This window comes from Daeguia caeni (assembly GCF_042653845.1).
Classification (GTDB): Bacteria; Pseudomonadota; Alphaproteobacteria; order Rhizobiales; family Rhizobiaceae; genus Brucella; species Brucella caeni.
In genome coordinates, this window is the sequence record NZ_JBHSEL010000119.1 from 1 (window position 1) to 53,869 (window position 53,869).

Consider the following 53,869-nt stretch of genomic DNA (forward strand, 5'->3'; position numbering starts at 1 on the left):
ATCGCTGCGGTCAGCGAGGTCTTGCCATGGTCAACGTGGCCAATCGTGCCAATGTTGACGTGGGGTTTGGTACGTTCAAACTTGCTCTTTGCCATCGCCGTTCTTCTCTCGTCTACTAGAACCGCCTGCGCGCCAGTCCGAACCTTCCGAACTGGCTGTAATGTCCAGAAACGGAACGGCGAACCGTCCGTCAAATTGTCCTTACACGCCTATCCGCTCGCGGTAATTGGAGCGGGTAGCGGGAATCGAACCCGCGTATTCAGCTTGGAAGGCTGCTGCTCTACCATTGAGCTATACCCGCACACTCAAGACCCTGATCCGACAGTGGTGGAGGGAGTTGGATTTGAACCAACGTAGGCATAGCCAACGGATTTACAGTCCGTCCCCTTTAACCACTCGGGCATCCCTCCGGATATCACTATCAGCAGAGTCGAGCGACTAGGCATTTTCGCGGTGTTCCGAGTGAACCGTCCGGCTCAGTCGTCGTTCCGCGATGGCCTTATGACGATATGCGCTTTCGCTGTCAACAGGGTAAAATAGAAAAGAATGGTTATCTGTCCACAGCTTGCGAAAAGTTTCAGGGAAAACCGGATCCGACCAGGGCGCCTTGCCTGTATTTTTCTGCGTGTTCTGCCCTGTAGCTTCATGGATGACGCACAAACAAATTCGCTGAAGCGAATCTATCTTCCAGCGCGCTATGGCGCTATAAGCTGCCTATGACTGATCAGAATTCACCACGTTCCGCCAAAGATACCCATTATGCGCGCCTGCGCCGCCAGCATCGCGACCAGAAGGCCGCGGCCGAAGGCAAGGCACCGCGCCGGCCACAGCGTCCGGCTATCGCCGGCAGCACTGTCCCTGAAGGCACTGTGCGCCTTTACGGGCTGCATACGGTTCGCGCGGCGGTTGAAAACCCGGAGCGCAGGATCCTGCGCATGCTTGCCACGCGCAATGCCTTTGGACGGCTTGAAATAGGCGAAATCGATCAGTTGCCTTTCCCGGTTGAAATCGTTGAGCCACGCGCAATCGACAGGGAAACCGGCTCGGATGCCGTACATCAGGGCGTCATGATCGAAGCCCTGCCCTTGCGCGCGAAACGTCTTTCCGAACTGAAGGATAGTCCGCTTCTTCTTGTGCTCGATCAGGTCACTGATCCGCATAATGTCGGCGCGATCATGCGCTCGGCGGTTGCATTTGGCGCAGGTGCGCTGATTACCACCAGCCGACACAGCCCGCAGGAAACCGGCGTTCTGGCCAAATCCGCCTCAGGCGCGCTGGAAATGATTTCGCATATTGAAGTGCGCAATCTGGCCGAGGCAATCCAGGAATTGCACGCGCTCGGCTTCCAGACCATCGGACTTGATTCGGAAGGCCCGCTCGAAATGGAAGCAACCCTTGCCAGCGACCGCATTGCGCTTGTTCTTGGCGCTGAAGGTAAGGGATTGCGGCAAAAAACCCGCGAAACCGTGACAGCTCTTGCCCGGCTCGACATGCCGGGCGCCATCAAGTCGCTCAATGTCTCGAATGCAGCCGCGATTTCGCTTTATGCGGCAGAGCGCTATTTGCGCAATCGTGGCTGATTCGGCCCGCGAATCACGCAGTGGCAATATAGGTCCTGATTTCCTCGGCTTCGCGCTCGACATCTTCGATGCGCCGTTTGACCACGTCACCGATCGAAATGATTCCGACCAATTTGCCATTTTCCTCAACTGGCATGTGGCGGAATCGGTTTCGGGTCATGATTTCCATGACCTGATTGATCGTATGGCGCTCGTGACAGACCTGCACCTTTCTGGTCATGACTTCCGAAACAGGGAGATTGAGAGCCTCGGCCTTTTTCATACCCAGCGCGCCGACAACATCACGTTCGGAAAGAATACCGAGGATGCGTCGCGAATCATCACATACGACCAATGCGCCGATTCGATGCTGGTTCAAGACCGCTACGGCCTGACTGAGCGTATCGGTCGGGGCGATCACAACGACATCCCTGCCCTTGGCTTCGAGAATCGATCTTACCGTCATTCCCTACTCCTCCGAAAAGCGCCGGTTCGTTTACGAACCGCGTCCATGCAGCTCCCCGCTGCATTCCGGATGGTGCGCCTTGATTGCCCACAATGCAAGGGCGCAATCACCCCGCACTTCTGGCACCTGCCGGAGGCATGTCCTGCTCAGCGTCGCAGCAGTACGGCATCATAACTGCGCGGGCGATCAAGCAAGGATATGCCGAAGAAGCCGGCAACGAAGCCGCCAATATGCGCCTGCCAGGCAATGGAGGAATAATCCTGACCTTCTGAATAGAGACCGGTGGCGATATTGATGATGAACCAAAGGCCGACAAAGACGAGAACGGTGCGCAGGCGCAGCGTCAGACTGACCGGCAGGACGGGGCCGGCAAATTCCGAACGCCGGCCAAATTCCACGCGGCGAAAACCGAAACGCGCCGCAGCGCCCATCATGCCGGAAATTGCGCCCGACGCCCCGACAAGTGGCGTCGTGCTATCGGGATAGATGATGATATGCGTCAGACCAGCAACAACCGCTGTCAGAATCCAGAAAATGACAATGCGTCCCGCACCGATTCGGCCAGCCAGAGGCGAACCGAAGGCGGCAAGCCAGATCATGTTGACGACAATATGCGCAATACCGCCATGCATGAAGGAATAGCTGATGAGCGTGAACAGTGTTGCCGGATCGGTAAAACCACCAGCTAGGGTAAAGCGCGCCGGGATGATTGCAAAATTGGCGATGAAACGGAAATCGGCATCCGGCGTCGCGATACGGGTCTGATAGACATAGACGGCGACGCAAAGCCCGATCAGGACCAGAATCACACTGGGTATGTTAAAGACCGGCTCTCTGCCCCCCTGATTGCCTGTCCTGTAGGGTGAACCCGGTTGTGTTCCATTCATGGGGAGTCCTCAATTAACCCGATCACATGTCAGCCATTCGGTTCGGCCAGTTTCCAAGACTAGGGCGCGAATGGTTACAAATAAAGTCTGCTGACAATTTGTCCGCCTTGTCCCGCATGTGCGCCGTGTTCATGACAGAAACCGAAGCAATCACAAAAATGATTTATTTTCATAATCTTACGCAAAATTTCTGTTACCTTGAATCATTCTGCGCCTGTCAACGGTTAACGGATATTAACCTTAATTTCAAAGCGTGGTGGAACTGGTACGGCTGACACTGGAATCAGCGCCCTTAATGATATCTTAATAGGCCGGAAAGACGGACTGCCCGATCTGGCAGGCGAAACGGCTGATCATGAAACATCCGAGCACGATTGCGATTTTCAACGAATGGCAACGTCTGGCGTTCAACGCCGGACAGGGTGGTTTTGCGGTTCCAGCCCGTGCATCCATTGAGCCAAGAAAACTTGGCCGTCATCTGGCTGATCTCTTCATCGTCGAATCCGTCACAGACAGCGCCGGAACCACCTTCCGCATTGCCGGCACCAGGATCTGCACGCTTTATGGGCGCGAATTACGCGCAAGCCCCCTGTCATCCCTCTGGCCAGATCGTGACCGCCCTGCCCTCAATGAGATGATCGACACGGTCAATCGTCTTGGCATTCCTGCCCTGAGCATGCATCAGGGCATCACCGTGTCATCGCGCTGTGTCAGTCTGGAACTCCTGCTTGCGCCGCTTACCAAGAATGATGGACAGATCTGCCTTCTCGGCTGTCTCGTCGCGCTCGACCAGCAGGCAGGGGCTGCCTTTGATCCGGTCGTGGTCAATCACCTGCAGGCCATTGAGCCGCTTGCACCGGATCTGCTTCTCAATCCGGCAAAACCTGTAAAAGCGGTGCCAAGCGTCAAGTTTACCCGCCGCGCGCCCCGCCAGAACACGGCCACAGCCCTTGCGCGCGAGCCGGTTGAACGACCGAGGCTGCGCATCATCACTGGCGGCAAGGCCTGATCCTGCGGGAATTCAGCCAGAAAGAACAGTTGAAAAAAAAGCCTCATCCCGAATCGAATCAAATGGATAAGGCCTTTTGTTGAAAATGTGATTCAGCTTGCCGTCAGACCGGCTCCACGCCGCGCATGAAGATCTTGCCCTTTTCGACATAATGATCTGCCGAGGCGCGTAATTTTTTGAATGTCGCCTCATCCAGCTCACGTACAAGGCGTGCCGGTGTGCCCACAATCAGCGAATTGTCCGGAAATTCCTTGCCTTCTGTCACCAGCGCGCCGGCGCCGACGATCGAATTCCTGCCGATCCTGGCACCATTGAGAATGATCGCGCCCATGCCGATCAGCGTATTATCGCCGATAATGCAGCCATGCAGCATGGCCTTGTGTCCAATGGTGCAACCCTCGCCGATGGTGAGGGGAAAGCCCATATCGGTATGCATGACGCAATGTTCCTGCACATTGCTGTTGCGACCGATGGTGATGGGTTCATTGTCGCCACGCAGGACCGAGCCATACCAGAAGCTGACATTCTCTCCGATCACAAGTTTGCCGATCAGCACGGCATCCGGGGCAATCCAGTTGCTTGCCTGATCCGCAAATTGCGGCTTGTGACCATTATAGCTGTAGATTGGCATGTCTTCCTCCGCGCCCACCGATTCAGTCAGGTGCAGTTTATGCGACTGGATCCGCTTTGTGCAAAGCCAAAAGAAAATGCCCTCTTCGCCATCGCGAAAAGGGCATCTGTCTGTCTCGCTTGGTCGGCTTACAGATCCACGTCGAGGATCGCCATCGAGAAATTGTAGGACAGTTCCCCTTCATCCTCGTCCTTGTAGATCAGCCCCAGAAACTCATCATTCAGATAAAGTTCTGCCGAATCATTCTTGCGCGGACGCGCCTTGACCTGCAGGTTCGGATTATTGAAAGTCCGTTTGAAATAAGCATCCAGCTTCTTGATTTCTTCGGGTTTCAACCGGATTCTCCTAATAGATAACCTGAAAGCAATCCTCTTTCTCGCTCATCGAGATAGCCGCTTTCATTACTGATTTGCCGCGCTTCGGCTGGAAAGCCTGATGCTTTCGCTGCTGCGTTCGGTTCCGGTGTATTGCACCCGGCAATGTGCGAAGTAAACCCCGCCGGCCAGGCTTTTTCTGCACAACACGGTGTACACAGATATAGGAAACCGTCTGGCAAAATCCAGATCAGCGCAGAAAGTGCTGCTGCTTTCTGCGCGGACCAGTTTCAGATACCTTCGCCGAGAAGCTGGTCCATGACGCGAGCCGGTTCAGCACAGCCCGTCTCGCCAATGATCTTGGCCGGAACGCCTGCAACCGTGACATTATTGGGCACCGGCTTCAGGACGACAGAACCAGCCGCGATCTTTGAGCAATGGCCGACCTCGATATTGCCGAGAATCTTGGCACCTGCGCCAATCAGCACGCCATAGCGGATCTTCGGATGACGGTCGCCACTGGATTTGCCCGTGCCGCCCAGTGTGACACCGTGCAGAATGGAGACATTGTCCTCAATCACCGCCGTCTCGCCAATGACCACGCCGGTTGCATGATCAAAGAACAGGCCGCTGCCGAATTTGGCCGCCGGGTGAATATCCGTCTGGAAGACAGAGGATGAACGGCTCTGCAGATAATAGGCAAAGTCGCGCCGGCCATTATGATAGAGCCAATGTGCAAGGCGATGCGTCTGAATGGCGTGGAAGCCTTTCAGATAAAGCACCGGATCCATGAAACGGCTATAGGCCGGATCACGATCATAGACCGCCTGAATGTCCACGCGCAGTTCCTGCGACCATTCCGGACGTGCGCCAGCCATTTCGGCAAAGGCCTGACGCAGAATTTCAGCGCTCACATCCGCATGGCCGAGGCGTTCGGAAATGCGGTGAATCACTGCTTCTTCAAGCGATGGCTGATTGAGAATCGTCGTATAGATGAATGAGGCGAGAACGGGATCCCGTTCGGCCGCTTCATTTGCTTCCGCGCGTATTGCATGCCAGATTGGGTCAACCTGCCCCAATGCTGTATTTGCTGGCGCCGTCTTGCGAACGGACATTGTCAAACTCCATAGCTTTCACCGCTGCATGCTGTTGCCATAAGGCAGGCCGGAACGGAACGGCGATATTTGGTTCACAACATAACCGAAAATGGCAAGCCTTGACACTCGGAATTCATGCTTGCCGGTTTGTTGTCATCAAAGCGGATTTTCCGCCAGAAATTCAAGAACACCCTTTTTATAGACCTTGTCGCCAACTGCAAGCATGTGGTCACGCCCGGGAATTTCCAGCGCGCGGCCATTGGGCAACAGATCCGCCAGTTCCTGCGCATCCCCGGCAATGTCATCGGTCGTCCCCACGGCAACCAGAACCGGCTGCATGATGCGTGCAATGGCGGCGGCTGGCACCAGTTCCTTTGATGTCATCACACATGCAGCCAGGGCAAGCCGGTCACTCTTGGTCTGATCGGCAAATTTGCGGAACATCTGGCCACGCGGATGGGTAATGGTCGCCGGATCATCGGCAAGCAAGGCCGCCTCGATCGGTTCCCAGTCGCCTGCTCCTGTCACCATGCCAATGCCAAGCCCGCCAAAAACAAGGCTGTGCACGCGCTCAGAATGTTCCAGCGCAAGGAAGGCAGAAATGCGTGCGCCCATGGAATAGCCCATGACATAGGCCTTTTCGATGCCAAGATGATCAAGCAGGGCTGCGGCGTCGCCGGCCATCTGGCTTGGCGTATAATCGTCACGGTCATGACTCTTGGTCGACAGGCCATGGCCACGATTGTCGATGGCAATGACGCGATAGCCAGCCTCGGTCAGGACGCGGAACCAGCCCGGCGAAACCCAGTTTACAAGGCTTGACGATGCAAAACCATGAATGAGCAGGACCGGATCACCCGCGCCATCCTGGCGATAAGCCAGACGAAAGCCATCGTGGTCAAAATACTCGATATCGAACGCACCCAACGCACTTACCCTTTGCAGTCTTTTCATTTCGCAGCACAGGCACCGCAGATAACACGATGCAGCGCCTTGCCACCAACGCTTAAGCCAATTTTTCTGGCGGTTCCAGCATTGAGTTCCACGACAAAAGCCGCCGGCCCACCGGAAGATATGATCGCTTCGGAAAATGGCACCGCGTTTTCATGAATGGCCGTGATATTGCCCTTGGCATCCAGAAACACCATGTCGAGCGGCAATGGCGTATTTTGCATCCACATCATGATCGGACGGCTTATGCCCATCACGAACAGCATGGCACGATTTTGCGGAAAATCGGTACGAAACATCAGGCCGCGCATGCGTGTTTCATTCGTATCCGCAATTTCCACGTCAAATGGCGTCCTGCTGCCGTCACGGCTGACAAGAACAAGCGGCTCACGGTCAACCGGCAGGAGCATCGGTTCCGGCATCCGCGCAGAGGCTGCACAAGCAAACAAGACGCCAAGAAATGCAATTATGATCCTGCCCATGGGTGCCATCCATACTGCGCCTGAAACAGGACGCCATCCGAATTGCCGGTCTGCCTGCCCTGTCCTGCCTGCAGCTTTCGGCGTATCTCAAGGCTTATTGCAGTATGCAAGCGTCAGGCAGAATGCAAATCAACAAAATGCGGCGAACATGTTCGCAGCCATGCAGATTCTTGAAATGACCGGTTAGAAGCTGCCAGTCAATGCGAGACCGGCATGACCGTGCCGATATCCGGGTGAATTTCGGCGGCCATCAGCCCCTTTTCACCCGCGCCATAGCGGATCAGTACAACCTGTCCGGGGCGCAGTTCCATCATGCCAAAACGGCGCAGTGTTTCCATGTGGATGAAGATGTCTTCCGTGCCTTCGCCACGGGTCAGGAAACCAAAGCCCTTTGTGCGGTTGAACCACTTGACGATCACCCGCTCCAGACCGCTCGATGGCGTGACGACCACATGGGTGCGCTGTGGCGGCAGTTCGGACGGATGCACGGCTGTCGACGTGTCCATCGACAGGACACGGATACATTGCAGACCGCGATCCCCCTGCCTTGCCTCGCAGACAATGCGTGCGCCTTCAAGCGCAGTCTGGAAGCCATCGCGCCGCAAGGTCGTGACATGAAGCAGAATATCGGTCAGACCCGGCTGATCCGGAACCACGAAACCATATCCCTTTGCGACATCAAACCATTTGATATAGCCGGATGCTTCCAGAATATCGCCCAGTCCCTCCGAGGTGTACTGGCTGCGACACTGGTCGTTTGACGCAGATTTGATCGCCATGCGTTCACCTCTCCTCTGTTTAGGCCAGCCTTGCCATGGGCTCCGCCGGCGTTGCCTTCAACCTGATTCTGGCCTAATCCATGGCCCGATTCTGGCGTAAAGAATAACACTTCCTTAACAGGATGCGGCAAGCCTAAACTTTTATCTGCGCCCGTCAGGCCACAGCATTTGCATGTATATGGCTATTATTGCGCGTATTTAATATGCTTTTTTCCAGCATCCGGTGACACACTGGCAATATGATTTGAAAATACAAGAGGAATAAGCATGCGCTATCTACACACCATGGTTCGCGTCCGTGATCTGGAAGAATCACTGGATTTCTATGTAAACAAGCTGGGTCTCGAAGAGATTCGCCGCAAGGATTATGAAAAAGGCCGCTTTACTCTTGTCTTTCTCGCGGCCCCTGAAGATAGCGCGCGTGCCAAAGCTGCACGTGCCCCGGAACTGGAACTGACCTATAACTGGGACCCGGAGGATTATACGGGCGGACGCAATTTCGGCCATCTGGCCTATCTCGTCGATGACATCTATGCGCTGTGCGAAAAGCTGCAGAAAAGCGGTGTCACCATCAACCGTCCGCCGCGCGATGGCCACATGGCCTTCATCAGATCGCCCGACGGCATTTCCATCGAACTCATCCAGAAGGGCGATCCCCTGCCGCCAAGGGAGCCATGGGCTTCGGCTGAAAATATCGGCAGCTGGTAAGAAAAGGCCCGGCCAATCGGCCGGGCTTGTTCGTGAAATTATTCGGTTCCCTGAATTGCGGCAAGCAACCAGTTGCCACCGCGCTTGCGGGTGAATGTCCAAAGCTCCGTGCTTTCGGAAGGATGATCGGGGTCTCCCTCAAGGACGGCCCCCGTATTGCGATCGCGCATGACATCGATGGCCGAATAACGCATGGCAACGGTCGCATATTCGGTATCACCTTCGCGCCAGGCTTCCGAGACATCGCCCTGAAGCAGCTTTACATCCTTCACCTCATTGCGCTTGCCGCTGGAGGCCAGCTCGCCAAGCTCTTCGGCAAGATAGGACATGGCTTCCGGCGTGCAGAGCCTGCGCAGCGCAGCATAGTCTTCCCGGCCATAGGCACTCTGGATCTCGCCCAGCATTTCCTCAAAACGGTCGAGGTCGGCCTGTTCGACATCAATATCAACCTCTTCAACCACGGATGCTGCACCCCTGGCGTCAAAGGGATTGACCGAAGGGGTACGTCCGCCAAAGCCGGGCTGCGGGCTTGTGCCCTTCTGTGCCATCTGTGCGCCACCGAAAACCGACGATGCGGCTGTATTGCCGCCCATTGCGGCAGCCGCTCCTGCAGGCTGACGACGATTGGCAAACATGCGCATGATGAACATGGCTGCCAATGCAATCAGCGCAATCTGCAGCACCATGCCGAACATGCCAGCCAGACCACCAAAGCCATGGCCAAGCAACATGCCGATCAGGCCGCCGACCAGCAGACCACCCAGCATGGAGCGGCCAAAACCATTGAGGAAACCGAGCTTTGCCGTATTGGCAGCAGCACCGGCGGCAGGACGGCTTGCCTGCGTTGCATCAGGTTTCGGCGTCATGGAGCGTTCAATGGGGGCGGCATTGTTTGGCGCGGTGCGTGTTGGCGCTGGCGCCTGCCATGTCCGTGCACCACGGCTACCAAAACCCATACCCCCTGCACGGCGCGCATCAGCATAATCAACCGAGGCCAATGACGCGACCACGACCAGAGCGATTGCCATTGTGATTTTGGTCAGTCGTCCTGCGAAACGCAGCATACAATTCTCCTGTCAGCATTTCTTGATCGTCAATGGTGTCTATATAGGAATGCACTGCCTGTGCGCTCAAGGCGCAAAGGCAAAAAAATCCATCGCCTTACACCGGTTTTGCCGCATCAATGATCTGGATTTGCGGCATCACCGAACCATTCCAGTGATTGAGGCTGAGTGTCCCGGCAACATGCACGCTCTGGCCGATATTGTTGAACAGAAAGCGGCCGAGATCCCCTTCCGCCACGCGGAAAGCAATGGCATTGACACGCTTGCCATCGGCGCCACGCAGCGCCACACGCACGTGATCGCGCCCCACGCCGCGCACATCGGCCAGCACATGATGCGGCAAGGCAAGCACCGGCTGCGGATGGCCGGGGCCATAGGGCCCGGCCTTTTGCAGCGTTTCATAAAGCGAGACCGTGGCACCTGAAGCCGCCAATGCACCATCAATGGCAAGGCTCTGGTTTTCGCGCAATCTGGCAACGGCTGCCCTGGTTTCTTCCTCGAAATAGGCGCGCAAATCGCCAAGCTTCGAGCGTTCAATGGTAATGCCTGCGGCCATGGCATGGCCACCGCCCTTGACCAGCAGCCCCTTTTCCATCGCACCACGTACCAGACGTCCCAGATCGATTCCGGCAATGGAACGCCCGGAACCGGAGCCAACACCATTGGCATTGAATGCGATGGCAAAGGCCGGACGACGCGCCTTTTCCTTCAGCCGCGAAGCAAGAAGGCCAACAATGCCCGGATGCCAGCGCTCGCTAGCCGTGACAATGACTGAAGCCCCCTCTCCGCCAGAAATTTCAAGGGCGGCTTCGGCTTCCGCCTCCATCAGCATTTCCGCTTCCATGGCCTGACGTTCCTGGTTGAGCCGATCAAGCTCTGCCGCGATCCGGTCAGCCATGGCCGGGTCATCCAGCGTCAGAAGCCGCGCGCCAAGGCCGGCATCGCCGATGCGTCCACCGGCATTGATACGCGGGCCAAGCATATAGCCAAAATGAAAGGTGTTGAGCGGCTCGCCAATGCGCGCAACCCGCGCAAGTGCAGCAAGGCCGACATTGCTCTGCGAACGGGCAACCAATGTGCCCTTGACGACAAAGGCCCGATTGACCCCCTTGAGCGGCACCACATCGCAGATTGTTGCCAGCGCCACCAGATCAAGCATGGACAGAAGATCTGGTCCAGCAGTCCTGCCGCGCGCACGCAAGACCTTTGTCACCTGCACCAGTGTCAAAAAGACAACGCCTGCGGCACAGAGGTGGCCCTGCATGGAAAGATCGTCTTCGCGGTTGGGATTGACGATTGCAACCGCATCTTCCGGCAAGGCCCCGCCGACCTGATGATGGTCGAGCACGACGACATCAGCCCCTGCCGCACGCGCCGCCATGATCGATGGCGCACTGTTGGTGCCGCAGTCAACTGTGACAATCAGCGTAGCGCCCTTGCCGGCAAGCTCGCGCATGGCCTCCGGATTGGGACCATAACCTTCAAAGATACGGTCTGGAATATAGATCGAATGGGCAATGCCATGGGCTTTCAGAAAACGTGCCATCAGGGCGGAGGAACAGGCGCCATCCACGTCATAATCGCCAAAAATGGCGACCGTCTCGCGCCGCTCGATCGCATCGGCGATACGTTCTGCCGCCTTGTCCATATCGGTCAGGCTGGCCGGATCAGGCATCAGATTGCGCAGCGATGGATCAATGAATTCAGGCGCTTGCGCAACGCCCACGCCGCGCCCGGCCAAAACACGTGCCACCAGATCAGAAATGCCGTGATGCTGGGCAATGGCAAGCGCCGTATTGGCCTCGCGCATGTCAAGCCTGTCCACCCATTTCTGGCCGGTTGCTGAATGACGGATTCCGAGGAAAAGACGTTCTGAGTTCATACCCTTTTAAAGACAAAAGGCGGCATCTTTGCAATGCCGCCTTCGACCAGAAATTCTGGATGATGATCAGAACTTCGAAAGATCCTGATGCTTGGCCTTGATCTCGCGGATGGTCTGCGAGCTTGAACGCATCACGATCGTATGGGTCTGGATATAGTCACGGGCAAATTTCACGCCGGACAGCAGATTGCCATCGGTCACGCCGGTTGCGGCAAAGAGCACATCGCCCTTGGCCATTTCTTCCAGCTGGTAGACCTTGTTCGGATCGGCGATGCCCATCTTGGCAGCGCGTGCGATCTTTTCTTCCGTGTTGAGCTGAAGACGGCCCTGCATCTGGCCGCCAATACAGCGCAGCGCGGCAGCAGCCAGCACACCTTCCGGCGCGCCACCAATACCGAGATAGATGTCAATGCCGGTTTCATCCGGATTGGTGGTGTGCATGACGCCAGCAACGTCGCCGTCGCCAATCAGGCGGATGGCTGCGCCCGTTGCACGAACTTCTTCAATCAGGCGCGCATGGCGCGGACGATCCATGATGCAGGCCGTGATTTCGCTTGGCTTGACGCCCTTTGCCTTGGCAAGCGCATTGATATTGTCGGTTGGCGTCGCGTCCAGATCGACAATGCCCTTCGGATAGCCCGGGCCGATTGCGATCTTTTCCATGTAGACGTCCGGCGCATAAAGCAGGTTGCCCTTCTCGGCAATGGCAATCACTGCCAGCGAATTCGGCTGGTTCTTGGCGCAGATGGTGGTGCCTTCGAGCGGATCGAGCGCGATATCGACCTGCGGGCCCTGTCCGGTGCCAACTTCCTCGCCAATATAGAGCATTGGCGCTTCGTCGCGTTCACCTTCGCCGATCACAACCGTTCCGGCAATGGGAAGGCGATTGAGTTCCTGACGCATTGCGTCGACAGCCGCCTGATCGGCAGCCATTTCATCACCACGTCCACGCAGACGCGCCGCAGCAACTGCCGCGCGCTCGGCCACACGGACGAGCTCCAGCGTCAGAATGCGGTCCAGTCCATGAAGTTGTTGTTCTGCCGTCTTGGCCATTTGAACAAGTCCTAAATTCGATTGTGTTGAACATGGCGCGCAACGCGCCCGAAACATGCCTATAGTGCCAACAAGTTGTATCACTTGCCAACATTGTGCGACCCTTTTGGCAAAGTCCCCGCAAGGCTGCAAGGGCCTCGACGGAAAAAACATCGTGAGGTCAAACACTTAATCGATTTAAGAAAAACACGCTTCGTTTCACGCGATGCTCTTCGTGTGACCGGAGGGAAAAACGACAGCACAGGCGGAAGAAAAAGGCGCCGGCAATCAAGCCGGCGCCGTCAATTGCTGAACTGAACAGGCAGAAGGGTCAGCCTGCCCGCTCGATGCGGATCATCTGCGGCTTGTCGACCAGATGATCATCCTTCAGCATCGCATCCAGGGCCTTCTTGACGGCAGCTTCCGTCGTCTCATGGGTGACGAGAATGACCGTCTTCATGCCCTCGCCCGAGGTCTGATCCATTGGCGGACGCTGGACGATTGATTCCAGCGAAATGTCATTCTCGGCCATGCGCCTGGCAATAGCAGCAAAGGCGCCAATGCGGTCATGCACGGTCAGGCGGATGAAATAGCCGCCGGCATGTTTGCGCATCTTGGCGCGCTGATAGGGCTGCAAGGCCTTGGCAGGCGTACCAAAGACCGGTCCATGCTGGAAGCCCGGACGGCTTTTCGCAATATCGGCAAGGTCACCGATCACAGCCGATGCCGTGGCATTGCCGCCGGCACCGGGGCCGGACAACAGCAATTCGCCCAACAGATCGGTTTCAATCGCAACCGCATTGGTGACGCCATGGACCTGCGCAATCACCGATGAAGTTGGCACCATGGTCGGATGCACGCGTTGTTCGATGCCGGTTTCCGTTTTCTGCGCCACACCCAGAAGCTTGATGCGGTAGCCCAGCTCATCGGCGGCACGAATATCGGCCAGCGAAATATTGCTGATGCCTTCCATATAGACATCATCCACAGAGATCTGCGTGCCGAAGGCAAGGCTCGTCAGCAGCGCAAGCTTGTGGGCCGTATCATTGCCTTCAATATCGAAGGTCGGATCTGCCTCGGCATAGCCCAGACGCTGCGCATCCTTGAGGCAGTCCTCAAACGAAATGCCCTCTTCCCACATGCGGGTGAGAATATAATTGCAGGTGCCGTTCATGATGCCATAAACGCGCGACACCGAATTGCCCGACAGCGATTCACGCATTGCCTTGATGACCGGAATACCCCCGGCAACGGCGGCTTCAAAATTGAGCAGCACACCCTTTTCTTCGGCAATCTTTGCCAGTGCCACGCCATGACGCGCAAGCAGCGCCTTGTTGGCGGTGACAACATGGCGACCAGCGCGCAAGGCAGCTTCCACGGAAGCCTTGGCCGGGCCGTCCTCCCCGCCAATCAGTTCGACAAAGACATCAATCAGGTCTGATTTTGCCAGATCAACCGGATTGTCGAACCATTCGACGCCAGACAGATCCACGCCGCGGTCGCGATTGCGATCACGCGCGCTGACGGCGGTGACGGTGAGCGGCCGCCCACACTGACGAGTGAGCATTTCGGCCTTATCCCGCAGGATACGCAGCGCAGACGCGCCCACGGTGCCAAGTCCGGCAACACCGATCCGCAATGCTTCACTCATAGTATCGACCTTTTGATTGAAATGAGTTGGAGGGGATGAACCGGAAGGCTTTTTCTCCCGGTTCAAGGCTTGAAATCAACGGCGGCTTTCCAGCGCAATCACATTGTGCAGCTTCTCGTCCCTGGTAGCGAGGAACCGCTTGATGTTGCGGGCAGCCTGACGAATGCGATGTTCATTCTCGACCAGCGCGATACGAACATAGTCATCACCATGCTCACCAAAACCAATGCCCGGCGCAACGGCGACATCGGCCATTTCTATGAGCAGCTTGGAGAATTTCAGCGAACCGAGATGACGGAAGCGTTCCGGGATCGGCACCCAGGCAAACATGGTTGCCGCCGGCGGCGGAACATCCCAGCCAGCGCGGCCAAAGCTCTCGACCAGCACGTCACGACGCTGCTTGTAGACATTGCGGACATAGGCAATGTCCGAGCCATCACCATTCAGCGCTGCAGTTGCGGCAACCTGGATTGGCGTGAAGGCACCATAATCAAGATAGGATTTCACGCGCGTCAGGGCCGCAATCAACCGCTCATTGCCGACGGCAAAGCCCATGCGCCAGCCCGGCATGGAGAAGGTCTTCGACATGGAGGTGAATTCAACCGTCACATCGATTGCACCCGGAACCTCCAGCACCGATGGCGGCGGATTGTCGTCGAAATAGATTTCCGAATAGGCCAGATCCGACAGGATGATCAGATCGTGCTTGCGCGCAAAATCGACCACGTCCTTGTAAAAATCCAGCGTCGCCACATAGGCGGTCGGATTGGACGGGAAATTGAGAATGACCGCTATCGGCTTCGGGATCGAATGTTTCACCCCGCGTTCCAGCGCCGTGATGAAATGTTCATCCGGCCTGGCCGGGATCGAACGAATCACACCACCCGACATGATGAAGCCGAAAGAGTGAATCGGATAGGTCGGGTCCGGACAGAGCACGACATCGCCCGGCGCGGTAATGGCCTGCGCCATATTGGCGAAACCCTCCTTAGAGCCCAGCGTGGCAATGACCTGCGTATCGGGATTGAGCTTCACGCCAAAACGGCGCGCATAATATTGTGCCTGCGCGCGACGCAGTCCCGGAATGCCCTTGGAAGCGGAATAGCGGTGGGTGCGCGGATCCTGGACGGCCTCGCACAACTTGTCGACAATATTCTGCGGGGTCGGCAGGTCAGGATTGCCCATGCCCAGATCGATAATGTCGGCGCCTGCCGCTCGCGCCGATGCCTTCAGGCGGTTGACCTGTTCAAAGACATAAGGGGGCAAACGACGGACTTTATGGAATTCTTCCGACATATTCGTATCCAGTTAAGGGTTGGTGGTAACGGCATCCATGTGCCGCCGGGGGAGCTATACACGTCTTCTCGAATCGGGTCGAGATTTAAGACGCAACTGAAGCCTGACTTCATGCTGTTTCGTGCTTATTCAGCGTCAGAACCAGCTTCGATTTCCTTCAGCGTCGCATCGGTTTCCGCCAGGGTCTTCTTGCGGATGGCTGCCGCTTCGGCGGCACTCAGGCCTGCACCGGCATTCTTTGTCACCTTGAGACGCGTGCGATCGCCATCAAGACCACGGGTCAGTGCCGTTTGTTCGGCTGGGGTAAACTGTTGCGTGGCAGCCTTCGGCATGCGGCCAAAGGTCGGATAGGTGTCCGTGCGCTTTGCCCCTTCCTGAGGCGGCGCGCGAAATTCCTTGCTGGGAGCACAGGCGGCAAGCGCCATCGCCGCCATGACCGCCAGTACAGAGGTGGTTTTTCCGAGCGCGCGCTTTGCCATGTCCATATTTCCCGGTGTTCGTGCCTTCTTCAGGTCTTGCAACAGCCTGATAGATCTCAAGCAGGGATAGCATCAAGTCGACATGGGATGTCAACAAGGGAGTTCGTTTCAGCCGACAAGCTTATGCAAAAACCTGCCTGACACATCAATTATTACGAATGATTGCAGCCCTTAACAAACAGTTAAGCGCCAAATCAAGCCAGTCAGATATAAATTACAGTCGGCTTGTCACCTTCAAAGGTTGCGTTACAAGCTACAGAATAATAAAAATCTCGCCGGTTTTATTGTTTTTGAGGTGTAAACATCCTTCAACAAGGATGCATTGATGGTGGAAATTGTGATCGTCACTTAACATTTCGATCACACTCAACCATCTGGGGCTGGATTCGTTTTTGCGAAACCTTCCTCTGGACGTCGCAGGATTGCCTGATGCTGACAACAAGACATGCAGACAGGCAGGAAAGCGCAAGCTGGAGTGAACCGTTGAAAGCAAACCATTCAACGCGCAGGATAAATCGCCATCTGCTCATGGGGAGTGCAGCACTCCTCACACTGGCTATTGCCGCCTGCACGGCAACAGGCAACGGTCCGGATGGAAAGCCCCTTGCCATCAATACACCGTCGAGCGGTTCTGTCCTGACCGACACATTGCAAAGCGCAGCCGATCAGGTCACTGCCCAGCATGCAACCGCCGCGCAGGAAACCACACAGCCTGCAGAACAGCAATCAGCACCGGCCGTTCAGGCGGCCGAAACCGGCAAGCCTCAGACCAATCAGGCGGAAATGCCCGCAACAGCAGCACAGGATGGTGCGAAAGGCGAAGTCGCAACCGAACAGGTGGCCGTCGCGGAAGCAAAACCAAAACAGGCAAAATCGCTGTTCAGCCTGTTTTCCAGCAAGCCCGATGAGGAAAAGCCGGCCGAAAAGGTCACCAGTGCCGACGGCACTGAGACTGCCGACAACAGCAAGAAGCCCGAATCAACCGATAGGGCGCGCAGGGAAGTGCCGGTCGAGACGGTCGAAAACAAAACCGACAACAAACAGGAAAAACCGGTTCAGCTTGCAAGCCTTGCCGATTCTGCCGGCATCGCCAACGCCTTTGCCCCGCAGCGGCCAGACGGCAGGAAAGGCAGTATCAGCCGCCTGTTCTCCGATCCCGAACTGGCCAAGGGCAAGACGGCCGTTGCGCGCGCCGCCCCCCGGCGCGACGCCAGTGAATATAATTACAGCCTGCCCGGCGTGCGCCCCAATGGCGGCATTGAAATCAAGCATCGCAGCAGCATGTATGATGACAGCGACATCGATGCGAATGAATATGACGGTATGCCGGGCATAACGTTGGCATCCGCACCGGGACTGGGACGGCTGCTACCCAATGGTTTGCGCGTCAGACGCGAAACCGTCGATGTCGCCTGCCTGAAGCCCAAGCTTGTTGCCATGCTCAAACAGATGGAACGCCATTTCAGGCGTCCCGTCTTTATCACCTCCGGCTATCGCAGCCCCGCCTATAACCGCAAGGTCAATGGTGCGCGCCGTTCGCTGCACATGATCTGCGCTGCCGCCGATATCCAGATCGATGGCGTCTCGAAATGGGAAATTGCGCGCTATGCCCGCTCCATGCCCGGACGCGGCGGCGTTGGCACATATTGCAACACCACGGCAGTCCATATCGATATCGGTCCGGAACGCGACTGGAACTGGCGCTGCAAGGGGAGCTGATGGCTGCGATCTTTCAGCCCTTGAGGGGCCGTTCGCATGTCTCGACGATCAATTCATTGAATTGGCAGCACAATTTCCGGCCTGACTGCAACTTGTCCCCATGCAAAATATTTTTCAGAAAAGTGATTTTTAGGGCTTGCCTGTCACAATCTTCATGAATATAAGCCACACACATCAACGCAGGCGCCCATCGTCTAGCGGTTAGGACAGCGCCCTTTCACGGCGCAGACAGGGGTTCGATTCCCCTTGGGCGTACCATTTCTCTCCCTGAAATTTATGATATAAACTTCCAGAGAGAGATGATGCGTATCTGTCTGGCACAGCTCAAGCCCCAGAACCTCTGAATACCAACAGTTTACCTGCTCTCTCCGGCGACTAGAATCTTCCGAAATACTGAAGAAATTACTTCATTTATATTTCGGGGATTGCACCATGCAGGCCAATTTCGATGCGGCACTCAGCCTTGTCTTCATGGAAGAAGGCGGCTTTGTTGACAATCCGGAAGATCCGGCTGGCGCCACCAAATATGGTATCACCATCCATACTTTGTCGGCATGGCGCGGATACCCGGTCAGCGTCAGAGACGTAAAGGCCCTCACCAGAAAGCTTGCGGCCGAAATTTACCGCAAAAACTACTGGGAGCTCATCAATGGCGACATCCTTCCCGTCGGGGTTGATTATGCAATGCTTGACTATGCGGTCAATTCAAGCCCCGAACATGCCATTCGCGCCCTGCACAAGGTGTTGGGACAGGATGCGGTCTCACAGCCAACCCCGCTGACCATGATGGCCCTGACCACGCATTCTTCGACCTGCACCATCAATGCCCTGTGCGATGAACGGGAAGCATGGCTGAAGACATTGCCCAATGCGCATATATTCGGCAAAAGCAGGCTTGCCCGTGTCAGACGGGTGCGCAAACGCGCCCTGGCCATGGCACAAGGTGCAGCAGAAAAAACTGCCGAAAACAATATCATCCCGTTCAACACGGGCCAGCAGATTGCCGCGCCTGAAACCGGCATCAAGAAGGAAACAGGTAGCGAAAAGAAAGACTGCAGGCTGCTGCAGTTTTCCTACCTGCATGCCTTAGGGGCAGCCGGTGCGACAGCAGTGACAGGCCTGATCGCCATGGTTCTGAAAAACGGCTTTCTGGAAACCCTCATCATTTGCGGGCTGATCGTGATTGCCGCCTTTATTTATTATTGTCGGCGTAAAATGCATTCAAATACAGATACAATCTCTCATTAGGCAATATTCCAAAATTTGAACTTTCCTGTATGTTGCGCTTTCATGGGTCAACGCATTATATGGCACTCATGAAAGTGCCTATGGCCATTTGGTTGACATGGCTTTCCCCTCGCCGGGAAAACAGGTAGGTACGCGCCGATAGTCAGATCCGTGCTGAATGGCATGGCCAGAAATAAAGGAATCGAAACTTGTCCTCTACTTTTGACAAAGTCGCCGACATCATCGCCGAAACCAGTGAAATCGATCGTGACACCATTACCCCGGAAAGCCACACTATCGACGACCTTGGCATCGACAGCCTCGACTTCCTCGACATTGTTTTTGCAATCGATAAAGCTTTCGGCATCAAGATTCCGCTGGAACAGTGGACGCAGGAAGTCAATGAAGGCAAGGTTCCGACCGAAGAATATTTCGTTCTGAAGAACCTTTGCGCCAAGATTGACGAACTGGTTGCGGCAAAGAAGGCCTGAGCCTGCGCATATTCTCAAGCGGTCTTGAAGGGTGAACATTCGTGTTCACCCTGATTCCGTTTATCAAGAGACAGATCCTTGGCCCAAAACGGCAGAACCTGACCCATGCAGAACAACAAAGTCGTCATTACGGGTATTGGCATCATCACTTCGCTTGGCGAAGGGGTTGAGGCCCATTGGCAGGCCTTCAGCGAAAAGGGGCGCGAGCCGCGCCTGGAAAAGGAAGCGTTTGCCCCGTATACCGTGCATCCGCTTGGTGAAGTAGACTGGAGTCTGCAGATTCCAAAGCGCGGCGACCAGCGCCAGATGGAAACATGGCAGCGGCTTGGCACCTATGCTGCCGGTCTTGCCCTGCAGGATGCCGGCATCAAGGACGACGAATCGCTGACCACCACCATGGATATGGTCGTGGGGGCTGCAGGCGGCGAACGTGACATTGCCGTCGACATGCAGATCCTTGAGGAAGGCCGCACCAGCAATGAGCGCGAGGTCATGCTGAATGCTCGGCTTTCGACCGAACTGCGCCCCACCCTGTTTCTGGCACAGCTTTCCAACCTGCTAGCCGGCAATATTTCCATCGTCCACAAGGTGACGGGTTCCTCGCGCACATTCATGGGCGAGGAAGGCTCCGGCATTTCGGCAATTGAAACCGCTGTGGCGCGCATCCGCACCGGCCAGAGCACGCATGCGCTGGTTGGCGGCTCCTATAATGCCGAGCATTTTGACATGATTCTTGGCCATGAGCTGGGCGGCTATCTGAAACATGACGGCTGGGCACCGCTTTGGCAACGTGAAGGCACGGCGGGCGGCGGCATCATTTCCGGTTCGGGCGGCGTATTCCTCGTTCTGGAAAGCGCCGATCATGCTGCAAAACGTGGCGCCAGGGCCTATGCCGAGATCGCAGCGATTGAAAGCGCGCTGGTTGACCGCGAAAAGGCCGATCTTGCCCAGAGCGTGCAGGAACTGGTGCTGGAGACCAATGGCGGCACAGCGCCTGGCTATGTCATTTCCGGCGCTTCTGGCGCCCATGCGCCGACCCGCGCCGAAAAGGAAGCCCTTGACACGATGGCTGCGGTTTACCGTGGCGTCTCGCATCTGACCGGACATATGCGCGAGGCGCAATTCCCGCTTGCCCTGGCACTTGCGGCCATTTCAGTCGCAAAGGGCGAGGCTTTTGCCCCGATGGGCAATGAAAAGGACGCAGGCAATCCGGTCAGCGAAGCCGTTGTGACCACGATTGGCGCAACGCGCGCGGAAGGTGTGGCAAAGCTGGTGAGAGCATAAGATGAGCAAATATCTGGACCATCTCGGACGCCCAATTGTTGCCATTACCGGTGCCGGCGTCATTTCATCGCTTGGTCAGGGCAAGGAAGACAACTGGGAAGCGCTCACTTCTGGCCGTTCCGGCATTCACGGCATCACCCGTTTTCCCACCGAAAACCTCAATACGCGCTTTGCCGGCACGGTCGATTTTCTGCCGGAGAGCCAGGTCGGCGCTTCGGCCCTGTCCGAAGCCCTGGCGCGCATTGCCGGCGAGGAAGCCATTGCCCAATCCGGGCTTTCGCTGACCAATTTCGGTGGCCCGCTGTTTCTTGCTGCCCCGCCGGTTGAACTTGACTGGAAAAGCCGTTTTGCACTCGATGCCCTGGTCAAGGATGAAGGCCCGGCCAGCTATCAGCTGCTGCTGGAAGCCTGCCGTCGCACGCGTCAGGATGCGTTCTTCAACACCACGCAATTTGGCTATATTGCCGAGCGTCTGGCACGTTCGTTTGGCACGCGCGGCCTGCCGATCACGCTGTCAACCGCCTGTGCATCCGGCGCAACCGCCATCCAGCTTGGCGTTGAAGCCATTCGCCGTGGCGAAAGCGACCGTGTACTGACCATCGGCACGGATGGATCGGTTTCGGCAGAAGCACTGATCCGCTTTTCGCTCCTGTCTGCCCTGTCGACACAGAATGAAAAACCGGAAAAGGCCTCCAAGCCATTTTCCAGGGATCGCGATGGCTTCACCATGGCCGAAGGCTCTGGCGCGCTGGTGATGGAATCGCTTGAAAGCGCGGTTGCCCGTGGTGCAAAAGTGCTCGGCATTCTTGCCGGTTGCGGTGAAAAGGCTGATGATTTCCACCGCACCCGTTCCAAGCCGGATGCCTCGCCTGCCATTGGCACTGTGCGGGCAGCCCTTGCCGATGCCGGCCTGACGGAGTCGGAAATCGACTATATCAATGCGCATGGCACATCAACGCCGGAAAATGACAAGATGGAATATCTGGCGCTTTCGACCGTCTTTGGCGAAGGTGTAGCTTCCATTCCCGTCTCGTCGAACAAGTCGATGATCGGCCATACGCTGACGGCCGCAGGCGCGATTGAAGCGGTCTTTTCGCTGCTGACGATCCAGACCGGCACGTTGCCGCCGACCATCAATTATGACAATCCGGATCCGGCGATCCCGCTTGATGTGGTGCCGAATGTCAAGCGTCAGGCCGCGGTTTCGGCCGTGCTTTCCAACTCATTTGGCTTTGGCGGACAAAATACCAGCCTTGTCTTGACGGCCGAACCTCGTTAGAGCAATCCAAGTTTTCACGGGAAATCTGAATTGCTCGAACATATTGGTTTTCCGCAGTTCCGGACGGCGAACCGGTTTCCACTTTCCTGGAACCACTATAATCCTCCGGCAAACGAATTTTCCGATGATCCCGCACGGCCAGCCCCTGCGGGATCATGACTTGAAAGGAAATGGTTCATGCGCGCTCTGCAGCTTCTCGATGACCGCCGCCTCGAAATCACCGACATTCCCGCACCGGGGCTTCCCGGCCTTGGCGAAGTCACGGTCAAGATCAAGGCCGTCGCGCTCAACCATATCGATGTCTGGGGCTGGCGCGGCATGGCCTTTGCCAAGCGCAAGATGCCGCTGGTGATCGGCGCGGAAGCGGCTGGCGTGGTCGACAAGGTTGGCCCCGGTGTTTCCAATCTGCTGCCGGGCCAGATCGTCTCCATCTATGGCGCACGCACCTGCGGTCTTTGTCGCCCCTGCCGCGAAGGCCGCGACAATCTCTGCGAACATGTTGGCGGCGTGCATGGCTTCCATCTCGATGGCTTTGCCTGCGAGGAAGTAAACCTGCCTGCCCGCTTGCTGGTTCCGGCTCCTCCCGGTGTTGATGCCATTGGTGCGGCACTTGCACCCGTCACCTTCGGCACGGTTGAACATATGCTGTTCGACAATGCCAAGCTTGAGCCGGGCGAAACCATTCTCATCCAGGCCGGCGGCTCCGGCATTGGCACGGCGGCGATCCAGCTTGCCAAGAAAATGGGCTGCACCGTCATCACCACGGTCGGGTCCAATGACAAGGTGGAAAAGGCCAAGGCGCTGGGTGCCGATCATGTCATCAATTACCGTGAAGAACGTTTCGAAGGCGTCGTGCGCAAGCTCACCAGGAAGAAGGGTGTCGATGTCGTATTTGAACATGTCGGCGCCGATACATGGGCGGGCTCGATGCTGAGCCTCAAGCGCGGCGGCCGTCTGGTTACCTGCGGCTCGACCTCCGGTGTTTCGACCAATATGAACCTGATGATGCTGTTCCAGCAGCAGTTGAAGCTGCTTGGCTCTTTCGGCTGCCGCATGGAAAACATGGCTGATGCCATGCAGAAAATGGCGCGCGGCCTTGTCCATCCGGTCATCGATACCGTCGTCGGCTTCAACGATATCGACACCGCGCTGAAGCGTATGGAGGGGCGCGACGTCTTCGGCAAGATCATCCTGAAGATCGACTAGGCTGTTGCGGGCGCATGATCTTCAAGCTCAAGCTCCTCCTGTTCCGCTGGTCGCGCAAGCTCAAGCAGTTCAATTACTGGCTTTGGGCGCAGGCTGTCTTTCTTGCGCTCGGCCTGCTGCGCCTTCTGCCAGCGCGGGCGGCAATCGAATTTTCTGCCAGGGTTGCCCGTATCATCGGTCCATGGACATCGCGCCACAAGGTTGCCACCGACAATCTGGCAAAAGCCTATCCGGAAAAGAGCACGGCGGAAGTGGAGGCCATTGCCCGCGATATGTGGGATTCGATGGCTCGCCTGTTTGCCGAATATATTTTTCTCGATGCGATTTTCGATTTTGATCCTTATGCCAAGGAACCTGGCCTGATAGAGGTCGATGGCATTCCGATTTTCGAGCGCCTGCGCGACGAGAAGAAGCCGCATATTTTCTTCACCGCTCATACTGGCAATTTTGAACTTCTGCCGATCTGTGCCGCAACCTTCGGGCTCAATGTCACGGCGCTGTTTCGTCCGCCCAACAATCCCTATATTGCCGACCGGGTACTGAAGGCCCGTCGCACCAATATGGGCCATCTCGTGCCTTCCAAGGCGGGAGCGGCCTGGTCGCTTGCCAGTATCCTTGATGAAGGTGGCAATGTCGGCATGCTGGTCGACCAGAAATTCGGCCGCGGAGTGCCATCAACCTTCTTTGGTCGCCCGGTCAAGACCAATCCGCTGCTGGCCAAGCTTGCGCGCCAGTTTGACTGCGATGTCTATCCGGCGCGCTGCATTCGCCTGCCGGGTGGCCGCTATCGTCTAGAGCTTTATGAACGGCTGGAACTGCCACGCAACGCAGCAGGCGAAGTTGATGTTGCCGCCACGGCACAGCTTCTCAATGACATTGTCGAGAAATGGGTGCGCGAATATCCCGGCCAGTGGATGTGGTTCCACAAACGCTGGGGCTAGTCCTGGCAATCGCCGCTTGGAGCAATTCAGATTTCACGGTAAGGCTGATTGCTCCAGCATGCTGTTTTCCCGCACCAGGCGGGAAACCGGTGTCCACTTTTCCTGGAACTGCAGCTTTTCCTTTCGCAGTTCCGGACGGAAAACCGGTGCCCACTTTTCCTGGAACTGCTCATGAGGGTTGAGACTCCCGAGCCGCCATGATACGGGCAAAACAGCTTGCCAAGGAGACTATCATGCGCCCAATCGCCATTGCCCCGTCTATCCTTTCCGCAGATTTCGCTCGTCTTGGCGAGGAAGTCGATGCCGTGCTGGAAGCCGGTGCAGACTGGATCCATATCGACGTCATGGATGGTCATTTCGTGCCGAACATTACCTTCGGCCCGCAAGTGGTCAAGGCTATCCGCCCGCGTACAGGGGCTGTCTTTGATACGCATCTGATGATCGCGCCAGCAGACCCCTATCTTGGCGCCTTTGCCGATGCAGGCTGCGACATCATCACGGTCCACGCCGAAGCAGGCGCGCATACGCATCGTTCGCTGCAATCCATTCGCGCCCTTGGCAAAAAGGCCGGTATCGCGCTCAATCCGTCAACGCCGGTTGAAGCGATCACCAATATCATCGAGGATGTTGACCTCATCCTCGTCATGACGGTCAATCCGGGCTTCGGCGGCCAGAAATTCATTCCAACCATGCTAGACAAGATCAGGCGTGTGCGCGATCTCGTCGGCGACCGCCCGATCGATATTGAAGTCGATGGCGGCATTACCGCCGAAACGGCTGGCCAGGTTGTGGCTGCGGGCGCCAATATTCTGGTTGCCGGTTCTGCCGTCTACAAAGGCAATTCGGTTGAATCCTATCGCGCCAATATTCAGGCCATTCGCGCGGCGGCCGAAGCTGCGCGCTAACCCTATTTTACCAGGCGCAAGACGTTGAGCAGACGCCTTAGCTCTGCTAAACCCCGCCTCATCCTTCTAGTCTCAAGAGCTGCGGCCCGCAAGACGCGCCGCCAAAACAGGACAAGCCCATGATCCCGCGTTATTCCCGTCCAGAAATGGTTGCCATCTGGTCACCAGAAACCAAATTCCGTATCTGGTTCGAAATCGAAGCCTATGCCTGTGAGGCACTGGCCGAACTTGGTGTCATTCCCAAGGAATCCGCCAAGACGATCTGGGAAAAGGGCAACGCGGCACAATTCAACGTCGCGCGTATTGACGAGATCGAAGCCGTCACCAAGCATGACGTCATCGCCTTCCTGACGCATCTGGCCGAATTCATCGGCCCGGACAGCCGCTTTGTGCATCAGGGCATGACCTCCTCGGACGTGCTCGACACGACACTGAATGTTCAGCTGGTGCGCGCCGCCGACCTGCTGATTGCCGATATTGACCGTGTGCTGGCAGCACTGAAAAAACGCGCCTTCGAGCACAAGGACACGATCCGCATTGGTCGCAGCCACGGCATCCATGCCGAGCCGACCACGATGGGCCTTACCTTCGCCCGCTTCTATGCCGAAATGTCGCGCGGCCGTGAGCGTCTTCTGGCAGCGCGCAAGGAAATCGCCACGGGTGCGATTTCGGGTGCTGTCGGTACCTTCGCCAATATCGATCCACGCGTGGAAGAACATGTCTGCGCCAAGCTTGGCCTGACGCCGGAACCGGTTTCAACGCAGGTCATCCCGCGTGACCGTCATGCCATGTTCTTTGCAACGCTTGGCGTGATTGCCTCATCGATGGAAAACATTGCCATCGAAATCCGTCACATGCAGCGCACCGAAGTTCTGGAAGCAGAAGAATTCTTCTCGCCCGGCCAGAAGGGCTCGTCGGCCATGCCGCACAAGCGCAATCCGGTTCTGACCGAAAATCTCACCGGCCTTGCCCGTCTGGTGCGCATGTCGGTCATCCCGGCGCTGGAAAATGTTGCGCTGTGGCATGAACGCGATATTTCCCATTCCAGCGTGGAACGCGGCATTGCACCGGATACCACCATCACGCTCGACTTTGCGCTCAACCGTCTGGCCGGCGTGATCGAAAAGCTGGTGATCTATCCGGAAAACATGATGAAGAACCTGAACAAGTTCCGTGGTCTGGTTCATTCGCAGCGTGTGCTTCTGGCCCTGACGCAGGCCGGCATCTCGCGCGAAGATGCCTATCGCCTTGTCCAGCGCAATGCGATGAAGGTCTGGGAAAAAGGTGCCGACTTCCTTGAGGAACTGCTGGCTGATCAGGAAGTTCGTGCGGCCCTTTCCGAAGAAGAGATCCGCGAAAAATTCGATCTTGCCTACCACACCAAGCATGTGGACACGATCTTCAAGCGCGTCTTCGGCTGAGCCTGCAAGGCGTTCCTGAACTGATTCAACAAAAAGCCCCATGTTTTTAAAAACATGGGGCTTTTTCATTATCGCCTGACGGGATCAGGCAACCCGCCTGACCGTATTGATCACATTGCCCCAAGGGTCTTCAAAGGTACGATCATCGCCGCCGCGCGTATCTTCCAGTTCCACCCAGTTCAGGCCGGTGCGATCCTTGTCACGCTTGCCGGCGCCAAGGCTTGCCCATGTATTGGCCGCGATATGATGATGGTACTTGCCGGAAGACAGGAACACGGCGCGGTCACCATAATAGGAAACCGTGTCGAGGCCCACCTGCTCATTCCAGAACTTTTCCGCCTGTTTTGCATCACCAGCGCGCAGATGCACATGGCCGACAACCGTATTCTGCGGGGCGCCAGTCCATTCCCCACCTTCCAGTTTCAGTACATCGAGAAGGCCGCGTACATCCAGGGCATCGGTGCGCATTTCCACCAGCCCATCATTCCATGTCCACTGATCATTCGGACGGTCCGAATAGATTTCAATCCCATTGCCTTCCGGATCCGTGAGATAGATCGCCTCACTGACGATATGATCCGATGCGCCGCTAACCGGAATCTGCTGTTCGATGGCCCGGCGTGTCCAGCGCGCAAGATCACCACGTGTCGGCAGCAAAAATGCCGTATGAAACAGGCCGGCGCTGCGTGGATCATCCGGCCTTGCCGATGGGAACGACTCGATTTCCATCAATTCGCGATCGCCGGCACCAAGCACGATCGCACCATCCCGGCGGCCCATTTCATGCAGGCCCACGACCGCGCGATAATAGGCGGCAAGGTTTTCAGCGTCCCTTGCCTTCAGGCCGATGCGTGCAACGCGCACCGGCGTGGTCATGGCAAAAGGCAGCGGGGCTGCACCGGGCGCAGTTCTGTTTTCCGTCGTCATCTCGTTTTCCCTTGGCGCGGTTGCGCCAGAAGCCAGACTCATGGCGCCAAACACAGAACCGGCCGTGAGGACTGTTCGTCTGCTTAACACCACATCTGCTCCACATTCTGATTTCGCTGCCGATAAAATCGTTGTTCAATACGCATTTAACAAGTGCGCATTCTGAGAACAGCCTGTTCATCAATTCAATGCCAGATAGCCCGTCATGGTCACAAGACATGCGGTTGATCCGGCCATGACAGGCAGAAAAGCTTCAGGAAAACATGAATGAACATTAAATCAGATCAATATCTGCCTGTTCTTTATTGATTGAAATTCGTTTTTTTGCTTTTTCATATAAATTGGATTGGGGGAAATCATCATGAAATCGCAGATCTGCCGCCGGGCAATGCATTTGACTGCTTCTGTTCTTCTGGTCGGCAGCCTTGCCGTCAATCCGGGCCATGCCGACGCCACGATCCCGGACAAGGATATTGATGGCGCAGCCGACAGCCCGTTGATCAAGCGCTATGAAGGCTCGCATATCGTCTCCTATGACAAGAAGGTCTATGGCGAGCTGGCACTGCCACTGGCCGCACTCAAGGCGAGCGACAATCCGGATGAACGGGACGCGCACAATAACCGGGTTTACCGGCCGGACGTTGCCGAAGATGTTGCCGGAACAATCACGCGCCTGGCCTATGTCCTGCCTGAAGACCGCTCCCCCCTGGAAGTCCTGCGCAACTATCAGGATGAGATTGAAGCCAGCGGTGGTGAAGTCAAGTTTGAATGCAAGCGCGATACGTGCGGCGGCGACCAGTATCGGACATCTGATGGCGGCGGCGGCAAGATGAGCCTCACACAGAATTTCTTCTATGCCTCCGACATCAAGGAACATCCCCTTTCCACTGGCGGCTGTGCCCTGACCTCGCGCATCAGCGACCAGCATTATCTGACCGGCACGCTTCCAGCCGCCAATGGCACTGCATGGGTTACGGTGCAGACCTATCAGCCTGATCCGAACCCTGCCTGCAAGGCCCTTAAGGGCCGCACGATCGCGCTTGTCCACGTGATCGAGCCCAAGGCACGCGAAAAGAAAATGGTGGTGGTGAAGGCCGATGAAATGGCAAAGACCATCGATGCAAATGGCAGTATTTCGCTCTATGGCATCTATTTCGATACGGACAAGGCGGATCTGAAGGCTGAATCCGAACCAACCCTGCAGGAAATCGCCAATCTGCTTGCCGCCGAACCAAAACTTGTCGTACTGGTCGTTGGCCATACCGACAATCAGGGCAAATATGATTACAACCTCGATCTGTCATCGCGCCGTGCGGCGGCGGTCAAGAACGCGCTGGTGTCGAAACATGGCGTTGACGCCAAGCGCCTGATGACGGCAGGCGCCGGCATGATGGCGCCGATTGCCAACAATGATACGGAAGAAGGCCGGGCGAAAAACCGGCGCGTTGTTCTGGTCAAGGCCAATTAAAGCGCCTGTGGAAAGCAAGGCCTGACCAGTGGCGGCATGAGGTCAGCTTCTCGCCACCTTATTTCGACCTGTGCAAATCGCCATGGATGCTTGGGCGCAAAACTGCTTGGATAGAGGTTGCAATCATCCTAAAAGCACCCCAACTGAAGGCCGAAACACAGAACACACAGGCGCATGAAACCCGTGTCTTGCGCCAGACAAGCGAACAGATTGCAACATGAAAGTCAAAGACGCCGATATTCTCATCATCCCCGGCTATACCAATTCCGGCCCTGATCACTGGCAGACACGCTGGGAACAAAAGCTTTCCTCCGCACGGCGCGTCCAGCAGGCGGAATGGTCAAAGCCTGTGCGTGAAGACTGGGTTGCACAAGTTGTAAAGGCAGTCAATGAAGCAACCAAGCCCGTCGTGCTGGTTGCCCATTCCCTTGGGGTCGCCACGGCCATTCATGCCGTGCCGCATATCCAGCACAAGGTGGCAGGCGCATTCTTTGTTGCACCGCCGGATGTCGCCAATGAAAAAATCCGCCCAAAGCATCTGATGACCTTCGGGCCCTATCCGCGTGAGCGCCTGCCCTTCCCGTCGATCACGGTGGTCAGCCGCAATGATCCGTTCTCAAGCTTTGAAGCCGCAGAAGCGGTGGTCAAGGACTGGGGTTCGCTGCTGATTGATGCCGGCGAGGCCGGACATATCAATGCAGAATCAGGCCATGGCCCCTGGCCGGAAGGCTCGATGGTATTTGCGCAATTCATGGCGCAACTGCAATCGCCGATCCAGCACTAGGCCAGACAAGAAGCATGTCTCATCCCTGTCACAATCACGGCAGGCATGTGTTTAGAGCAATTCAGATTTGCACGGGAACGCTAATTGCTCCAGCATGCCGGTTTTCCGTCAAGAATGGCCGGAGTGTTGCTGCAACAATTACGCCTGCCCATCCGTCAATCCTTCGCCCCGCTTCCACGGTCGGTTAATCTTTCGCGCCAGCCTGAAGGAATGCGAAGTGGCAGCCTAATCAGCTCTTTCCAGTCAAGGCCAGAATGCGCAACACGGGAACATGCTCCGTGCCTGTTCACTGCGAGCAGCCATCCTTCAGGCCATTCTTCCGAAACCCAGCCATAAGACTGCGTATGATCAAACCATGCGCAGATTTCAGATCCATCACGCCAGATGGGCGTCTTCGTCTATAGCTATCACCTGTTCCTGGTCGGTCATATCAAGGAAGTCGATTCCGACACAGGCAACCATATCCAATATATCGACGAATTCTATGCTACAGCCAAGGCCGGCACATTGCCGACTTTCCGCCATGGCGAATGTTCCTGGGTTGGAAACTCATCCGGGAGCGTACCCTACTCCTGTCATCCCCCATCAGATCTGGAGCCGGGCCTGAAGCTGATAGCCGATATTTATAATGCCCTGCGCGAAGGCCCTGATTTTGAGCACACATTGTTCTGATTACTTTCGACGAGCATGGCGGTCCTTTATGATCACGTTTCGCCACCTGAAGCCATCAAAGCCTATCGCCATGACGTTAATGAGGATTTTCGTTTCGATCTGCTTGGCGTGCGTGTAGCGACGGTACTTGTCTCACCCTGGATCGGCGAAGCAACCATCTTCCATTCAACCCAGCTAGGCCGCCATTACGACGCGACCTCGTTCATTGCGACGATGCTGAAATGGCTGGGCATTCCCGCGACAAACTGGTGGCTGGTGGTCGTATCCGGGCGGCAGCAACCTTTGAATCGGTCTTCCAGATCGGAACAGTCTGCACGGACATACCGGATTACGTATTTGCACCCAAGCTTGATCCCAAACAGCTTGATATGCCCATGCATGATCTGACCGGCTCATTCTAAGGCGGACAATATCCCATCTCTGCCCAGACATTCTGCCTGCACAAGGGATCGAAAAGAAATGGATCATGTCTGCCAATCAGGGCAGTCTGAGGCAGGCCATTCAAGCCATGGATGCTTTGGAAGAATGCATGCGCCAGTTGAAGGCAAAGACTGCGCACTGGACAGACAAACAGGCTGAAGCCGCAGACAGGCAGGCCATTGCGAACCTGTCTGCGGCATGGTTGTCTGTTCGCACCAGCGCCCTGGCCATTCACCTGTTTTTGAGCCGATGTTCCAGAGAATGGCAAAACGGCACCCTGATTGGGTGCCGTTTGTATTCAAGAAAAATTTTCTGCTATTTCAAAAAGATACGATCAACATCGCACAAGTTGATTCAATCGCGATGGCCTCAGCCGCGCGTTGCCTTGACCAGCGCCTCTGCGGCCATGCACAGATAGGCCTTGTCATTGCCGACCGTGACAAAGCGGAAGCCGCGTTCGATATAGTGGCGTGCAAATTCGGCCGAACCGGAATAGATGCCGGCAATCTTGCCGGCGGCGGCAGCCTTGCTGGCGATTTCCGTGATTGGCTCAACGATTGATTCCGAATTCGGATCGACCTCACGGCCATTACTCCAGGCAATCGAGAAATCGGACGGGCCGACAAAGACGCCATCTATGCCGCGTACGCCGAGAATGGCGTCAAGCGCATCAAAGGCCTCGCGCGTTTCGATCATCGCAAAGGCTAGCGTTTGCTGATTCACCTGTGTCAGATAGTCACCCGAGCGCGGATCGCCATAGGAAGCCTTGTTGCGCATCGCACCCCATGAGCGTTCCCCGATGGGCGGATATTTCATGGCGGCGGCAAATCTGCGCGCGTCCTCAACCGAATTGACCATCGGCGCAATGACGGCTTCGGCGCCAAAATCAAGCGCGCGGCTGGCCATGTCGAAACGGCCGACCGGAATGCGCACAATGGCAGGCTTGCCGGCCTGCATGATGTGCCCAACGCCATGCAGCACGCTGGCTTCATCGTGACCGCCATGCTGCATGTCGAGCACGACTGCATCGAAGGCGCTGTGTGCGATGGCTTCAATGGTCAGCGGCTCTGGCAGAGTGGACCAGGCAGAAAGGATTGTTTCACCTGCACGCAGGCGTGAGGAGAGGGACATGGGGCTTATGCCTTCATTGACCGTGTGAAACAGCGGAAGGCCCGGACAAACGGGCCTTCCGGAACAGAATCAATCCTGATTGACCTGACGGATGGCTTCTTCCATCAGCACAATCATCTTTTCGCGAATGGCCGCGTCGGTTTCGTTTACGCCAGCCGCGTCAAAATCGGCACGGATCTTGCGGAAGACATCTTCATCACCTGCTTCCTCAAGATCAGCCGCAACGACTTCCTTGGCATAGGCTTCAGCTTCGCCGTCCTTCTTGCCAAGCAGTTCCGCAGCCCACAGGCCCAGCAATTTGTTGCGGCGCGCTTCGGCCTTGAAACGCAGATCAGCGTCGTGCGCGAATTTCTTTTCAAAAGCGTCGCGGCGGTCGTCCATGCCAGTCATTCGTCAGCTCCATGACTTAGAGTTATTGACTTCACATTACACACCTTCGCATGTGATGGTCATACGAAACCGTGTCTGAAACAAGCTATGGGCCAGAGATCTATCCCATTCCGGCTTAGATTGTTAATCGTTCTCTTGCCTAAAGCTGGCGATACGCGCAAGATTATGCAAGCAGCAATGATCACTTTCTTTTGTTTCGGCCCCCGGATTTGCCGAAAATTAGGGGACGGGCGCGAAGCGGGATTGTTAAAAGCCGTCAATTGCTATAGGTAGCGCGCGAGAATACCGGCATTTTGCCGGTCGACTTTAGCTATGGAACTCCGAGAAAAGCCATGAACCGTCGCCGCCGTATTTACGAGGGCAAGGCCAAGATTCTCTATGAAGGCCCTGAGCCCGGCACGCTTGTCCAGTTCTTCAAAGATGATGCAACTGCGTTCAATGCGAAGAAACATGAAATCATTGACGGGAAAGGCGTGCTCAACAACCGCATTTCCGAGCACATCTTCACACACCTGAACCGCATCGGCATTCCGACGCACTTCATCCGCCGCATCAACATGCGAGAGCAGTTGATCAAGGAAGTGGAAATCATCCCGCTTGAAATCGTGGTGCGCAATATTGCCGCCGGTTCTCTGGCAAAGCGCCTCGGCATCGAGGAAGGCACGGTACTGCCGCGTTCGATCATCGAATTCTATTACAAGGCTGACGCCCTGGACGATCCGATGGTCACCGAAGAACACATCACCGCTTTCGGCTGGGCAAGCCCACAGGAAATCGATGACATCATGGCGCTTGCCATCCGCGTCAACGACTTCCTCACCGGCCTGTTCTGCGGCATCGGCATCCAGCTTGTCGATTTCAAGATGGAATGCGGCCGCCTGTTCGAAGGCGACCTGATGCGCATCGTCGTTGCCGACGAAATCTCGCCCGACTCAGCCCGCCTATGGGATCTCAACACCAATGAGAAGCTTGACAAGGATCGCTTCCGCCGCGACATGGGCGGACTGGTCGAAGCCTATCAGGAAGTCGCGCGTCGTCTCGGCATCATGAACGAAAACGACACGCCGCGTCCATCTGGCCCGGTACTGGTAAAGTAATCTTCCCCCAGCCCGGAAGCACCTTCCGGGCTGTTTCGTTCGATCTACAAGTGAACAGGAACCACCAAGTGATCAAGGCACGCGTCACCGTTACATTGAAAAACGGCGTTCTCGACCCGCAGGGCAAGGCCATCGTCGGCGCACTCGGCAGCCTCGGTTTTACCGGCGTCAACTCCGTACGTCAGGGCAAGGTATTCGATCTGGAACTGGAAGGTTCCGACAAGGCGAAGGCTGAAGCCGAACTGAAAGAAATATGCGAAAAGCTGCTCGCCAATACGGTGATCGAAGATTATTCCATCGCCATTGGCTGATGTGACTTTCCCGGTTAAGGACCAAGGCACGCCATGAAATCCGCAGTCATCCTTCTCCCCGGCCTCAACCGTGATCGTGACATGATCGCAGCGGTTACCAAGATCACCGGCAAGGCGCCCGTGACCGTATGGCAGACCGACACGACCATTCCCGACGATGTGGATCTGATCCTCATACCCGGCGGCTTTTCCTATGGCGACTATCTGCGTTGCGGCGCGATTGCGGCACGCATGCCGGTCATGCAGGCCGTACGCGAAAAAGCCGACAAGGGCGTCAAGGTCATGGGCGTCTGCAACGGCTTCCAGATTCTCGTCGAAGCCGGTCTCCTGCCCGGCGCCCTGATGCGCAATGCCTCGCTCAAATTCGTCTGCCGTGAAGTGAAGCTTGAAGTCAGCAATGCCAATACAGTCTTCACCCGCGGCTACAGGCAGGGACAGATCATTCGCTGCCCGGTCGCGCATCATGACGGCAATTATTTTGCCGATGCCGAAACGCTGAAGCGCCTTGAAGGTGAGGGTCAGGTTGTCTTCCGCTATGCCGAAGGCACCAACCCGAACGGATCGGTCAATGACATTGCCGGCATCGTCAATGAACGCGGCAATGTGCTTGGCATGATGCCGCACCCTGAAAACCTGATTGAAGACGCCCATGGCGGACGTGACGGTCGCGCCCTTTTTGAAGGCGTCCTGGGCATTGCTGCCTGATCGGGACAAGCTTTCCACCTCAACGGCGCGCAATCAAAAGCGCGCCGTTATCTTTTGAAAAATGGATTCAAAAGACAAGTGTAACTATCTGTTTTCATGAATTTCAATTTTCTGCGCGCAGTCGTTTTTTCTGGCGCCCGATCACATGATGTTCAATATGCCTTCAGGGCAGATAAAGCTTCTGGCTCTTCAGTAAAATTCGTGTCACCCTTATTGCCTGTTTTGCAATTTATTGGGAGATCCGACCATGCAGCTTTATACCAGACCGCTCTCTCCCTATTCTGCCTTTGCCCGTGGTGTATTGTATCTTAAAGACTTGCCCTTCAAGCCCATAACGCCTGCCTATCCATTCGCCGCTGAAGTGGCGAAAGTGAATCCTTTCAAGCGCATACCCATTCTGGTTACCAGTTCAGGTGAAGTTCTTTATGAAGCTGCCGTGATTGCGGAATATCTGGAAGACCATTTTCCGCACAAGACGCTTTTGCCGGGTACCCCGCGCGAGCGTGCATTGATCCGGCTTCTGGCGCGCATTGCCGAGCTGGATGTACTTGGGCCAGCCAACAAGCTGTTCGTGTTGTTGTCAAAACAGGAACGCGACCTGCCTACCATTGCCCGCTTGTTTGAAAAAATGCATGCCGGTCTTGCCGTGGTGGAAAGCCGCCTTGGACCGGGCGATTATGCGATCGGCAATACGCCCACCCTTGCCGATGCATGGTTGTTGCCGGTGCGTTTCCTGATGGAGCCGCTGAAGAAATTATCCGGCAAGACAGATTTACTGGACGCCTATCCCAGATTCGATGCATATGCGGCAAAGGCAAAGCAGAATCCGGCGCTTGAACGCATCTGGAATGAAATGAGCGATGGTCTGCAGGATTTCATGCCGCAACTTGTCTGACATTCCTTCCAGACATTCACCCGGCAGGACATTTCCCATCGAACAGAATCATGCGAAATGCCTGTCTTCAGTTTACTCATGTCCTGAGCCCAAAGCCCCACCCTTTGGGCAGACATGCTCAAGCCCAGCCGTGGAGTACTTTCTTGAACTGCAAAAAACTTGCCATTCTAGCCCTGCCTGCGCTTGCGCTGATTGCAGCCTGTTCACCACGCCCTTCCGCACCAAGCCTGCCCCATCCAAGCCGTGCGGCCCTGCCCACCATGGAGCGCGTGGCATTGGCTGCAAACCACTGCTGGTTCAAGTCCAAAGACAAGGATTTCCGCGGCTATACGCTGGCGCCGGAGCTTAATTCCTATACCGGCCGGCCGCGCATTCTGGTCGTGCCGGGCAGAAACCCTGCCGCGCGTCCGCTTCTGGTCGTGCAGGCTGAAGGCAATCCCGCCCGTGTCGAAACCTTCGGCCCCCTGCTGCAACAGGTTCAGGGAGCACGCATTCTCGATGATGTGAATCGCTGGGTAGCAGGACAGACCGGCTGTTAGGGCCGCTCCGGCCTGTCTTATCCGGCAGGGGTGGAAAAAGCCACAACGCCTTGCGATTTGCCATGGAAAGCGGCATTTTCCTGTCGCTCTTTTGGACAACTTGGGTTAAAGAGGCGCCTTGAAACCTAAGGCGACCGTCCCTCAGGCACAGGGCGCCGGACGCCGCAGCCTGCAACGGGGTTCCCCATTTCCATGACTATTTCCAATACGCGAGAAATCACGCCGGAACTGATTGAGGCACACGGCCTGAAGCCAGAAGAATATCAGCGCATTCTTGCACTGATCGGACGCGAGCCAACCTTTACCGAACTCGGCATCTTTTCGGCCATGTGGAACGAACATTGTTCGTACAAGTCCTCAAAGAAGTGGCTGCGTACCCTGCCGACCAGCGGCCCGCGCGTCATTCAGGGCCCGGGCGAAAATGCCGGTGTGGTTGATATTGGCGATGGTGACTGTGTCGTCTTCAAGATGGAAAGCCACAATCACCCGTCCTATATCGAACCCTATCAGGGGGCGGCAACGGGCGTTGGCGGTATCTTGCGCGACGTCTTCACCATGGGCGCACGTCCGGTCGCAGCCATGAATGCGCTGCGCTTTGGCGAGCCTGACCATCCAAAGACCCGTCACCTTGTTTCCGGTGTCGTTGCCGGCATAGGCGGCTATGGCAATTCCTTCGGCGTTCCGACCGTTGGCGGCGAAGTCAATTTCGACAAGCGCTACAATGGCAATATTCTCGTCAATGCCTTTGCGGCGGGTCTCGCCAAGACCGACGCCATTTTCTATTCCAGAGCCGAAGGTGTTGGCCTTCCGGTTGTCTATCTCGGCGCAAAGACCGGTCGCGATGGTGTTGGCGGTGCCACCATGGCCTCGGCCGAATTTGACGAATCAATCGAGGAAAAGCGCCCGACCGTTCAGGTCGGCGATCCCTTCACCGAAAAATGCCTGCTGGAAGCCTGCCTTGAACTGATGGCCTCGGGCGCAGTCATCGCCATTCAGGACATGGGTGCTGCCGGCCTCACCTGCTCGGCAGTTGAAATGGGCGCCAAGGGCGATCTCGGTATTGAGCTCAACCTCGATAATGTTCCGGTGCGCGAAGAAAACATGACAGCCTATGAAATGATGCTGTCCGAGAGCCAGGAGCGCATGCTCATGGTTCTGAAGCCGGAGAAGGAAAAAGAGGCAGAAGCCATTTTCCGCAAATGGGGGCTGGATTTTGCCATTGTCGGCAAGACCACGGATGATCTTCGCTTCCGTGTCATTCATCAGGGCGAGGAAGTCGCCAATCTGCCGATCAAGGAACTGGGCGACGAGGCACCGGAATATGACCGCCCATGGGTTGAACCGGCAAAGCCTGCACCTCTGACCGCAAGCGATGTGCCGCAGGTTCAGGACTATTCCGCTGCTCTCATCAAGCTCATCGGCTCGCCAGACCTGTGCTCGCGTCGCTGGGTCTATGAACAATATGATACGCTGATCCAGGGCAATTCGCTGCAATTGCCGGGCGGTGATGCCGGCGTCATCCGCGTGGAAGGCCATGCCAAGAAGGCGCTTGCCTTCTCGTCGGATGTCACCCCGCGCTACTGCGAGGCCGACCCGTATGAAGGCGGCAAGCAGGCTGTGGCCGAATGCTGGCGCAACATTACCGCCACCGGCGCAGAACCGCTGGCTGCCACCGACAATCTCAATTTCGGCAATCCGGAAAAGCCGGAAATCATGGGGCAGTTCGTCAAGGCAATCGAAGGCATTGGCGAAGCCTGCCGCGCGCTCGATTTCCCGATCGTCTCCGGCAATGTGTCGCTTTACAATGAAACCAATGGTCAGGCGATCCTGCCGACGCCAACCATTGCCGGCGTTGGCCTGATCCAGGACTGGACGCAGATGGCGCGCATTGGCGGCATGCAGGACGGTGACGTGCTGGTTCTGCTGGGTGGTGACGGCAGCCATCTTGGCCAGTCGGTCTATCTGCGCGACCTGTTTGGCCGCGCCGATGGCCCTGCCCCTCATGTCGATCTTGCCATTGAAAAGCGCAATGGCGAATTCGTCCGCTCGGCCATCCGCAATGGTCAGGTGACTGCCTGCCACGATATTTCTGATGGCGGACTTGCGATTGCTGTGGCAGAAATGGCGATAAAATCGGGCAAAGGTGTGGCAGTGGATGCAGGCGATGGCCTGCCGCATGTCTTGCTGTTCGGTGAGGATCAGGCCCGTTATGTCGTCGCCGCCACGCCAGAAAATGCCCGCCTGATCGCGCTCAATGCAGAAGGTGCCGGCATTCCGTTCCGCATCCTTGGCACGGTTGGCGGTGATCGCGTCAGGTTCGGCTCGGTCTGCGATGTCAGCCTTGCCGATCTGGTCAATGCATATGAAGGCTGGTTCCCGGCCTTCATGAATGGCGAACCGTCGGCCGACAACTGATCGCCAGTTTCCTTTTCCTGATCGCCCGGCCTGGATATTTCAAGCCGGGCGATTGTTATTATGACTATTTAATTGTTAGACAGATATCCGTTGACGTAGCACCATGGTAGGCTACGATTCGAATATGAAGCAAAGCCTGACAACAGGAGAATTTGCATGGCTATGGACGCACACGAGATCGAAAAACTGATACGCGAAGGTATTCCTGACGCGAAGGTGACGATCCGTGACCTTGCCGGAGATGGCGAACATTATGCGGCGGAAGTGGTTGCCGAAAGCTTTCGCGGAAAATCGCGCGTACAGCAGCACCAGATGGTCTATGACGCCCTGAAGGGCAATATGGGTGGTGTTCTGCACGCACTCGCGCTGCAGACCAGCGTACCGGAATGATATCTGCCGTCCATGGAAATGGGCATATATATATGCACGCGGGGTGTTTCGCTGCAGGCAATTGTATATATGTAGGTGACCCGCAATAGTATGCCGGAATTTGAACCGGCATTTGAAAGGAATGACGATGCCAGGCATCAATGATTTCATCGATAATGAAGTAAAGACCAATGACGTCGTGCTCTTCATGAAGGGCACGCCGGACTTCCCGCAGTGCGGCTTCTCCGGACAGGTCGTACAGATCCTCGACTATCTCGGCGTAGACTATAAGGGCATCAATGTTCTGGCTTCTGACGAACTGCGTCAGGGCATCAAGGACTATTCCAACTGGCCGACCATTCCGCAGCTCTACATCAAGGGCGAATTCATCGGCGGTTGCGACATTGTGCGCGAAATGTTCCAGTCCAACGAACTGCAGACCCTGCTTGCCGACAAGGGCATTGCCACCAGGGCTGCCTGACCTTCGGACCGGGCACATTCCGCCCCCGTTGCAAAGGCGCCCGACAGGCGCCTTTGCCATTTTCACGCCTGATCAATCAGCCGCACGCGCTGAACTGTCATATCTGGCCCAATCTCTGAAATCTGCCGCAAAACGGCCTATCATCGGTCAAGGATGCAAACAACATGCCTCTCGACTCCAAGCAGCCTGAACGGGATTCGTTCGCCATTGGACGCCGCGAATTCATCGCGATCATTGCCGCCATCATGTCGATCAACGCGCTTGGCGTTGACATCATGCTGCCTGCGCTGCCGCAGATCGGCGAGTCACTGCATGTCCAGTCTGCAAACCATGTGCAATATATCATCACCGCCTATCTGCTTGGCATGGGGGTTTCGCAATTATTCTATGGCCCGCTCAGTGACCGCTTTGGACGCAGGATTCCGCTTTTTGGCGGTCTTGCCATCTATATTGTCGCCTCGCTTGCCTCTGCGTTTGTCAGCGACTTTACCACAATGATCATTCTGCGCATTCTGCAGGGGGTTGGCTCTGCCTCAAGCCGTGTGATCTCCATGTCAATCGTGCGTGACCGTTTTTCCGGACGCGCCATGGCCGAAGTCATGTCGCTGACCATGATGGTCTTCATGATCCTGCCAATCCTGGCGCCAGCAACGGGACAAGTCATCCTGTTCTTTGGCAACTGGCACCTGATCTTCATCATGATGGCCCTCATCACCGCCGTCATCGGCCTGTGGGTGCTCATACGCATGCCGGAAACGCTTGCCGATAGCAATCGCCGTCCCCTGACCTTCAAAAGCGTGGTCGGCGGCTTTGGCATTGTCATGACCAACCGCATTGCGCTTTGCTATATGCTGGCCACATCCTTCATTCTTGGCGCTCTGTTCGGCTATATCAATTCGGCGCAGCAGATCTTTGTCGACATTTATGGCCTTGGCGAATTCTTCCCGCTGGCTTTTGCGATCGTGGCGGCAACGCTGGCGCTGGCCTCCTTCCTCAATTCGCGACTGGTCGGCCGTTTCGGCATGCGCCGCATTTCGCAGACCATGCTGTTTTCCTTCATCGGTTTCAGCCTGTTGTGGGTGGTGCTTGAGCTTGTGCTGGAGGGCCCCATCCCCTTCCCGATCCTGATGACACTTTACATGATCGTGATGTTCTCCTTCAGCCTGGTCATGGGCAATTTCAATGCCCTTGCCATGGAGCCGCTGGGGGCAATTGCGGGTACGGCTTCTTCCGTGCTCGGCTTTACCCAGACGATCATCGGCGCATCCCTCGGCGCGGTGATCGGACAGGCCTTTGACGGCACCACAACCCCGGTTGCCTGCGGCTATTTCGTGCTTGGCATTATTTCGCTGGGCTTTGTGCTGATTGCTGAAGGCGGAAAACTGTTTCGCGTGCAAAACCAGCCCAGACGGCATGAACAGTAATTCAGAGACAACAATCCAGTAAAAGGCCCGTCAAGTGCGGGCCTTTTCCATTTGCAGCCTATTCGCGGAAAAGCGCCTGATGAATGGCCCGCCAGCTTTCCGCATCGGGTGCGGCGAGCAGGCCGCCACCCGTATGACAGGGCAGATAGTCACTGCCATCCCAGCGCTTGAGATAACCGCCGGCTTCCTGATGAATGAGCGCACCCGGCAGATGATCCCATGGCATCAGCCGACTATAAGCGGAAAAATGCGCGCCGCCCGTGGCGAGAATGCGATAATCATGCGCGGCACAACGATAGCCGATCTGTGCCAGGAATTGCGTCAGATTGCGTGCAAGACGCGAACGCAAAGGCTCAAGCGCATATTGCCAGGACACAACGCCTGTCATGCGCGCAATGCTGTCAGGCGCCGCAACATGCGCTGGCCGTTCTGTCCCGTCCGAGCGGCGAATGACTGCGCCACTGCCCTTCATCGCCATGATCCAATCCTTGCAGACCGGGTCATGAATGATGGCTGCAATGGTCTCGCCCCTTGCCACGACCGCCAGCATGACTCCAAAGAGCGGCACGCCAGAGGCAAAATTGAACGTGCCATCGACCGGATCAATGGTGATGGCGAAATCTGCCGAAGAAAGCCCGTCAAGCAGGCGGGGATTGGCGGCACAGGCCTCCTCGCCGACGATCAGGGCATTGGGAAAACGCTCTTCCAGACGTGCCGTGATCAGCCGTTCCGCATTGACGTCAGCCTCTGTCACCAGATCGGCAGGCGAGCTTTTCTCATGAATGGCGCCGGCATCAAGACGGCGAAAGCGTGGCATGATTTCCAGCTGGCCTGCTTCGGCCAGCACGCCGGCCAGCCAGTCCATATGAGAAGCATCAAATTTCATCTTTTGTCATGCCCGGTTGCAGCGCGAGGGCAGCAAAATTAAACAGCTTGCGATCAAGCAGATGGCTGGGGCGGACATTGGTCAGCGCACGGATCATCGTGTCCTTCCGGCCCGGCATGCGCCTTTCAATATCGGCCAGCATGGCCTTCATCGCATTGCGCTGCAGCCCGTCCTGACTACCGCACAGATTGCACGGAATGATCGGAAACTTCATGGCAATGGCGAATTTTTCCATGTCATCTTCCGCCACATAGGCAAGCGGGCGGAACACCATCAGATCACCGTCATCATTGACCAATTTGGGCGGCATGGCAGCCAGTCGCCCGCCATGAAACAGGTTCATGAAGAAGGTTTCGAGAATATCTTCCCGGTGATGCCCCAGGACAATCGCCGTGCAGCCTTCCTCGCGTGCAATGCGGTACAGATTGCCGCGACGCAGGCGCGAGCAGAGTGAACAATAGGTCTGGCTTTCCGGAATCTTCTCGGTCACGACCGAATAGGTGTCCTGATATTCGATCCGGTGCGGAATATCATATTTGTTGAGCCAATCCGGCAGGATGTGTTTCGGAAAATTCGGCTGGCCCTGATCGAGATTGCAGGCCAGAAGCTCTATCGGCAGGAGCCCGCGCCATTTCAGATCCAGCAACAGCGCCAGCAAGCCATAGGAATCCTTGCCGCCAGACAGGCAGACCAGCCAGCGTTCACCTGGCTTGACCATGGAGAAATCCTCGATCGCCTGCCGCGTCATGCGCAGGAGGCGCTTGCGCAGCTTGTTGAACTCAACCGAGGCAGGCACATCCCGAAACAGGGGATGACAGCCATCACTGCCAGTATCTGCCGTCATTTCCGAATCTATGGCGTTCATGTTCTTGCCTGTCTGATGAAATATGGCGCCTACATACAAAAAAGCCTCAGCAAGGGGAAGCACAAGACAAGCAGTTCCAGGGAAAGTGGATACCGGTTTCCGTTCGCCATGGTGAAAAGACAAGATGCCGGCAATTTTCTGATCCCATGATTGCCGGCAAAGAAAAACCCGCACCGGTGACAGCGCGGGCTCGGATTTCTTCAGATGTTGCGCCACGGGGGCGCAATCTATTAACGCGAATAGAATTCGACGACCAGATTTGGTTCCATCTGGACGGCATATGGCACATCCGAAAGAGACGGAACGCGGGTGTAGGTCGCAACCATCTTGTTGTGGTCAACTTCGATGTAGTCCGGAACATCACGCTCAGCGAGCTGAACCGATTCCAGAACCATTGCGAGCTGCTTCGACTTTTCGCGTACTTCAACCACATCACCTGGCTTCAGGCGGTAGGACTGAATGTTGACGCGACGGCCGTTCACATTCACGTGACCATGATTGATGAACTGACGGGCAGCGAAGATCGTCGGTACGAACTTGGCGCGGTAAACAACAGCATCCAGACGCGATTCGAGCAGACCGATCAGGTTTTCACCCGTATCGCCCTTGCGGCGTACTGCTTCCTCATAGGTCCTGCGGAACTGCTTTTCAGAAATGTCGCCGTAGAAGCCCTTGAGCTTCTGCTTTGCGCGCAGCTGTACGCCATAGTCGGACAGCTTGCCCTTGCGGCGCTGGCCATGCTGGCCCGGGCCATATTCACGACGGTTTACCGGGGACTTCGGGCGGCCCCAGATGTTTTCGCCAAGACGACGGTCAATTTTGTATTTTGCGGATTCGCGCTTGCTCATCGCATTTCCTTATATGTTGGAGCACCTTGCGGCGCAGACAGGAAACGCGCCCTCCTCTGCCACCATGACTGGTGACTGACAGGATGAAGCACGCGAACGCAGGCCTCATCCACGGGACACGTCAAATGAAACGCCGGAGCCATCAGCACCAGCGCTACGGGCTTTTAATCGCTGCAGGACGCGCTTGTCAAGGCAAGACCCCACTTTCCGCGACTCTGTTCGCATTCGTCATGAAGTCTGACGGTGCCATGCCTGTGCAGGCCTTGTTTCCCATTGCCGCTCCTGCCTGTCCCCACATGCCGGGAAACTGACTGCGGTGAAAGCCTGCGCGCTATCTATTTCTTGCGATACTTCGTCATATATCGCTGAAGTATAATACAGGCTCAGACATAGAGTATCCCAAGGAGGGGCTGATGCATAAACTCACGACAGCCACTTTCGGGTCGATTGTGATGCCTGCTGGCACAACAAGCATCCTGCCCGCCAAAATGAACAGTACACCACTTTCTTTAGATCGCTCCAACGAGTGTGATCTTTATGCATATGAGAAATGCCAGCGTTACAGCAGTGCGATTGGCCGGTTCAACCGATGTTATGCGGCAATCTATCGCTATTGCCTCAATAGCCAGGGTTGGAAAGTTGATTGAAAAGCCCATCCGCTGGATGTGGTAAAAGGCAATGTGCGATTGCCAAGCCTTTTGACATGTCCGCAGAATGAAATGACCGTGACACAGACATGACGGAGATCTCTGCCTCGGTGTTGCGGCCGTTCATTCATCCAGCAGTGCCATGCACCTTCTGTGCGGGATGGATCGACCCAGATGCCAAGTCTCGATGACTGGTTTGGGCGCCATTATTCTACATGGCTGAAAAGCTGAATGGCGCCTGAAACCGGGACTGCCACTGCGCTGGAATGGCAGTCCCGGCAAGCCCTCTCCCCAGCGCCACTCGGCGCTGTCGCATCTCGTCCATCGTCATGGAACACACGAGCAAAGATACGCACCTGTATGCGCAGTCAGTCTGATTGTTGCCCTGCTGTTGCCAGTCTGTTTCCCGACCGTGGCCTTCACACATCGGCATACATTCACCAAGCTGAAGGCAGGGCCATCAAGGTGGGCTCAGTTCAACCGTCCCCTGAAACGGCATCCTTGCACTGTCGTCACACGCTTTACAGGAACAGGCATGACCAGAATCGCATTGATTGGAGCCAGCGGATTTGTCGGCTCTGCCATTTTGAAAGAAGCTGTTGCGCGGGGCAACGCGGTCACTGCCCTGGTGCGTCACCCGGAAAAGGTTGAAAGGCTTGACAATGTCATAGCCATCAAGGCCGATGTGTTCGATACGGAAGCACTGGCAAAACAGCTTGCCGGGCATGATATCGTCATCTCAGCCTTCAATCCGGGATGGGAGGCCGACAATATCCGGCAGCGTCATGTTGAAGGCAGCCGCGCAATCACCGAGGCGGTCAAAAAGGCGCAGATCAAGCGCCTGATCGTGGTTGGCGGTGCAGGCAGCCTTTATGTCAACGGCGCGCAGCTGGTCGATTCACCGGATTTTCCGGCCGAATGGAAAGAAGGTGCTCTGGGGGCCAGGCAAGCGCTCAATGATCTGCGTGCGGAAACCGAACTGGAATGGAGTTTTGTTTCGCCGGCCATCATGCTAGAGCCGGGAGAGCGCACGGGCCAATATCGTCTCGGCGGCGATGAGCCGGTATTTGACGCCAACGGCAATTCGAAAATTTCTGTCGCTGATCTTGCCGTCGCCATTCTCGATGAGGCCGAGCAGGGCAGACATATCCGCAAGCGCTTTACCGCGGCCTATTGATAGGCGTCGATTGATGCCCCCAATCAATATGCCGCCCGGTGATATAGAGCCCCTGCCCCACGCCGGGTGATATGCGCCCATGGCAGCCGTTCATTGAAATAACCGGTTGATATTGACCAGTGCATACGGTCATTGAGACCTGCCGGTTGAGCCGGATCTCCGGTGTGTTCTTGACACACCGGAAAGATCAGACCAGCTCCACGTCAACGACGCCCGGTATTGCCTTCATTGCCGAGGCGATCTGCGGCGAGACACGATAGCGGTGCGGCAGCTCGATCTCGATTTCGCGCTGACCATTATCCTTGATCAGAATGAGACTGACCTGCCCGTCGCCGCGCGTATTGAAATGCGGCGCGATATGGCGAATGACATCGGCTGTACGCAGATAAAGTCGCATTGCCTTCTGCATCCGACAGGCTTCATCTTCCAGTGACAGGACGGTCTGGATACGCAGGCCAATTCCTTCCGGCCGGTTTTCTGCTGCGACAGTCACAACAACGGATTTGCCGCTTTCCAGCAGATCACGATATTGCGCCAGCCCTTCCGAAAACAGCACCGCTTCAAACTGGCCGGTCGCATCCGACAATTGCACAATGCCCATCTTGTTACCAGTACGGGTCTTGCGCTCCTGACGGGCGGTGACCGTTCCAGCCAGACGGCCAGCCGTTGCGCCACGCTTCACGGCAGCGGCAAAATCGGCCCAGCTTTGCACGCGCATGCGCTCCAGAACCTGGCGATATTCGTCCAGCGGATGGGCGGAAAGATAAAAGCCGACAGCCTGAAACTCGCGATGCAGTTTTTCCGATGGCAACCATGGCGCAACCTGCGGCAGGATGAGCTTTTCCTTTGGCACGCCAGACATGCCAAAAATATCGGACTGACCGCTTGCCGCATTTTCCTGCGTGCGCTGCGCAAACCCCATGATGCGATCAATACCGGCGCTGAGCGATTCACGCGAATGACCAAAGCAATCCAGCGCCCCGGCATTGATCAGGCTTTCCAGCACGCGCCGGTTGACGATGCGCGGATCGATGCGCTCACAGAAATCCTCAAGACTTTCAAATGGCTTTTCCGCCCGCACCGCCACGATATGGTCAACGGCCGCTTCGCCCACGCCCTTGATCGCCGCAAGCGAATAGAAAATCTTGCGCTCGCCGACCTCGAAGGCACGATAGGAGGTCATGACGGAAGGCGGGACGACCTCAATACCAAGCCGCATGGCTTCCAGACGGAAATCATTCAGCTTTTCCGTATTGTTCATATCATAGGTCATCGTCGCGGCGAGGAACTCGACCGAATAATGCGCCTTCATATAGGCGGTCTGATAGGAAACAATGCCATAGGCTGCAGCGTGCGACTTGTTGAAGCCATAGTCGGCAAACTTGGCCAACAGGTCGAAGATCATATTTGCCTGCGCCTTGTCCACACCCCGCTCAACCGCGCCATCCACGAAACGGGCACGCTGCTTGTCCATTTCTTCGCGGATCTTCTTACCCATGGCGCGGCGCAACAGGTCTGCTTCACCCAGCGAATAGCCGGCAAGCACCTGCGCGATCTGCATCACCTGTTCCTGATAGACAATGACGCCTTGCGTTTCCTTGATCAGGTGATCGATCTTCGGGTGAATGGAGGCAATTTCTTCCTCGCCATTCTTGCGCGCATTATAGACCGGGATATTTTCCATCGGCCCCGGACGATAGAGCGCAACAAGGGCGATAATATCCTCGATCCGGTCAGGTCGCATGCCAAGCAGCGCCTTGCGCATGCCCGCACTTTCCACCTGGAACACGCCAACCGTCTCACCGCGCGAGAGCATTTCATAGGTCAGCTTGTCATCATAGGGCAGATGGGTGAGATCGATCTTGATTCCCTTGCGTGCCACCAGCTTGACGGCCGTCTGCAGCACCGTCAGCGTCTTGAGGCCAAGAAAGTCGAACTTGACGAGGCCTGCCTGTTCAACCCATTTCATGTTGAACTGGGTTACCGGCATGTCCGAACGCGGATCGCGATACATGGGCACGAGCTCGGACAGTGGTCGGTCACCAATCACGATGCCGGCGGCATGCGTTGAAGCGTGGCGGTAAAGCCCCTCAAGTTTCAGCGCGATGTCAAGCAGCCTGCCAACGACCGGCTCCTTCTCGCGCTCTTCCATCAGCTTCGGTTCTGTTTCGATGGCCTGGGCAAGCGATACCGGATTGGCCGGGTTCTGCGGCACCAGCTTGCAGAGACGGTCAACCTGACCATAAGGCATTTCCAGCACGCGCCCAACGTCGCGCAGCACGGCGCGCGCCTGCAGTGTACCAAAGGTGATGATCTGGGCGACCTGATTGCGCCCATATTTCTCCTGCACATAGCGGATCACCTCTTCGCGGCGATCCTGACAGAAGTCGATATCGAAGTCCGGCATCGAAACGCGATCCGGATTAAGAAAACGTTCAAACAGCAACGAGAAGCGTAACGGGTCAACATCGGTGATGGTCAGGGCATAGGCCACCAGCGAACCCGCACCCGAACCACGCCCCGGCCCGACGGGAATGTCATGCGCCTTTGCCCACTTGATGAAGTCCGAAACAATGAGAAAGTAACCCGGAAATTTCATGCGGGTGATGATGCCGATCTCATATTCGAGACGCTCTTCATATTGCTCAGGCGTATAGCCTTCCGCACAGCCGGCCGTCTCCAGCCGCATTTTCAGCCCCTCGCGCGCCTGACGCGCCAGCTCATCGGCCTCTGCCTGCATGGCTGCTTCAGGTTCCTCCGTCTCGCCGGTAAAGCGCGGCAGGATCGGCTTTCTGGTCTGGGTGAACCAGCTGCAGCGCTGAGCGATTTCGACGGTATTGTCGAGCGCTTCCGGCAGATCGGAAAACAGCGCCACCATTTCGGCACGGCTTTTCAGATAATGATCCGGCGTCAGACGACGGCGATCATCGTTTGACAGGATCTGGCCTTCTGCAATCGCAAGCAGGGCGTCATGCGCCTCATAATCTTCCGCCGTAAGGAAAAAGGCCTCATTCGTGGCAACCAGCGGCAAATCAAGCTCATAGGCAAGCCCGATGGTCCTTGCCTCAAGCGCACGGTTATAGCCGGCATGGCGCTGCAATTCGACGTAAAGCCGATTGCCAAAAATCTGCTTCAGGAATTCAAGCCTTGAACGCGCCCGATCGGGCCTGTCCATCGACAGCGCATGGCCAATCGGCCCAAGCGGCCCGCCGGTCAGAACAATGATATCCCTGGACAGATCCCTGAGCCAGCCCGCTTCGATATGCACCGGATCGCCGGTTGGCGTATCGAGATAGGCGCGGCTGACCAGCCGAACCAGATTGGCATAGCCTTCTTCGGTCGCTGCCAGCATGACCAGTGGCGCCAGATCCAGCGCCATCTTGCGATTGGCACTACGGCTGTTGTCGCTGTGATCGCCAAAGGCAATATCAAGCTGACAGCCGATGATCGGCTGCAGCCCCTCTTTCGAGGCTTTCTGCGCAAATTCAAGCGCACCAAAAAGATTGTTCGTATCGGTAATCGCAATAGCCGGCGCCTCATCGGCTATTGCCTGTTTGATGATCTTTCCAACCGGAAGCGCACCTTCCAGCAGGGAATAGGCCGAGTGAACCCGCAGATGCACAAAGCGCGGTGATGATCCGCCTGTTGCCGTCGCATTGTCTGCTGTCTCACTCATTGCATCAATCCTGTTTGATTGCACCAGTTCCGTCGCATGTGTCGTGGCGGGTCCGCCCCCACGATTCTATGAGGTGCTTATCGCAGTTTCCGGCAATGCGCATCGCATGTCCACAGAAACAGGCAATTGTGAACAGGCTGCACGAAAATTGTCCGCTGTTCAGATTGCGCTGACCCAGATGGCGAAAGTGGCGACAAACAGGCTGACGGAGATGAAGGACAGAACGTCTTGCACGATATCAGTCATGGAAAGCTCCTCTCGTTCACTTATGTTTTTAGTTTGTTCCTTTTTTGTTCATAAGTCAACACCAATCAGAGCGTCCGCTTGCATTTAAGGTTTACAGAATATGAATAGGCAGAATCGCGCCTGCGCGCTTACCGTGCGGCACGCTGCAAACATGTTTTCGTGGGGGGAAACCTCCGAGGGGCGCCAGATCAGAGATCGACGACCTTGCCGTCCCTCAGCGTCACGACGCGATCCATCCGGCGGGCCAGATCATGATTATGGGTAGCAATCAGCGCAGAAAGGCCCGACTGGCGCACCAATGCTTCCAGCGCGCCAAAGACATAGGTGGAGGTTGTCGGATCAAGATTGCCGGTCGGCTCGTCAGCCAGCAGCACCAAAGGCGCATTGGCAACCGCGCGCGCAATTGCAACGCGCTGCTGTTCGCCACCTGACAATTCCGCCGGACGATGCGAAGCGCGTTTGCCAATCTTCATATAATCAAGCAGCATCTGCGCACGTTCTGCCGCCACCTTCCGGTCAAGGCCGCGGATCATCTGCGGCATCATGACATTTTCCAGCGCAGAAAATTCCGGCAGCAAATGATGGAACTGATAGACAAAGCCAATATCGTTGCGGCGGATCGCCGTGCGGTCCTCGTCGGACAGATCCTTGCAGGAACGCCCATCAAGGATGACATCGCCACTGTCCGGCCGTTCCAGCAGACCGGCCGTATGCAGCAGGGTGGATTTTCCGGCTCCTGAAGGGGCGACCAGGGCCACCATCTCGCCACGCCGCAAGGTAAATCCAGCGTCTTTCAGAATGACCAGCTCGCGGTCGGCTTCCTTATAGGCGCGCGCAACATTTTCCAGCCGCAGAACAATATTCCCCGCCATCATTCATACCTCAGGGCTTCAACCGGATCGAGCTTGGCTGCACGCCAGGCCGGGAAAATCGTGGCGATGAAGGAAAGAACCAGTGCCATGATGATGACGGACAGCGTTTCGCCCAGATCCATCTTTGCCGGCAACTGGCTGAGGAAATAAAGTTCCGGGTTAAACAGCGTCGTGCCGGACAGCCACGAGAAGAACTCACGAATGCGCTCGACATTGAGGCAGACGACAATGCCAAGGACGACACCGGCAAATGTGCCGGCAACGCCGATCGCCGCCCCCGTCATCAGGAAGATGCGCAGGATCGAGCCGCGCGTTGCTCCCATGGTGCGCAGGATGGCAATGTCGCGTCCCTTGTCCTTCACCAGCATGATGAGACCGGAAATTATGTTGAGAGCCGCAACCAATACGATCAGCGTCAGGATCATGAACATGACATTGCGTTCGACTTCCAGCGCCGAGAAGAAGGTCTGGTTGCGCTGACGCCAGTCAATCAACGACAACTGGCGGCCGGCCGCCTCCTCAATCGGTGCGCGCAGCGCATCCACATTGTCGGGATTGTCGGCAAAGATTTCGAGCGACTGCACCTTGCCTTCCTGATTGAAGAAAAGCTGCGCTTCGCTGAGGGGCATCATGACAATGGAGGCATCATATTCCGACATGCCGATCTCAAAGATCGCCACGACATTATAGGCCTTCACGCGCGGATTGACGCCAAATGGTGTCACGTCGCCTTCTGGTGAAATGACGCGCAGACTGTCGCCAACGGACAGGCCGAGATTTTCGGCCATACGGGTGCCGATGGCAACGCCACCTGCCTGATCAAAGCCTGTCAGCGTGCCCTGCCGGATATTGCCGGACACAAGTTTCAGCTTGTCCAGATCTTCCTCACGCAAGCCCCGCACCAGAGCACCCGTGCCAGCGCCGACATTGCCCTGCACAAGCGCCTGCCCTTCCACGACCGGAATGGCAAAGCTGACGCCGGGAATGGCGTCAATGCGCGGGATCAGCGTGGCATAATCATCAAGCGGCCTGTCAATCGGCTGCATGATGAGATGGCCGTTAATACCAAGAATACGGGTCAGCAGCTCGGCGCGAAAACCGTTCATCACCGCCATGACGATGATGAGCGTCGCAACACCCAGCATGATGCCGGTGAACGAAAATCCGGCAATCACCGAAATGAAGGTCTCGCGACGGCGCGCCCGCAGATAGCGCCAGGCGATCATGCGCTCGAAAGCCGAGAAAGGCCCGGAGCCAGGCTCTTTCCGTGCTGCTTTCGCTGTCTGTCTGGGCTCGGTCTTTGCCGCCGCGTCACTCATTTTCAGGCAACCAGCATATTAATTGCAGCTTCAACCGAAAGTGTCTGGCGTTCACCAGTCTTGCGATCCTTGATTTCGACTTCACCAGCCGCAACGCCACGCGGGCCGACGATGACCTGGGTCGGCAGGCCGATCAGGTCCATGGTAGCGAATTTCGACCCCGGACGTTCATCCGTATCGTCGAGCAGCGGATCAAGACCAGCATTGCTCAGAGCTTGATAAAGCTTTTCGCTGACGGCATCACAGGCTTCATCGCCCGGCTTCATGTTGACAATGCCAACACCGAACGGCGCAATCGACTTTGGCCAGATAATGCCGGCATCGTCATGGAAGGCTTCAATCGCGGCGGCAACCAGACGCGACGGGCCAATGCCATAGGACCCCATCGACACCAGATGTTCCTTGCCATCCGGCCCCTGTACCTTCGCGCCCATCGGCTCGGAATATTTGGTGCCGAAATGGAAAATATGGCCGACTTCGATACCACGGGCAGACAGGCGGTCTTCCGGCCTGACCTTTTCCCATGCCGCTTCATCATGCATTTCATCGGTTGCGGCATAAGGCGCTGTCCAGCGATTGACGATCTCGGTAAGCTGCGCGTCATTGCGGAAATCCGTATCCGCACCAGGCACTTCAATGTCGAGATAGGCGCGGTCGCAATAGACCTGGCTTTCGCCCGTCTCGGCCAGAATGATGAATTCATGGCTCAGCTCACCACCGATCGGGCCAGTATCGGCGCGCATCGGAATGGCCTGCAGGCCAACGCGGGCGAAGGTGCGCAGATAGGCCACGAACATGCGGTAATAGGCCATTTTCGCACCCTCATAATCAAGGTCGAACGAATAGGCATCCTTCATCAGGAATTCGCGCGAACGCATGACACCAAAGCGTGGACGCACCTCGTCGCGGAACTTCCACTGAATATGATAGAGGTTCAATGGCAGATCCTTATAGGAACGCACATAGGCGCGAAAAATGTCCGTGACCATTTCCTCATTGGTCGGACCATAGAGCATTTCACGATCCTGGCGATCCCGGATACGCAGCATTTCCTTGCCATAGGCATCATAACGGCCGCTTTCGCGCCACAGATCGGCCGACTGGATTGTCGGCATGAGGATTTCATTCGCGCCTGCGCGGTTCTGCTCCTCACGAATGATATCGCAGACCTTGTTGAGAACCTTCAAGCCAAGCGGGAGCCACGCATAGATACCTGCCGACTGCTGGCGGATCATACCGGCACGCAGCATCAGCCGGTGAGAAACGATCTCCGCCTCTTTTGGATTTTCCTTCAGAATGGGCAAAAAATAGCGCGACAGCCGCATCGTAACCACCGAATCTTGAGAGAAACCTGATTGAATCAAGAATCAGGCATAATTAAAGCCAAGGTGATGGCTTATTAACCACAATTGACGTGGTTGAAAACCCGCGTCAGCGCAGCTTTTCCATCCCCAGCCACGGCTTCAGCTGATGCACCTCCCCAAACGGAATACCCACAATCCGGTACCGAACAAGATTTACGCGTGTTTTCAATGGATTAGAATTTCCGCAATTCGCAGATTCAAATATTGAGAAAGAATTATGACAAACAATAAGATTCCTAGTGACAAAACGTGTGCAGTTCGCTATTTTTTTCAGCATAACAAACACAACGGAAGATAACCGTTGATCACACGCGGTCAAAGTCTTGGGAGGATAGATCCTGGCGCGGTCACTCGCAGCCGCTGGTTCGCCGGCAACGGATCGTCGCGTAATTGAATTGGCAAGGCGCAAGCCTTGCTTTTTTTTTGCCCTTTCAGGTTTCCCTGGAAAACAGATTCCGGAAGCCCATATAACCTATTGATTTAGTAGGATTTAAAAACCGTGGCTGACCATCACATTTCAAGTCCACCTTTTGGCCGCACTCTTTGTCAGGATCGGACTGCAATCGCCATCCAATATAATTTTAGATTTTGCTTAAACTCTACCGGATCGATTTCCACCAGAAAAACGCATCACCCCTCCAGATGAAAACAGAATTTTCAACCGGATTTCTGCCTATTTTTTAGGCGCAGCCTCGCGCAAGGTTGCAAGTATAGTTGCGGGATAAACATGGGATCTACTGTCACGATGCCAGTATAAGTTAAATCGATTTATACGGCGCAAATTCCGCAAGCAGGCACAGACTGCAGGCATCTGATGGCAATCGCAGACTCGGTCCGATGCGCGCGGCGCAACATCCCTGTCATATCCGTGACGCCCGGGTCTGCGATCCCATGTGCCGGGCTTCCCGTTCAGCATTGATCGAAAGCCCGCACAAGCCTCGCAGTTTCTGCCCCTGTCCCGGGCATCCCAACGGATGGCCTTCACGTCAATGAACATGGTCCAGCGCAGGAAAATGGAACCGGTTTCTGTCCGGAACGGCAGCGAACCGATAATCGGAACACTTCGAACCCTTGAATTGCGTCAGCAGCCGCCAAACCCAGAGGTGGTTCGGGAAATCTGGACAGCGGAGATAAGTGGAATTTCTGCCTGACTTCGGCTTAGATGCCGAGAACAGGAGATA

General features: G+C 56.2%; 52 protein-coding genes, 3 tRNA genes and 1 pseudogene. 29 read left to right on the forward strand and 27 right to left on the reverse strand.

Features of this window, described 5'->3' with window-relative positions:
* From ACFO1V_RS12180 to ACFO1V_RS12190, 3 genes are all read right to left on the reverse strand, one after another.
* A partial coding sequence (locus tag ACFO1V_RS12180) for a GTP-binding protein (RefSeq protein WP_002972655.1) occupies positions 1-95 on the reverse strand: 95 nt, incomplete at its 3' end.
* Positions 96-227: 132 nt separating this feature from the next.
* A tRNA-Gly gene (locus tag ACFO1V_RS12185) sits at positions 228-301 on the reverse strand.
* A gap of 24 nt (positions 302-325) precedes the next feature.
* Positions 326-410: transfer RNA gene (locus ACFO1V_RS12190), tRNA-Tyr, on the reverse strand.
* Positions 411-716: 306 nt separating this feature from the next.
* On the opposite strand from ACFO1V_RS12190, the gene ACFO1V_RS12195 reads away from it, so the two are divergent.
* Positions 717-1,580 (forward strand): TrmH family RNA methyltransferase, encoded by an 864-nt coding sequence (locus tag ACFO1V_RS12195; RefSeq protein ID WP_374830452.1) that lies wholly within the window; start codon positions 717-719, stop codon positions 1,578-1,580.
* 13 nt (positions 1,581-1,593) lie between these two features.
* Here ACFO1V_RS12195 and ACFO1V_RS12200 read toward each other — a convergent pair whose 3' ends face one another.
* Entirely contained in the window at positions 1,594-2,025 is a 432-nt protein-coding gene (locus ACFO1V_RS12200) for a CBS domain-containing protein (RefSeq protein ID WP_374830454.1), read from the reverse strand.
* Positions 2,026-2,171: 146 nt separating this feature from the next.
* A complete protein-coding gene (locus tag ACFO1V_RS12205) occupies positions 2,172-2,912 on the reverse strand; it encodes a rhomboid family intramembrane serine protease (RefSeq protein ID WP_374830456.1) in 741 nt (246 codons plus the stop codon).
* A gap of 355 nt (positions 2,913-3,267) precedes the next feature.
* Between ACFO1V_RS12205 and ACFO1V_RS12210 the strand changes: the two genes are divergently transcribed.
* Positions 3,268-3,921, forward strand: coding sequence for a PAS domain-containing protein (locus ACFO1V_RS12210; RefSeq protein WP_374830458.1), 654 nt, complete (start codon positions 3,268-3,270; stop codon positions 3,919-3,921).
* A 103-nt stretch (positions 3,922-4,024) separates the two neighbouring features.
* Here ACFO1V_RS12210 and ACFO1V_RS12215 read toward each other — a convergent pair whose 3' ends face one another.
* The 6 genes from ACFO1V_RS12215 to ACFO1V_RS12240 form a co-directional block, all read right to left on the reverse strand.
* A complete protein-coding gene (locus ACFO1V_RS12215) occupies positions 4,025-4,552 on the reverse strand; it encodes a gamma carbonic anhydrase family protein (RefSeq protein WP_374830460.1) in 528 nt (175 codons plus the stop codon).
* A 128-nt stretch (positions 4,553-4,680) separates the two neighbouring features.
* Entirely contained in the window at positions 4,681-4,887 is a 207-nt protein-coding gene (locus tag ACFO1V_RS12220; RefSeq protein WP_374830462.1) for a DUF3126 family protein, read from the reverse strand.
* Between the two features lie 269 nt (positions 4,888-5,156).
* Positions 5,157-5,981 (reverse strand): serine O-acetyltransferase, encoded by an 825-nt coding sequence (gene cysE, locus ACFO1V_RS12225; protein ID WP_374830464.1) that lies wholly within the window; start codon positions 5,979-5,981, stop codon positions 5,157-5,159.
* 138 nt (positions 5,982-6,119) lie between these two features.
* Positions 6,120-6,890, reverse strand: coding sequence for an alpha/beta fold hydrolase (locus ACFO1V_RS12230; RefSeq protein ID WP_374830466.1), 771 nt, complete (start codon positions 6,888-6,890; stop codon positions 6,120-6,122).
* A gap of 23 nt (positions 6,891-6,913) precedes the next feature.
* The gene (locus tag ACFO1V_RS12235; RefSeq protein WP_374830468.1) at positions 6,914-7,396 is read right to left on the reverse strand and encodes a DUF192 domain-containing protein; all 483 of its coding nucleotides are present in this window, start codon (positions 7,394-7,396) and stop codon (positions 6,914-6,916) included.
* 197 nt (positions 7,397-7,593) lie between these two features.
* Positions 7,594-8,175, reverse strand: a complete 582-nt coding sequence (locus tag ACFO1V_RS12240) for a cold-shock protein (protein ID WP_374830470.1) — start codon at positions 8,173-8,175, stop codon at positions 7,594-7,596.
* Between the two features lie 267 nt (positions 8,176-8,442).
* On the opposite strand from ACFO1V_RS12240, the gene gloA reads away from it, so the two are divergent.
* Positions 8,443-8,883, forward strand: a complete 441-nt coding sequence (gene gloA / locus ACFO1V_RS12245; protein WP_374830472.1) for a lactoylglutathione lyase — start codon at positions 8,443-8,445, stop codon at positions 8,881-8,883.
* A gap of 38 nt (positions 8,884-8,921) precedes the next feature.
* Here gloA and ACFO1V_RS12250 read toward each other — a convergent pair whose 3' ends face one another.
* The 6 genes from ACFO1V_RS12250 to ACFO1V_RS12275 form a co-directional block, all read right to left on the reverse strand.
* Positions 8,922-9,947 carry a Tim44 domain-containing protein gene (locus tag ACFO1V_RS12250; RefSeq protein ID WP_374830474.1) on the reverse strand — a complete coding sequence of 342 codons (1,026 nt, stop codon included), beginning with the start codon at positions 9,945-9,947 and terminating at the stop codon, positions 8,922-8,924.
* A 97-nt stretch (positions 9,948-10,044) separates the two neighbouring features.
* Entirely contained in the window at positions 10,045-11,829 is a 1,785-nt protein-coding gene (gene recJ / locus ACFO1V_RS12255) for a single-stranded-DNA-specific exonuclease RecJ (RefSeq protein ID WP_374830476.1), read from the reverse strand.
* 66 nt (positions 11,830-11,895) lie between these two features.
* Positions 11,896-12,882, reverse strand: a complete 987-nt coding sequence (gene glpX / locus ACFO1V_RS12260; protein WP_374830478.1) for a class II fructose-bisphosphatase — start codon at positions 12,880-12,882, stop codon at positions 11,896-11,898.
* Positions 12,883-13,192: 310 nt separating this feature from the next.
* Positions 13,193-14,512, reverse strand: coding sequence for a homoserine dehydrogenase (locus ACFO1V_RS12265; RefSeq protein ID WP_374830480.1), 1,320 nt, complete (start codon positions 14,510-14,512; stop codon positions 13,193-13,195).
* Positions 14,513-14,587: 75 nt separating this feature from the next.
* Positions 14,588-15,808: an LL-diaminopimelate aminotransferase gene (locus ACFO1V_RS12270; protein ID WP_374830482.1), complete on the reverse strand. Its 1,221-nt coding sequence runs from the start codon at positions 15,806-15,808 to the stop codon at positions 14,588-14,590.
* Positions 15,809-15,933: 125 nt separating this feature from the next.
* The gene (locus ACFO1V_RS12275) at positions 15,934-16,287 is read right to left on the reverse strand and encodes a hypothetical protein (RefSeq protein WP_374830484.1); all 354 of its coding nucleotides are present in this window, start codon (positions 16,285-16,287) and stop codon (positions 15,934-15,936) included.
* 483 nt (positions 16,288-16,770) lie between these two features.
* Between ACFO1V_RS12275 and ACFO1V_RS12280 the strand changes: the two genes are divergently transcribed.
* The 10 genes from ACFO1V_RS12280 to purB all read left to right on the forward strand — a co-directional run bounded on the left by ACFO1V_RS12280 (position 16,771) and on the right by purB (position 26,760).
* On the forward strand, positions 16,771-18,006 hold the full coding sequence (locus ACFO1V_RS12280) for a D-Ala-D-Ala carboxypeptidase family metallohydrolase (protein ID WP_374830558.1): 1,236 nt from the start codon (positions 16,771-16,773) through the stop codon (positions 18,004-18,006).
* A 183-nt stretch (positions 18,007-18,189) separates the two neighbouring features.
* A tRNA-Glu gene (locus tag ACFO1V_RS12285) sits at positions 18,190-18,264 on the forward strand.
* 174 nt (positions 18,265-18,438) lie between these two features.
* Complete coding sequence (locus ACFO1V_RS12290; protein ID WP_374830486.1) at positions 18,439-19,254, forward strand: glycoside hydrolase family 108 protein; 816 nt, start codon at positions 18,439-18,441, stop codon at positions 19,252-19,254.
* Positions 19,255-19,442: 188 nt separating this feature from the next.
* Positions 19,443-19,724 (forward strand): acyl carrier protein, encoded by a 282-nt coding sequence (locus ACFO1V_RS12295; protein WP_078338469.1) that lies wholly within the window; start codon positions 19,443-19,445, stop codon positions 19,722-19,724.
* 105 nt (positions 19,725-19,829) lie between these two features.
* Positions 19,830-21,008 (forward strand): beta-ketoacyl-ACP synthase, encoded by a 1,179-nt coding sequence (locus tag ACFO1V_RS12300; protein WP_374830488.1) that lies wholly within the window; start codon positions 19,830-19,832, stop codon positions 21,006-21,008.
* A gap of 1 nt (position 21,009) precedes the next feature.
* A complete protein-coding gene (locus ACFO1V_RS12305; protein ID WP_374830490.1) occupies positions 21,010-22,287 on the forward strand; it encodes a beta-ketoacyl-ACP synthase in 1,278 nt (425 codons plus the stop codon).
* A 177-nt stretch (positions 22,288-22,464) separates the two neighbouring features.
* Entirely contained in the window at positions 22,465-23,493 is a 1,029-nt protein-coding gene (locus ACFO1V_RS12310) for a zinc-binding dehydrogenase (RefSeq protein WP_374830492.1), read from the forward strand.
* Between the two features lie 14 nt (positions 23,494-23,507).
* Positions 23,508-24,434: a lipid A biosynthesis lauroyl acyltransferase gene (locus ACFO1V_RS12315; RefSeq protein ID WP_374830494.1), complete on the forward strand. Its 927-nt coding sequence runs from the start codon at positions 23,508-23,510 to the stop codon at positions 24,432-24,434.
* 233 nt (positions 24,435-24,667) lie between these two features.
* Positions 24,668-25,339, forward strand: a complete 672-nt coding sequence (gene rpe, locus ACFO1V_RS12320) for a ribulose-phosphate 3-epimerase (RefSeq protein WP_374830496.1) — start codon at positions 24,668-24,670, stop codon at positions 25,337-25,339.
* A 119-nt stretch (positions 25,340-25,458) separates the two neighbouring features.
* Positions 25,459-26,760, forward strand: a complete 1,302-nt coding sequence (gene purB, locus ACFO1V_RS12325) for an adenylosuccinate lyase (protein WP_374830498.1) — start codon at positions 25,459-25,461, stop codon at positions 26,758-26,760.
* Between the two features lie 84 nt (positions 26,761-26,844).
* Here the strand turns inward: purB and ACFO1V_RS12330 are convergent, their stop codons facing one another.
* Positions 26,845-27,687: a VOC family protein gene (locus ACFO1V_RS12330; protein ID WP_374830500.1), complete on the reverse strand. Its 843-nt coding sequence runs from the start codon at positions 27,685-27,687 to the stop codon at positions 26,845-26,847.
* 361 nt (positions 27,688-28,048) lie between these two features.
* Here ACFO1V_RS12330 and ACFO1V_RS12335 point away from each other — a divergent pair, with 361 nt between their 5' ends.
* The 5 genes and pseudogenes from ACFO1V_RS12335 (at position 28,049) to ACFO1V_RS12355 (ending at position 31,449) form a co-directional block, all read left to right on the forward strand.
* Positions 28,049-29,155 (forward strand): OmpA family protein, encoded by a 1,107-nt coding sequence (locus tag ACFO1V_RS12335; protein WP_374830502.1) that lies wholly within the window; start codon positions 28,049-28,051, stop codon positions 29,153-29,155.
* A 217-nt stretch (positions 29,156-29,372) separates the two neighbouring features.
* Entirely contained in the window at positions 29,373-29,939 is a 567-nt protein-coding gene (locus ACFO1V_RS12340; protein WP_374830504.1) for an RBBP9/YdeN family alpha/beta hydrolase, read from the forward strand.
* A 384-nt stretch (positions 29,940-30,323) separates the two neighbouring features.
* A pseudogene (locus tag ACFO1V_RS12345) lies at positions 30,324-30,782 on the forward strand (alkaline phosphatase family protein); the annotation flags it as partial.
* A 50-nt stretch (positions 30,783-30,832) separates the two neighbouring features.
* Positions 30,833-31,012 carry a hypothetical protein gene (locus ACFO1V_RS12350; protein WP_374830560.1) on the forward strand — a complete coding sequence of 60 codons (180 nt, stop codon included), beginning with the start codon at positions 30,833-30,835 and terminating at the stop codon, positions 31,010-31,012.
* Positions 31,013-31,077: 65 nt separating this feature from the next.
* Complete coding sequence (locus ACFO1V_RS12355) at positions 31,078-31,449, forward strand: hypothetical protein (protein WP_374830506.1); 372 nt, start codon at positions 31,078-31,080, stop codon at positions 31,447-31,449.
* On the opposite strand, the gene ACFO1V_RS12360 is transcribed toward ACFO1V_RS12355, so the two are convergent.
* Together ACFO1V_RS12360 and ACFO1V_RS12365 are read right to left on the reverse strand one after the other, a co-directional pair.
* Entirely contained in the window at positions 31,401-32,162 is a 762-nt protein-coding gene (locus ACFO1V_RS12360) for an HpcH/HpaI aldolase family protein (protein WP_374830508.1), read from the reverse strand. The genes ACFO1V_RS12355 and ACFO1V_RS12360 overlap by 49 nt on opposite strands.
* Positions 32,163-32,231: 69 nt before the next feature.
* Positions 32,232-32,552, reverse strand: a complete 321-nt coding sequence (locus ACFO1V_RS12365; protein ID WP_374830510.1) for a DUF1476 domain-containing protein — start codon at positions 32,550-32,552, stop codon at positions 32,232-32,234.
* A gap of 332 nt (positions 32,553-32,884) precedes the next feature.
* On the opposite strand from ACFO1V_RS12365, the gene purC reads away from it, so the two are divergent.
* From purC to ACFO1V_RS12410, 9 genes are all read left to right on the forward strand, one after another.
* Complete coding sequence (gene purC / locus ACFO1V_RS12370) at positions 32,885-33,649, forward strand: phosphoribosylaminoimidazolesuccinocarboxamide synthase (protein ID WP_374830512.1); 765 nt, start codon at positions 32,885-32,887, stop codon at positions 33,647-33,649.
* A 68-nt stretch (positions 33,650-33,717) separates the two neighbouring features.
* Positions 33,718-33,960: a phosphoribosylformylglycinamidine synthase subunit PurS gene (gene purS / locus ACFO1V_RS12375; RefSeq protein WP_374830514.1), complete on the forward strand. Its 243-nt coding sequence runs from the start codon at positions 33,718-33,720 to the stop codon at positions 33,958-33,960.
* 33 nt (positions 33,961-33,993) lie between these two features.
* Positions 33,994-34,665 (forward strand): phosphoribosylformylglycinamidine synthase subunit PurQ, encoded by a 672-nt coding sequence (gene purQ, locus ACFO1V_RS12380; protein WP_374830516.1) that lies wholly within the window; start codon positions 33,994-33,996, stop codon positions 34,663-34,665.
* A 247-nt stretch (positions 34,666-34,912) separates the two neighbouring features.
* Positions 34,913-35,560, forward strand: coding sequence for a glutathione S-transferase family protein (locus ACFO1V_RS12385; RefSeq protein WP_374830518.1), 648 nt, complete (start codon positions 34,913-34,915; stop codon positions 35,558-35,560).
* Positions 35,561-35,610: 50 nt separating this feature from the next.
* Complete coding sequence (locus ACFO1V_RS12390) at positions 35,611-36,099, forward strand: hypothetical protein (RefSeq protein ID WP_374830520.1); 489 nt, start codon at positions 35,611-35,613, stop codon at positions 36,097-36,099.
* Positions 36,100-36,291: 192 nt separating this feature from the next.
* The gene (gene purL, locus ACFO1V_RS12395; RefSeq protein WP_374830522.1) at positions 36,292-38,514 is read left to right on the forward strand and encodes a phosphoribosylformylglycinamidine synthase subunit PurL; all 2,223 of its coding nucleotides are present in this window, start codon (positions 36,292-36,294) and stop codon (positions 38,512-38,514) included.
* Positions 38,515-38,670: 156 nt separating this feature from the next.
* Positions 38,671-38,904, forward strand: a complete 234-nt coding sequence (locus tag ACFO1V_RS12400; protein ID WP_374830524.1) for a BolA/IbaG family iron-sulfur metabolism protein — start codon at positions 38,671-38,673, stop codon at positions 38,902-38,904.
* Positions 38,905-39,031: 127 nt separating this feature from the next.
* Positions 39,032-39,364, forward strand: a complete 333-nt coding sequence (grxD, locus tag ACFO1V_RS12405) for a Grx4 family monothiol glutaredoxin (RefSeq protein WP_374830526.1) — start codon at positions 39,032-39,034, stop codon at positions 39,362-39,364.
* A 164-nt stretch (positions 39,365-39,528) separates the two neighbouring features.
* Positions 39,529-40,788: a multidrug effflux MFS transporter gene (locus ACFO1V_RS12410; RefSeq protein ID WP_374830528.1), complete on the forward strand. Its 1,260-nt coding sequence runs from the start codon at positions 39,529-39,531 to the stop codon at positions 40,786-40,788.
* 58 nt (positions 40,789-40,846) lie between these two features.
* On the opposite strand, the gene ACFO1V_RS12415 is transcribed toward ACFO1V_RS12410, so the two are convergent.
* The 3 genes from ACFO1V_RS12415 to rpsD form a co-directional block, all read right to left on the reverse strand.
* Positions 40,847-41,674 (reverse strand): inositol monophosphatase family protein, encoded by an 828-nt coding sequence (locus ACFO1V_RS12415; protein ID WP_374830530.1) that lies wholly within the window; start codon positions 41,672-41,674, stop codon positions 40,847-40,849.
* The gene (gene ttcA, locus ACFO1V_RS12420; protein ID WP_374830532.1) at positions 41,664-42,539 is read right to left on the reverse strand and encodes a tRNA 2-thiocytidine(32) synthetase TtcA; all 876 of its coding nucleotides are present in this window, start codon (positions 42,537-42,539) and stop codon (positions 41,664-41,666) included. The genes ACFO1V_RS12415 and ttcA overlap by 11 nt, the downstream gene beginning before the upstream one ends.
* Positions 42,540-42,769: 230 nt before the next feature.
* On the reverse strand, positions 42,770-43,387 hold the full coding sequence (gene rpsD, locus ACFO1V_RS12425) for a 30S ribosomal protein S4 (protein WP_374830534.1): 618 nt from the start codon (positions 43,385-43,387) through the stop codon (positions 42,770-42,772).
* Positions 43,388-43,800: 413 nt separating this feature from the next.
* Here rpsD and ACFO1V_RS12430 point away from each other — a divergent pair, with 413 nt between their 5' ends.
* Positions 43,801-44,034, forward strand: a complete 234-nt coding sequence (locus ACFO1V_RS12430; protein WP_374830538.1) for a hypothetical protein — start codon at positions 43,801-43,803, stop codon at positions 44,032-44,034.
* 535 nt (positions 44,035-44,569) lie between these two features.
* The gene (locus ACFO1V_RS12435) at positions 44,570-45,211 is read left to right on the forward strand and encodes an NAD(P)-dependent oxidoreductase (RefSeq protein WP_374830540.1); all 642 of its coding nucleotides are present in this window, start codon (positions 44,570-44,572) and stop codon (positions 45,209-45,211) included.
* A 187-nt stretch (positions 45,212-45,398) separates the two neighbouring features.
* On the opposite strand, the gene dnaE is transcribed toward ACFO1V_RS12435, so the two are convergent.
* From dnaE to proS, 4 genes are all read right to left on the reverse strand, one after another.
* Positions 45,399-48,887 carry a DNA polymerase III subunit alpha gene (gene dnaE / locus ACFO1V_RS12440; protein WP_374830542.1) on the reverse strand — a complete coding sequence of 1,163 codons (3,489 nt, stop codon included), beginning with the start codon at positions 48,885-48,887 and terminating at the stop codon, positions 45,399-45,401.
* Positions 48,888-49,321: 434 nt separating this feature from the next.
* Positions 49,322-50,005, reverse strand: a complete 684-nt coding sequence (locus ACFO1V_RS12445) for an ABC transporter ATP-binding protein (RefSeq protein WP_374830544.1) — start codon at positions 50,003-50,005, stop codon at positions 49,322-49,324.
* Positions 50,005-51,324: a lipoprotein-releasing ABC transporter permease subunit gene (locus tag ACFO1V_RS12450; protein ID WP_374830546.1), complete on the reverse strand. Its 1,320-nt coding sequence runs from the start codon at positions 51,322-51,324 to the stop codon at positions 50,005-50,007. The genes ACFO1V_RS12445 and ACFO1V_RS12450 overlap by 1 nt, the downstream gene beginning before the upstream one ends.
* Positions 51,325-51,326: 2 nt before the next feature.
* On the reverse strand, positions 51,327-52,649 hold the full coding sequence (proS, locus tag ACFO1V_RS12455) for a proline--tRNA ligase (protein ID WP_374830548.1): 1,323 nt from the start codon (positions 52,647-52,649) through the stop codon (positions 51,327-51,329).
* Positions 52,650-53,869: the final 1,220 nt, after the last annotated feature.

Coding starts and splice junctions, on each gene's coding strand:
- ACFO1V_RS12195 (WP_374830452.1), top strand. CDS start 717: ATGACTGATCAGAATTCACCACGTTCCGCCAAAGATACCCATTATGCG.
- ACFO1V_RS12200 (WP_374830454.1), bottom strand. CDS start 2,025: ATGACGGTAAGATCGATTCTCGAAGCCAAGGGCAGGGATGTCGTTGTG.
- ACFO1V_RS12205 (WP_374830456.1), bottom strand. CDS start 2,912: ATGAATGGAACACAACCGGGTTCACCCTACAGGACAGGCAATCAGGGG.
- ACFO1V_RS12210 (WP_374830458.1), top strand. CDS start 3,268: ATGAAACATCCGAGCACGATTGCGATTTTCAACGAATGGCAACGTCTG.
- ACFO1V_RS12215 (WP_374830460.1), bottom strand. CDS start 4,552: ATGCCAATCTACAGCTATAATGGTCACAAGCCGCAATTTGCGGATCAG.
- cysE (WP_374830464.1), bottom strand. CDS start 5,981: ATGTCCGTTCGCAAGACGGCGCCAGCAAATACAGCATTGGGGCAGGTT.
- ACFO1V_RS12235 (WP_374830468.1), bottom strand. CDS start 7,396: ATGGGCAGGATCATAATTGCATTTCTTGGCGTCTTGTTTGCTTGTGCA.
- ACFO1V_RS12240 (WP_374830470.1), bottom strand. CDS start 8,175: ATGGCGATCAAATCTGCGTCAAACGACCAGTGTCGCAGCCAGTACACC.
- gloA (WP_374830472.1), top strand. CDS start 8,443: ATGCGCTATCTACACACCATGGTTCGCGTCCGTGATCTGGAAGAATCA.
- ACFO1V_RS12250 (WP_374830474.1), bottom strand. CDS start 9,947: ATGCTGCGTTTCGCAGGACGACTGACCAAAATCACAATGGCAATCGCT.
- recJ (WP_374830476.1), bottom strand. CDS start 11,829: ATGAACTCAGAACGTCTTTTCCTCGGAATCCGTCATTCAGCAACCGGC.
- glpX (WP_374830478.1), bottom strand. CDS start 12,882: ATGGCCAAGACGGCAGAACAACAACTTCATGGACTGGACCGCATTCTG.
- ACFO1V_RS12265 (WP_374830480.1), bottom strand. CDS start 14,512: ATGAGTGAAGCATTGCGGATCGGTGTTGCCGGACTTGGCACCGTGGGC.
- ACFO1V_RS12270 (WP_374830482.1), bottom strand. CDS start 15,808: ATGTCGGAAGAATTCCATAAAGTCCGTCGTTTGCCCCCTTATGTCTTT.
- ACFO1V_RS12275 (WP_374830484.1), bottom strand. CDS start 16,287: ATGGCAAAGCGCGCGCTCGGAAAAACCACCTCTGTACTGGCGGTCATG.
- ACFO1V_RS12290 (WP_374830486.1), top strand. CDS start 18,439: ATGCAGGCCAATTTCGATGCGGCACTCAGCCTTGTCTTCATGGAAGAA.
- ACFO1V_RS12300 (WP_374830488.1), top strand. CDS start 19,830: ATGCAGAACAACAAAGTCGTCATTACGGGTATTGGCATCATCACTTCG.
- ACFO1V_RS12305 (WP_374830490.1), top strand. CDS start 21,010: ATGAGCAAATATCTGGACCATCTCGGACGCCCAATTGTTGCCATTACC.
- ACFO1V_RS12310 (WP_374830492.1), top strand. CDS start 22,465: ATGCGCGCTCTGCAGCTTCTCGATGACCGCCGCCTCGAAATCACCGAC.
- ACFO1V_RS12315 (WP_374830494.1), top strand. CDS start 23,508: ATGATCTTCAAGCTCAAGCTCCTCCTGTTCCGCTGGTCGCGCAAGCTC.
- rpe (WP_374830496.1), top strand. CDS start 24,668: ATGCGCCCAATCGCCATTGCCCCGTCTATCCTTTCCGCAGATTTCGCT.
- purB (WP_374830498.1), top strand. CDS start 25,459: ATGATCCCGCGTTATTCCCGTCCAGAAATGGTTGCCATCTGGTCACCA.
- ACFO1V_RS12330 (WP_374830500.1), bottom strand. CDS start 27,687: ATGACGACGGAAAACAGAACTGCGCCCGGTGCAGCCCCGCTGCCTTTT.
- ACFO1V_RS12335 (WP_374830502.1), top strand. CDS start 28,049: ATGAAATCGCAGATCTGCCGCCGGGCAATGCATTTGACTGCTTCTGTT.
- ACFO1V_RS12340 (WP_374830504.1), top strand. CDS start 29,373: ATGAAAGTCAAAGACGCCGATATTCTCATCATCCCCGGCTATACCAAT.
- ACFO1V_RS12350 (WP_374830560.1), top strand. CDS start 30,833: ATGGCTGGGCATTCCCGCGACAAACTGGTGGCTGGTGGTCGTATCCGG.
- ACFO1V_RS12355 (WP_374830506.1), top strand. CDS start 31,078: ATGTCTGCCAATCAGGGCAGTCTGAGGCAGGCCATTCAAGCCATGGAT.
- ACFO1V_RS12360 (WP_374830508.1), bottom strand. CDS start 32,162: ATGTCCCTCTCCTCACGCCTGCGTGCAGGTGAAACAATCCTTTCTGCC.
- ACFO1V_RS12365 (WP_374830510.1), bottom strand. CDS start 32,552: ATGACTGGCATGGACGACCGCCGCGACGCTTTTGAAAAGAAATTCGCG.
- purC (WP_374830512.1), top strand. CDS start 32,885: ATGAACCGTCGCCGCCGTATTTACGAGGGCAAGGCCAAGATTCTCTAT.
- purQ (WP_374830516.1), top strand. CDS start 33,994: ATGAAATCCGCAGTCATCCTTCTCCCCGGCCTCAACCGTGATCGTGAC.
- ACFO1V_RS12385 (WP_374830518.1), top strand. CDS start 34,913: ATGCAGCTTTATACCAGACCGCTCTCTCCCTATTCTGCCTTTGCCCGT.
- ACFO1V_RS12390 (WP_374830520.1), top strand. CDS start 35,611: ATGCGAAATGCCTGTCTTCAGTTTACTCATGTCCTGAGCCCAAAGCCC.
- purL (WP_374830522.1), top strand. CDS start 36,292: ATGACTATTTCCAATACGCGAGAAATCACGCCGGAACTGATTGAGGCA.
- ACFO1V_RS12400 (WP_374830524.1), top strand. CDS start 38,671: ATGGCTATGGACGCACACGAGATCGAAAAACTGATACGCGAAGGTATT.
- grxD (WP_374830526.1), top strand. CDS start 39,032: ATGCCAGGCATCAATGATTTCATCGATAATGAAGTAAAGACCAATGAC.
- ACFO1V_RS12410 (WP_374830528.1), top strand. CDS start 39,529: ATGCCTCTCGACTCCAAGCAGCCTGAACGGGATTCGTTCGCCATTGGA.
- ACFO1V_RS12415 (WP_374830530.1), bottom strand. CDS start 41,674: ATGAAATTTGATGCTTCTCATATGGACTGGCTGGCCGGCGTGCTGGCC.
- ttcA (WP_374830532.1), bottom strand. CDS start 42,539: ATGAACGCCATAGATTCGGAAATGACGGCAGATACTGGCAGTGATGGC.
- rpsD (WP_374830534.1), bottom strand. CDS start 43,387: ATGAGCAAGCGCGAATCCGCAAAATACAAAATTGACCGTCGTCTTGGC.
- ACFO1V_RS12430 (WP_374830538.1), top strand. CDS start 43,801: ATGCATAAACTCACGACAGCCACTTTCGGGTCGATTGTGATGCCTGCT.
- ACFO1V_RS12435 (WP_374830540.1), top strand. CDS start 44,570: ATGACCAGAATCGCATTGATTGGAGCCAGCGGATTTGTCGGCTCTGCC.
- dnaE (WP_374830542.1), bottom strand. CDS start 48,887: ATGAGTGAGACAGCAGACAATGCGACGGCAACAGGCGGATCATCACCG.
- ACFO1V_RS12445 (WP_374830544.1), bottom strand. CDS start 50,005: ATGGCGGGGAATATTGTTCTGCGGCTGGAAAATGTTGCGCGCGCCTAT.
- ACFO1V_RS12450 (WP_374830546.1), bottom strand. CDS start 51,324: ATGAGTGACGCGGCGGCAAAGACCGAGCCCAGACAGACAGCGAAAGCA.
- proS (WP_374830548.1), bottom strand. CDS start 52,649: ATGCGGCTGTCGCGCTATTTTTTGCCCATTCTGAAGGAAAATCCAAAA.